A 56,940-nucleotide genomic window follows, 5' to 3' on the forward strand; every position below is an offset into this window, starting at 1 on the left:
GGCGGCGTACATACCGGCGAGCTCGGGGTGCTCGTCAAGCACTGCCTGACGTGCCTCGACGCGGTCATCGACCACCGCATCGGCCTCGATGCGCAGCCACGACCCGTCGTCGCCCATGGCGCAGATCGCCACGCGCGGATGGGCGAGCATCTGGTCCGAGACCGGCTTTACCTTGCCGGTTTGGATGTAGAGGCGCCCCTCGAACTTGGCGATGGTGCCAAAGGGGCGGACCTGCGGGTTGCCCGCGGCGTCCACCGTGGCGAGGAAATAGGTCTTGTTCTTCTTGAGGTAGGCCAGAACCTCATCCATGCGCTGCTCCTTTCCGACGCGTACCAACACATCCCTTATACCCGGGATACGCGGCAGCCGTGATGAGGAGCTACGCACCGGAGAGGCTGGCCGCGTCCGGTTAGCCCTCGATGCCCGCAAATTCCGTCTGACGGAGCGCCTCATAAAGCACGATGGCTGCGGCGTTGGAGAGGTTGAGGGCGCTGATGCGCCAGTCGTTGGGGTCGACAAAGTTGCCGCAAATGTCCTGCTGGCGCAGCGCGGCGTGGTCGAGGTCCTCGTCGGCGGGGTGCTTCCAGCTCTCGGCATTGGCAAGCGATGCGCCGTCCGGCAGCATTGGGATGCGCTCGCAGCGCTCGGCGTACGCGGCGAGCAACTCCTCGGAAAGACCGGCGCTCTCCTTGCCAAGCACGAGATAGTCGCCGTCACGGTAGGTGGCGTCGCTGTAGATGCGCCGCGCCTTTTTGGTAAGAAAGTGGAGCCGCTTTGCGCCAGCGGGCGTGTCGAGCCCCTCGCCGCGGAGGAACTCCTCCCACGAACCCCAAACGTGCACGTCGAGGTTCTCCCAGTAACCCAGCCCCGCACGTTTGAGCGCGCGGTCGTCGAGCGAGAAGCCCAAGGGCTCCACAAGGTGCAGACGCGTCCCGGTGACCACGCAGGTGCGCCCGATGTTGCCAGTGTTGGCGGGAATCTCGGGTTCTACGAGCACAAGGTTGAACATGCTAGCGTACCTCGTAGGGCGAATCCTCGCCGCGGCTAAACGCCATGAGCGCGCCCACGCTCGAGCGCACCATGTGGCGCACGTCTTCGTTGGTGTAAAACGCCATGTGCGGCGACACGATGACGTTTGGCAGAGCGTCCAGAATCGCACGGTCTCGGTTGGGGAGCACGTCGCGTGATTTGTCGAGGTAATAGAGATTGGACTCGTGCTCGATGGTGTCGAGCGCGGCGCCTCCCAGGTGGCCCGACTCGAGCGCGTCGATAAGCGCGGCGGTATCGACGAGCAGACCGCGCGCCGCATTCACGAGCACCGCGCCCTCGCGCATGCGGGCGAGCTCGGGCGCACCGATCATATGGTGGTTCTCGGGCAGGCCCGGCGCGTGGAGGGTCACCACGTCGGAGGAGGAGAGCAGCGTGTCGAGGTCGGTGTACGTGGCGAGCCCGCGCACACCATCACGCGGATACGGGTCGCAGGCGAGGATGCGGCAGCCAAAGCCGGTGAGCTCGCGGATCACACACGAGCCGATGGCGCCCGTGCCCACCACGCCCACGGTGCACGACGAGAGGGCGCGGCCCAGCTTGCCAGTGAGCGAGAAGTCCTGCGCGGCCGCCTGGCGAAACACGAGCTTGGCGCGACGGAGCGCCATCAGGATGAGCATGATGGTGTAGTCGGCGACGCCCTCAGGCGGGTACGCCGAGTGGGCGATGCGGATCCCCAGCTTGCGCGCGTGGTCGATGTCGATATGGTCAACGCCGATGGAGCGCGTGGCGATGGCGCGGATGCCGAGCTCGTGGTAGCGGTCGAGGAGCTCGGGCGTCATGGGATTGGTGATGATGGAGAGTGCCTCGGCGCCCTCGGCCAGATGCGCGTTCTCAAGCGTGGGGTACTCCGCGGTCCAGCCAAACTCAAAGCCCGCCTCGCGCGCGAGCTCCTCCAGGTAGCCGAGCTCGTCAAAGGGGCGCAGCGCATAGGCAAAGAGTTTCATGAGGGTCCTTCCTAAACGGTTTCGATTCGGTGGATGCAGATGGTGCGTGCGCTATCGTACTACAGGGTCTCCACCCAGTGCAGGGGGTAGCGCTCCCAGTAGGCGCGATAGGTCTTAGCGTCCGGCGCGAAGTCAATCTGGTACAGGCGAAAATCGACGTCGATGTCGCGCGGCGTCCAGTGTTCGCGATAGGTGTAACGGTAGGTCATGCCGAGCCGCTGCATGACGTAGCCGCTGTGGGGGTTGAGCACGTCGTGCGTGGCGGTGACAAAGGGAAAGCCCGCTGATCGTGCAGCCTCAACGACGGCGCGCGCTGCCTCAGCAACATAGCCGCGGCGCCAGTGGGCGGGCAAGAGCCCGTAGCCAAGGTCGAGCGCGTCGTTTTGGCTGTCGATGTTCGCGTAGCCAATCGGCGCGCCCGCCAGCTCGGCGTCGCCGCCGCCCGCCGTGGCGCCGTCCTTCAGGCAGATGGCAAAGCGAAGGTCAAGCGGCGTGCCGTACTTGCCTCGCTCGCCGGCATCGGCCGCACGGTACCAACGCAGGTACTCCTTCTCAAGATGAGCGAGCGCATCCGCCTTGCTAACCATGGGGCCCGCCGGCACAAAGCGCATCTCGTCCTCATGCGAGAAGAGCTCGTAGATAAAATCGGCGTCATCGGGTGTGAAGCGCCTTAGCACCAAGCGGTCGGTCGTGAGCGTGGGCGCGGGCATGCGGTGGTCCTTTCGTCTTGAAAGCGGCATGCGAGTGCGTGTCGCTGCGATTATAGCTACAATACACCAGGCCGATGACGGGCGACGTTGCCTCGTCGGCTGTGCGCGGGCACGTCTCGCGCCTTGCAATCCAACGAAAGGGACCGCATGCCTACTCTCGCGGAGAACGTCTCCTCGCGGCGCACGTTCGCCATCATCTCGCACCCGGACGCGGGCAAGACCACGCTTACCGAGAAGCTTCTGCTCTACACCGGCACCATCCAGTCCGCTGGTTCGGTCAAGGGTAAGAGCTCCGCCAAGCACGCGGTGTCCGACTGGATGGATATCGAGAAGCAGCGCGGCATCTCCGTCACCTCGTCGGTGCTGCAGTTTACCTACAAGGGCTGCTGTGTGAACATCCTCGACACGCCGGGCCACCAGGACTTTTCCGAGGACACCTATCGCACCCTTATGGCGGCCGACGCCGCGGTCATGGTCATCGACGGCGCCAAGGGCGTCGAGGCCCAGACCGTGAAGCTCTTCAAGGTCTGCGCCCTGCGCGGCATCCCCATCTTCACCTTTGTGAACAAGCTCGACCGCGAGACACGCGATCCCTTTGACCTTATGGAAGAGATCGAGGACGTACTCGGCATCGGAACGTATCCCATGAACTGGCCCATCGGCAACGGCAGGACGTTTCGCGGCGTATTTGACCGCGCGAGCCGCCGCGTGCTCGCTTTTGAGGGCGACGGCCGTGCGAACGCCGCCAAGAAGGTGGCCGAGGTCGAGGCCGAGCTCGGCGATCCGGCGCTCGACGCGCTCATTGGCGAGGAGAACCACAAGAACCTGATGGACGACATCGAGCTGCTCGACGGCGCGGACCACGAGTTCGACCTCGAGGCGGTGCGCACGGGCAAGCTCTCGCCGGTCTTCTTTGGCTCTGCCCTCACCAACTTTGGCGTGGAGCCGTTCTTGGCCGATTTTCTGCGCCTGGCGCCCGCGCCCGGGGCGCATACCGACGCGCTTACGGGCGAGGCCGTGGATCCCATCGCAGACGAGTTCTCGGGCTTTGTCTTTAAGATCCAGGCGAACATGGACAAGAACCACCGCGACCGCATCGCGTTCGTGCGCATCTGCTCGGGCAAATTCGAGCGCGGCATGGACGCCTATCACGTGCAAGGCGGCCGAAAGATCAAGCTCGCCACCGGCACCGCGATGATGGCCGACGACCGCGCTATCGTGGACGAGGCGTACGCGGGAGACATCGTGGGCCTTTTTGACCCGGGCATCTTCTCCATCGGCGACACCCTCTGCGCGGGCAAGCGCCGCGTGCAGTTTGCCGGCATCCCCACGTTTGCTCCGGAGCATTTTGCGCGCGTAAGCCAGGTCGACACGCTCAAGCGCAAGCAGTTTGTGAAGGGTATGGAAGAACTCGCCCAAGAGGGTGCCATCCAGATCTTCCGCGAGCTCGGTGCCGGTATGGAGAGCGTGATCGTAGGCGTGGTGGGCGAGCTTCAGTTTGACGTGCTCGAGCAGCGCCTTAAGAGCGAGTACCACGTTGCGGTGCGACGCCAGCCGCTCGGCTACACCGATATCCGCTGGATCCAGGGGGAGTATGACGAGGATGCGGTTCGCGCGCTCAACCTCACGCGCGACACGCTGCGTGTGGAGGACATGCGCGGCGGCAAGCTCCTCCTCTTCACGAGCCCGTGGAACGTCGACTGGGCCAACGAACACAACCCGGACCTCACGCTGTCTGAGTTTGGCAACGTCACGTTCTAGCCTGGCGCTCGCGCAACACGGCGCTGCCCCCAGAGCAGATAAGGTAAGCCACAGTGAACTTATAGGTTTACTGTGGCTTACTTCTTTTGGTGGGCCGTTCCCTCTGACTCATATGTTACGTTCACCTAACTTGTGAGCATCCCCGGTACGCGCCGGGGTCAGCGGGAGGAGACGCTGTAGGATGGTCAACGGCCGTCTGGTAAAGATGGGGCGCGAGTCCATGCGCTATGTGGCCGCGCAGGTGGCGCTGCAATGGGTGGCGCTCGTGGCCAACATCGCCCTGGTCGCAGGTGTGGCGCTGATGGTGGGCGCCCTGCTCAAGGGCCGTATCACAGCTGCGTTTGCGTTGCCGTCGGTCGTGGGCGCCGCGAGCTGCCTTGCCGTGCGCTTTGCAGCCACGCGCGCCGCGGCGAATATGGGGTATCTCGCCTCACGCGGTGTTAAGGAGACGCTGCGCCGCGCGCTCTACCACAAGATGCTCCGCCTGGGACCCGCCTATGCGCAGCAGGTTCCCACATCCGAGGTCGTGCAAGTGGCGGGCGAGGGCGTCGAGCAGATCGAGACGTACTTTGGCCTCTACCTGCCGCAGCTCTTCTATGCGCTCTTGGCGCCTATCACACTCTTTGCCTGCATCGCGCCCATCTCCCTCCCCGTTGCGGCGGGCCTCATCGCGTGCGTGCCGCTTATCCCCATCGCTATCGCGGCAGTGCAGACCATCGCCAAGCGCCTGCTCGCATCGTATTGGGAGCAGTACGCCGAGCTCGGCGACAGCTTCCTCGAGAACCTCCAGGGCCTCACGACCCTCAAGGTCTTTGAGGCGGATGAGGCCAAAGCGCGCCAGATGGACGAGGAGGCCGAGACCTTCCGTCGCGTGACCATGCGCGTGCTCACGATGCAGCTGAACTCGATCATCATCATGGACCTCGTCGCCTACGGTGGGGCGGCGCTCGGCATCTTTCTGGCGGTGAACGAGCTCGCTGCGGGGCGCATCGACCTTCCCGCGGCGTTTGCGATCGTCGTGCTGTCAAGCGAGTTCTTCATTCCCATGCGGACGCTCGGCAGTTATTTCCATACGGCCATGAACGGCTCGGCTGCGGCGGACCGCATCTTCAAGATTCTCGACGCCCCGGAGCCCCGCGTGGGCGAGCGCGACCTCGACGCCGCGCAGGCGCGCGCCGCTATCGGCCGTATTGCGATTGAGGGCCTTTCGTTTTCCTACGTGCCCGAGCGCGAGGTACTGCACGACGTGACGCTTGCCGTGGAGCCCGGGTCGCTCGTGGGCATCACCGGCGCCTCGGGCTCGGGCAAGTCGACGCTCGCCGCGCTCGTGGCGGGCCGGCTCGAGGGGTACTCGGGCTCGGTTTCCGTGGGCGGCGCCGAGGTGCGCGATATCGCGCCGGAAAGCCTCGCGCGCCACTTGGTGGTGGTGCCCACGCGCGGACATCTGTTTGCGGGGACGCTTCGCGAGAACCTCCTTATGGGCGATGCGCATGCAAGCGATGCGCGCCTATGGGACGTCCTTGCGCAGGCGCGCATCGACGGCTTTGTGCGTGAGGCGGGCGGGCTCGATATGCAGATTGCCGAGGGTGCGCAGAACCTCTCCGGCGGGCAGCGCCAGCGCCTCTCGATTGCTCGCGCGCTGCTCACGCGTGCGGAGATTCTCATCTTCGACGAGGCGAGCTCCAACATCGATGCCGATTCCGAGGCGGCCATCGCAAGCCTCATCCGCGACATCGCGGGCACGCGCACCGTCGTGGTGGTGAGCCACCGGCTCGCGAATCTCGAGCGTGCCGACACTATCTGCGTCCTCGACCACGGGCGCCTTGTCGAGCAGGGGAGCCACGAGCGGCTGCTCGCGGCGGGCGGTGCCTACGCAAAACTCTGGCGCGCCCAGCACGACCTCGAGAGGAGCCTCTCATGAGCAGACTCACGATCATGCGGCGCCTCATCGGGCTAGTGGGCCCGCTTTGGGCCGTTATGGCCTTCGCTATCCTGGCGGGTATCGCCGGGCACCTCGCCGCCATCGCGGTGCCCACGGTGGGCCTTGCCGCCGCGCTCTCAGCGGCGGGGTTCGACTTCATGCCCGCCTACGGAACGCTCTTTGCGGTCCTTGCCGCCTGCGCCGTCGCACGCGGTGTGCTGCACTATCTGGAGCAGACAGCAAACCATTACATCGCCTTCAAACTGCTCGCCCGCATCCGGCATCTGGTGTTCGCGGCGCTCCGCCGCCTCGCGCCCGCCAAGCTTGCGGGGCGCGGCCGCGGCGACCTCATCTCGGTCATCACGGGCGACATCGAGCTCCTCGAGGTGTTCTACGCGCACACCATCTCGCCCGTTGCCATTGCGCTTGGGGTGAGCGCGGTCGTGGTGGCGGCGGAGTTTGCGCTGCATCCGCTGTTTGCTGCGCTTGCTGCAGCGGCATTTGCCGCGGTGGGCGTGGCGGTGCCCGTCATCGCCAACGCTGCATCGGGCACAAGCGGCAAGCGCTTCCGTGACGAGCTGGGCGCGCTCGACACCTATCTTCTCGATAGCCTGCGCGGTCTTGGCGAGGCCATGCAGTACGGTGTGGCGCGCGCACGGGGCGAGGAGTTCTTCCGCCGTTCCGCCGCCTTGGCCGAGCGCGAGGCGGAGCTCAAGGACCGCGCTGGCACCAACCAGGCGGCCATGTCCGTTGTGGTTTGGGTCTTCGACCTCGCCATCGCTATCGTAGGCCTTCACCTGTTCTACTTCGGCCACATCACGCTTGCGCACATGCTGCTCGGGACCGTACTGCTCATGAGCTCGTTTGGCCCGGTGCTTGCGCTTGCGAGCCTCGGCACCGGCCTTCAGCAGACGTTTGCGGCGGGCGAGCGCGTGCTCGGCATCCTCGACGAGAAGCCCGCCGTTGCCGAGGTCGCTGCGGGCGAGGAGCCGGCGGGTGCCGAGGTGCGCGTGGAGGGCGTGACGTTTTCCTACGGCGGCGACCCCGTGCTCGACGATATCTCGCTTGACGTGCCCGAGGGCTCTATCGTGGGCCTTGCGGGCAAGAGCGGTTCGGGCAAGTCCACGCTGCTCTCGCTCATCATGCGCTTTTGGGATGTTGACCGCGGGCGTATCGAGGTGGGCGCGGCCGATGTGCGCCGGGCATCGACCCATGGCCTTCGCCGAACGCAGAGCCTCGTCACGCAGGACACGCATCTCTTTAACGAGAGCCTTGCCAACAACATCCGCATCGGCAGGCCGGATGCGACCGATGAGGAGGTCGAGGCGGCTGCCCGCGCCGCCCGTATCCACGACGTGATTGCAGGGCTTCCGGACGGTTACGCCACGCGCGCGGGCGAGTTGGGGGATGTGCTCTCCGCCGGCGAGAAGCAGCGCATCGGGCTTGCGCGAGCGTTTCTGCGCGACGCTCCGCTCATGCTGCTTGACGAGCCGACCTCCAATCTCGACAGCCTGAACGAGGCGGCGATCCTCCGTGCGCTGGAAGATGCCCGTGCGGGCAGAACCGTCGTCATCGTGAGCCATCGTCCGAGTACGCTTGCCATTGCCGACCGCGTCGTCTCGCTTGCAGACGGACGCCTGAGCTAGCGCCCCGAAAGAAAGGAAGCAACATGAAGCGCGCTCTGCACCGCACCCTTATCGAGAAGGTCCTCTTTGTATGCGCCTGGTTTGTACTCGCTCTCGGCGCGATCGGTGTGGTCGTGCCCATCTTGCCCACGACGCCGCTCGTCCTTCTCGCCTCGGCGCTCTTTGCCAAGAGCAGTCCGCGGTTTGATGCCTGGCTGCGCACCACGCGTCTATACAAGAGCTACGTGGTGCCCTTCCGCGAGACGGGAGGCATGACGGCGCGCAAGAAGGTTACGATGTTCGCTGTGACGGCGGCGACCTGCGCCGTGAGCTTCATGCTCGTTGACTTTGTGCCGGCGCGGGCGATTCTGGTGGTTGTGGTGTGCGGTATGGGCATCGCGCTCATGACGCGCATCAGGACCATCACGCCGGAGGAGGAGGCGCGTCTCGGCGCGTAGCGCGCAGGTCCGCGTAGCCCACGGGCCGGCGTAGCGCGCATGCCCGCTTGGCGGGCGCCTCGCGGCCGTCCGCACCTCGCGACCGCGTTTACCTTGTGAACCGATAGGGGAGATGTATGCCCAAGACACCCGACACGCCCGCCGTCGCCCGGCGCCGCGCACGAGAGAAGCGCGTTGTCTCGCAGATGATTGCGTTGTACTGCCGCGGCCATCATGGTGCATCCGAGCGGACCGAGCGCGCGCTCTGCGGCGAGGCCGTGTGCCCGGCGTGTGCCGAGCTCGATGCGCTCGCCGCCCGCCGCACGGAGCTTTGCCCCCATATGGCGACCAAGACCTCGTGCAACAAGTGCGCCAGACACTGCTATCCACCTCAGCAGCGCGATCAAATCCGCGCGGTGATGCGCTACGCGGGCCCGCGCATGCTGTTGCACCACCCTGTGGCGGCGGTGCGTCATCTGTTAGGTAAGTAACGGCGCTTCGGGTGCATCCGTCACGCCCCGTGTGCAAAGTGCACACCCCGTGTGCATCCTGCACGCTTTAGAGCCTTTTAAGCGTTACGGATGCACACAGGGTGTGCAGAATGCACATAGGGCGTGCGGGATGCACACGCACCGTGCCAATTGCACGCAGCAAATGCTACTTGACGGTCATCACAGGTACGTTCACCGAGCGGAGGACGCCAAAGCTCACGCTGCCGATCATGCCGGAGAGGCGGCCCAAGCCGCGCCTGCCCATAACAACAAGGTCGATGTCGTGATTCTCCACGTAGTCGGCAATGCCCTCAACCGCCGAGGAGGCAACGATCGCGTTCGTCACAACCTTGCACTTGGCGCCGTCGAGCGCGTCGTCAATCACGCCCGTCATGTCATCGCGCGTGCGCTGCAGAAGCGCGCCCAGCAGGTTGTCGTAGTCTACCTGCGACGCAACGGAGAACGGGTCCTCGGAGGAGCTGGAGCCAAAGAGCGGGTCGGGCAGCGCCCCCACCGAGACGGCCGTCACCACATGCACCTCCGCCTCGGGGTCGTCGCCCACCATGCCAAAGGCCACATGCAGGGCGCTTTTGGCGTGATCGGACTCGTCATAGGGGACCAGCACTTTCTTGAATAGCATCGTCACCCTCCCATCGTCGCCGCGGACGATACTCGCTTCCGTTATACCCCGCGTGCGCACAAGACGGTTTTGCGATGGCGCCGCGCCGCCGAACGTGCCGTCGGGCGCCGCGACCGGTATGATAGGGACGGTTATGCAAACGCCGGCTGCGGAGGAACCATGCCACACGTGTTTCTGTCCGATCTCACCCCCCACGAGCTGCAGGAGCGCTACGGGCGCGTGCGCTACGTCTTCACCGACCTCGACGGCACCATGATGGGCCCGGGGTCCTGCGTGCTCAAGAACGCGGCGGGCGAGCCCTCGCTCGAGTTCGTCACGGCTCTCGTCGATCTAGCGCGCGCCGGTATCGAGGTCATCCCGTGCTCGGGGCGCAACCGCTCCATGCTTCACGAGGATACGCGCGTGCTCGGCCTCAACAGCTACATCGGCGAGATGGGCGGCCTCATCATGCTCGATCGTGAGCACAACGAGTGGGAGTACTTCACGGCCGATATGCCCTATGACCCCACCGACGGCCGCACCCCGCACGAGGTTATCGAGGCGGCGGGCGTGTGCGACGAGTTTGTGGGCCGTTGGCCGGGCATGCTCGAGTACCACAACGACATGTCGACCGGCTACAAGTACCGCGAGGTCACGGTTGGCTTCCGCGGCGAGGTTGATGACGAGGTAGCGCAGGCCATCCTCGACGAGTCCGGCCTTCCCCTCGACTGGGCGTGCAACGGTTTTCTGAACTACATCTCCGCCCCCACCACCCTTAAGCTTCCCGAGGGCGTGCGCGGGCGCGCCTTCAACATCCAGCCGCGCGGGCTCGAGAAGGGCCGTGCCATCCGCCGCTTCTGCGAGCGCCGCGACATCGATCCGGCGGAGACCCTCTCCATCGGCGACGCCGAGTCCGACTTCCTCATGGCGGACGCGACCGCGCAGTTCATCCTGGTGGAAAACGGCCTCAAGGACCCGGGCGCGGAGCTGTTCCTCGCCGGGCACGACAACGCCTGCATCGCGCGCGGCCGCACCATCGACGCTTGGTCGGGCGCTATGCGCATGGTGCTCGAAGCCGTCCGCAACGCATAAGGGAGGCGGCTATGGGCGAGGTGAGCGACTGCACGGTTAAGGCGACTGCAAACGGTATGGCTGAGGTGGCCGAGGGCTGCGTCGCGTCGGCGATCGCGGGTCACGCGGCCGAGGCGATCGCGGCGGCCATTCCGGCCTATGAGGGCGACGAGCGGCCCATCGGCATCTTTGACTCAGGCCTCGGCGGCCTTACCGTGGCGCGTGCCATCTCGCAGGCGCTGCCGCACGAGTCCATCTGCTACATCGGCGATACCGAGCGCTGCCCCTACGGTGTGCGCTCCGAGGCCGAGGTGCGCTCGTTTGTCTTGCAGGTGGGCAGCTGGCTCACGCGCCAGAACGTCAAGATGATCATCATCGCCTGCAACACCGCCACGGCGGCGGCGCTGCAGCTTGCCCAGCAGACCTTTGACGTGCCCGTCATCGGCGTGATTGTGCCCGGTGCGCGCGCTGCCATTCACAGTACGCGCTCGCGCAAGGTGGGCGTGCTCGCCACCGAGCTCACCATCCGCTCGGGCGCCTACGCGCGCGCCATTCAGGATTTTGACGCGGGCGTGGACGTGTTCGGTTGCGCGGCGCCTGAGTTTGTTGAGCTGGTGGAGCACGAGCTTGCCGACGGTGTGCGCGACGGCACCCGCTGGCTTGGCGGCGTGGACGTGTTCGACACCCCTGCGATCCGCGCGATCGTGGCAGAGCGCGTCGCGCCCCTGCGCGACCGCGGGGTCGATACCGTGGTACTCGGTTGCACGCATTTCCCGCTGCTCGTAGGTCCCATCCGCGCTGCGCTTGGCGAGGGGGTGCGGGTGGTGTCCTCCGCAGAGGAGATCACGCGCGAACTCGCCGAGATGCTCATGCGCCGCGAGGAGCTCGCCGCTTCGGAGGTGCCGGTGCGGCATCGCTTTGCCACAACCTCGGCGGACACGGCGTCGTTCGCTACGGCGGGCGGGTTTATTTTTGGCCAACCGCTTGGCGAGGTCGAGCACGTGGCACCCGTGGTGCTCGAGCGCTCGGCGGCCTCTTTGCTGTAGCGCTGCGCCGCCCGACGTATTCGGAAAACCTTCGAAGTACGTGGACTTAATTTCGCTGGCTACATAGTCAGCCTGTATCGATGAGTCTTATCAGGGCGTTTACCACTCACGCTAAGCTGCTAGACCGCTGAGCCGAATAGGCCCACTTACTTCGTTTTGTTTTGTGCGTCAAACGAGCTCGAGGTAGTCCTCGCCCGCGCCGCAGACCGGGCATGCGGGCGGCTCGCCCTCGGGCACGTCAAAGACGGCGCCGCACATGAGGCAGCGGTAGGTGCGCGTCGCAGGTGCAGCGGCACCGGCCGGGTCTGTGGCCGCGTCCGCGACCGCTGCTGCATCGTTCTCGGGGATGAGCTTGAGCAGGCGCTCGGCGGCGGCAGCTACGGGAAAGTCGTCCGAGGGAGGCGCCGCCACGAGCGCGCGCAACAGGTCGTGGGCGTTTTTGCTCTGCGGCAGCATGTAGCCGCTCTCGCGTAGAAGGTCCTCGGCAACAAGACGCGTGGCCCGGGCGAAGGCGGCGCCGAGCCTGCCTGCCCCCTCATCTTCGGCGGAGGCGGCAAGCGCGCGGGCGAGTTCTTCGGTGCGCGCCTTTTCGCGTGCCATGGCGAGCGCGGGCGCAAGCACCGTCTCGCTCTTCATCTGCTGAGGCGGGTAGGAGAGGGGCACCAGCGAGATCGCGCCGCTTGGGCAGGCGGCCGCGCACTCGCCGCAGCCGATGCACTTCTCGGGGTCGATGATGCTGTTCTCGGTATCGCTTGCGCCGGTGGGGCACACGTAGAGGCAGAGGCAGTCCTTGGTGCAAAGGCGCAGGTTTCTTACGGCAATGTGGGTCTTCTCGGTTGCCATCATGCGGCCCTCCCGCGGATCTCGTCAAACTTCCAATCGGGCACCTTGCAGACGGGGCAGAGCGCGGGCGGGCGCTCGCCCACAAACGTAAAGCCGCATACCGAGCAGACCCAGATGCGAGCGCCATCGAGCATCGCGGGTCCCTCGCGCCGGTACCGCTCGGCAAGCGAGGCGAGGGTCCGCGTCACCTTCTCGCCCCACGTGCAGATACGGAGCGTCCCGCGGTCGGTCGCGCCCTCGGCAGCGGAGCGGAGCGCCGGATAGCCGGTGTCGAGGTCGCGCTGGAAGTGGTCGGCAAGTTCGCTGATGGCTCGGGCGTCATCGGTGCCCGGCTCGGCCGCCGCGCGCGCGGTAAAGTACGTCGCGAGCTCGCCAAAGAGCGCGGACTCCTCGGCGAGGTACTGCTTCTCGCAGCCGCGAGCGAGGTTAGAGCAGATAGCAGCGAGCACACCGGCGGGAAGCTCAGTGAGATCGTGGTCGAGGGGCGTGTCCGCAGACGCGGCGGCGGCCATCGCAGGACCAGACGACGCGTCAGCAGGCGAGGTCACGGCCGACGATGCGCCTGCGGCCGTCGCGCCGGCGTCCGTGGAGGCTGCCGCACGCTCGGGCTCGAAGGCGCTCTTGGCAGCGCCGCAGAGGGGGCAGGTCCACGTTTCGGGAAGCTCCGCGAAAGGCGTTTCCTCCACCTCCTCGTCGTAGACGTATCCGCAGATGGAGCAAACGTAGCGCATGCGGCCTCCCTCCGCCGTGGCGCCCGGCGGATTATGCGCGCCGAGCGCAAAACTATACCTTGATTGCACCGGGCAGAGTAACGACCTGTCAAGTGCGAACCCGGCAACGGTTGCCCCGGCGTTCCCAACGGTTTTTTCTGCGCCTGCCGAGCACAGGTACCGTATGCAGGTAGAATGGTGCGCACCGCAAACGGCGCGCGTCCCGGGCGTCGCAGGCCGAGGTGTACGGAACGCGCGGCGCACAGAGACCGGAGAAGGGGAGGAGCGTATGGCCATCTGGATTACCGGAGACATTCACGGCGGTATCGACATCGCCAAGCTCTCGTACCGCCGCTGGCCGGAGGGGCGCCTCCTCACGCGTGAGGACTTTGTTATCGTCGCGGGTGACTTTGGGATGCCGTGGAGCGGTTCCAACGACGAGCTCTACTGGCTGGACTGGTTGAACAATCGCCCCTGGACCACGCTCTACGTCGACGGCAACCACGAATGTTACCCCTATCTCGAGGATCTTCCCGTGACTGAGCGCTGGGGCGGCAAGGTCCAGGTCTACCCTGAGTATCCCAACATCATCCGCCTCATGCGCGGGCAGGTTTTCGATCTGCCCAACGTTTCCCGCGGCGCCGTCAACGAGGGCGACGAGCCGCCGGCTTCGCCCGCCAACCCCGCGCCTTCCACGCGGCGCATCTTCACCATGGGTGGCGCCGATAGTCACGACAAGGAGTGGCGCACGCCCGGCTTGAGCTGGTTTCCCGAGGAGCTCCCCTCGTGGGACGAGTACGCAGAAGCCGAGCGCAACCTCGCGGCTGCCGATTGGCAGGTGGACCTCGCCATCTCGCATTGTTGCGCTACGCGGTGGCTGCCCGCGGTGCTGCCCGCCGACTCCCTCGCCGAAGGCATTACGACCGACGCCCTTACAACGTGGTTCGACGACATCGAGGACCGCCTCTCCTTCCGCATGTGGCTCTTTGGCCACTACCACACCGACGTTATGCCGGACACGCGCCACCGCGCGCTCTACCGGGATATCGTCTCGGTGAACGAGTTGTTGGCGGAGAGCGGGCGCGCATGACGCGGGATGAGCTCTTTCAGGCAGACATGGCCCGCGACATCGCGCTCGCAGGCAGGCCCCTTGCCGCCCCGCACGCGACGCGCTTTGCCGAGGAAGGCGCTCACGACCCCACGCCTACGCCGTATTTTGTGCTGGACGAGCTGCTGGCTCCTCTCCATCTGGGCGAGGGTGACCACCTGCTCGACGTGGGTTGCGGGTGCGGCCGCGTGCTCGCCTACGCGGCACAGCGCTTCCCGGCGGCGCTCGCGACCGGCGTCGAGCTCGATCCTGAGCTCGCCCGCATCGCGCAGGCGTGGACGGAACCACGCCCCAACCTCGCGGTCCGGCAGGCAAGCGTGCTCGATTTGGACCTTACGCCCTACACCCACATCTACCTCTTCAATCCCTTCGACACAGCGGTGCTCACCCGTTTTCTCGACAAGCTTGCGCGCGAGGCCCGGCGCCCCGTCACGCTCGTCCATATGTCCGACAACGGCGAGACCTATTCCTACCTCGGCCGTGCTGGCTTCTCGCTCATACTCGAGGGGAGTATCCAGAGCTATTGCACGGCAGAAGGAGCGGCGGTCGAGGTCTTCGGCTGCCCGCAGCACTGGTCCCGCTGGCGCTTCACACCCTGATACGGGTATCATGCAGCTCGAAGCGGACGACAGCCGAGCTGCGGGTGGTGGCATACCGCCCGCCCATTGCCGCCCGTGGCGTCTGCTTGCTGCCGTCAGCGGCGCAGGCCGACGTTCTCGCCGTTTGCAACAGCGTCCCTATCGTCGTTCCGCTCGATTCTTCTACAAGGAGCTCTCATGTCCCAGCTCTACCTCGTCCGCCACGGTCAGACCCTTTTCAACGCACTCCGCCGCAAGCAGGGTTGGTGCGACTCGCCCCTCACCGAGGTGGGTATCAAGCAGGCCCACCTCGCTGGCAAAGTGCTGCGCGAGCGCAGCATCACCTTCGACCACTTCTACTCCTCTCCCGCCGAGCGCGCCTGCGACACGCTCGAGATTGTGCTCGATGAGCTCGGCTTGGCGGGCACGCCGTACGAGCGCGTAAAGGGTTTGAAGGAGCAGAACTTCGGTGTCTTCGAGGGGCTCACCGAGGATACCAACCCGCCGCGCGGCACGCTCGGTTTTTATGCGCAGTTTGGCGGCGAGTCCGAGGAGGAGGCCGCCGCGCGCATGGCGGCGTGCATGGCCGAGCTTATGGCTCGTGAGGGGCACGAGCGCGTGCTTGCCGCGGTCCACGGCGGCGTGCTCTGGTTCACGCTGCTCGCGGCTGGCAAGGAGCACCTCGCGCGCCTCGACAACCCGCAGCCCATCCCTAATGCGGCGATTCTGGTGTGCGATTGGGACGGCGAGCATCTCACGCCCGTCGAGCTCATCGATCCGGCCGAGGGGCAGGGTGTCTGCTAGTCTGTGCCTCGGCTGCCATTGAAATCTATAGGCAGCGGTTGACTGGCGATGCGGACTACGAGGTATACTGAAGATGCCAGCGGGCCCGTGATCTAAAGGTAGCTACGGGCGGCGCGGTGTGGTTAAGGCGCCTGTTCCAGCAGGCGCCTTCTTGCTACTCAGGTGATATTGGGCTAACTGACGTTTGTCCACCAAGTGAACTCGCATCCATCTGCGGAGTTGAATTGCAGATAACCGTTGTATACCTGCAAATACCCTGTCACCGAGAGCCAGCAGTTAGGAATCTGATCAACGTCGGTAAGCATGGGCGAGAATGCGCTCCAGTCCCCCTCGGTCCAGATGACGAGCTGGACGCTGTCTGTTGCGGGGTATGCGCTTCCGATATTAACGAAGACGGGCTTGCCAGCGGAATCGCTTGAGTGGGTTACACCTACGACGGGGCCGGCGACTGTGCACCAGGTACCGGCTTTTGCCCACGCGTTGTACCACCGATCGCTTTCGGGAATGGAGAGAAGGTCCGGGGATGTGGTCGGCCAGCGCGGGTCGTCATACGTTGGCAAAGCGCGGTGAGCTCCGCCCCCTGAATGAGGGCTGGAATTGCTTTCAGATCTATTCCACTCGGTGTTTGGTGAAGAGGTGTCAACCTCGTTACTCTCCACTAGGTTGTCAGGATCGCCGTCGTATTCTTTTCCGCATTTCTCGCAGATGTAGGTGTCATCGCGAAGAGCATGGAGGTAAACGTGAAGATGCCCGTCGTTTTCTTCGTAGTCATAGGAGACGGGCTCACTGTTATGGATAAACGAGCATCCGCAAAGCAGTAACGGATTGAGTGCGAGGAGGATGAAGGCGATGCAGGCAAAGCGTCTCATGGCAGCCCCTTTGCTCGGTATACTGCTGTAGCTTGAGTATACTGCCACCTCGCTTTGGCACGGGCTATGCGTTTGAGGAATCGGCTTCGATTTTTGGCTCGTCCTCTTCCGGATACATCTTCTTCCTCCTGATGAAGTAGGCGCCACCCAGATAGGCCGTCATAAGGACCCAGGTCACCGGCTCGGTGGCGCAGGTACCAATGTAGCCCCAGACGGGGATGAGGAAGCTTGCGGCGAGGAACTTCATGGCGAGCTCCACGCAGCTGGATATCACGGGTGCCGCCTTGTAGCCCATGGACTGCATGGCGGTGCGCAGGCACAAAAGAACGCCCAGCACGGCAAAGAATGGCAGGCTGAAGTGGATGGCGAGCGTGCCGCCCTCGATGATGCCCGCGCTTTGCGTGCCGGTGATGAGGCGGACCATAAACTCGCCCACGGCAAAGCCGAGCGCGCAGGCTATGAGGCCCCAGATAATCTCGAGCACAAGGGCGATGCGCAGCCCTTGGCGGATACGGTCGTAGCGACGCGCGCCCCAGTTTTGCGAGACAAAGGTCGAGGCGGCGGCCGCAAGCGTGCCCGAGGGCGTCATGAACGCCTCGATGATCTTGCGGGCGGCGGCGTAGGCGGCGATGAGCGTCTCGCCGAGCGCGTTGTTGGCGCGCTGGAAGATGAGCGTGCCCACGTTGACCACGCAGAGCATGAGCGCCATGGCAAAGCCCGAGCTCAGAAGCTCCGGCCAGAGCTTCTGCGAGGCGCGCCAGTCGCCGCGTTCGGGCAGGATCGCCTGGTACTTGCGCAGCAGCGTACCGCCGCAGAGCACCGCCGAGAGCGCCTGGGCAAGGACGGTGCCAAGCGCCGTTCCCACCACGCCAAGGCCGAGTACGATGATAAAGAAGAGGTCGAGGGCGATGTTCACGAGGCTCGACACCACAAGCACGTAGAGCGGCGTGCGGCTGTTGCCCACCGCGCGCAGAATGCTCGAGAACATGTTGTAGCCCACCGTGGTGAAGAGCCCCAAGCTCAAGATGAGCATGTAGGCAAAGGACTGCTCAAAGATGCCCTCGGGGATGTTCATGAAGTGGAGCATCGGCGTGAGGAAGATGACCGAGAGCGTTGTGGCGATCACCACGAGTGCTCCGTTTAGGATGAGCATGCCGGCGATGGAGCGGCGCAGACGCTTCTCGTTATGCGAGCCAAACGCCTGGGTGACGGGGATGGCAAAGCCGTTGTTCATGCTGATGACAAGGCTCATGAGCAGGTTATAGAGGGCAGACACCGCGCCCACGGCAGAGATGGCGTCGTCGCCGACGAAGTAACCCATCTCCATGGTGTCGATCATGGTGTACACCTGCTGGAAGAGGTTGCCGATGAGCATGGGCATGGCAAAGGCGATGAGCAGCTTTAAGGGATCGCCGACGGTCATGTCTTGCATGCGCGCGGATGCTTTCTTGGCGGTCTTCATGGGCGAGATCCTATCTAGCGATGCTCGAGGTGTTTGCCGGCGGGGAGGGTGCCCTCCGAGCCCTCTTGACGCCTCGAGTGGGTGATATGTGAACTGGGATGGACGGCTCGGTGTCTGCGTTGCACCTGCCCCGCGCATCCGTGTCGCCCCGACTGTTATACCGCAAACACCGCTTCGGTGGGGCGTTAAACGAAAAGCTGGTGCAGCAGCACCGTTGGCGCAAAAACCCGTCCCATGAGTTTATAAGTGCTTTTTTTTTCAGGTATTTTATAGGTGAGATACTGGAGCCAGGAGAGGAGTTCGTCCGCAGCCAATACGTTCCGTTTCGCTTTTGCCTTGCGCTCATGAAACGCTCGTCGCTCACACTCGACATAGGACTTAACCGTATGGCTGCTGCTCAAGATAGCTTTTACCTTATGAGTTGTCTCATATCCCCGTCTGCTTCGGTTTTTTATTCGAGCAGATAGCGCGTTCTCAAAGTTGAGCACGTCGCATCGTCAAGCTCCAGCATCGAGATGAGGTCTGAGACCGGGGTATAGACGATAGTAAATGCGAAGCCCGGCGTTTCGAATAGCGGGGCGAGCGTCTCGCTCGCTGCCTCGACGAAGTGCTGAGCGCCCCGGTGCTCCTCGGCAAGCGCGTCTTCATAATGGTTGCGTGAGAGGGGAGAGAGCTGCCTCAGGGCGCTCTCGCCCATTTCATGCACCACGTTCACCAGATCAACGCGGCGTTGTGTGGGCCATCTGCCCTCGGCGCACGAGTTGTAGAGCGCAAGCGCGTGCTTGAACATCTGTGCAGCGTCGTAGCGTGCGAGAAGCGGCAGGCCGTTCTGATCGAAGAGCGTGTCAGCGAGGTTGAGAAACGCATTTGCGGTGCGCTCGTCGCGATACGTCTCTCGTTTGCGGTATGCGCTCTTAAGTACGCCCGGTTTGCCGAGAAGCCATTCGAGCATCTTCATTTCACAGGCGATGACGTGGTCCTTATTGACGAGCATGGCATCAAGGTTGGCGGGGAGGCCACTGGCACGCGTGGGGAGTTGCACCTCGTAGGAAACCTCGTAGCTCTCCCGTGAGTTGCTCCAGAGAACGTTTACAGGTCCATTGCCGAGCAGGTTGAACGTCATTGCCGAGGAAGATCGCAGGGCGCGCATCTTGTCGTCCAACTCGGATCCGCTGCCACGGCGGTACTCCTCAATGTGGCGGACGTCCATGGAGCGGATGAGATTGTCCTCAAGTCGCGCCACGTAAAACTGACGTGCCGAGAAGGAAGATCCGATGTCGTGGACCTCAAAGTCATCCCTCTCGCTGGCGGCAAGGTACCCTGACTTCAGCAGCGAAAGAATCTCATATGAGAAGGTATCCAACGCTTGCCTTTCGTTCTCGCGTGTCATAGGACGGCAGATGCGCTAACGAGCCTAAACGTCCCCAACGTAGCGGATAGGATTCTGGCCGTGGCTCAATTCGCTGGCAAAGCGGCCCTTGTAGCGATTGCGTATTTCATCGCTAGCGATCTTGCCCACAAACAAGTAGCGGCCGTCTTCCGGTAGAAGACCGTCGCCCTGCTCTTTGGCCTCCTCGGCGTTGAGCCATTTATCTACGCGATAAACCTCAACAACGCGCCCGTTGCAAACGCCTAGCGCAAGATGGATGGCGCTAACTCGGTTAGGGGAAACCTTCCAGCAGCATCGTATGCGGTCGTAAAGCTCGGATTCGGACATACTAGAGGGGTCGACACCAGTTATCTTGATCAGGACAGCCGGCTCGTCAAAATCAGTCTCGCAAAGCTGCTGCTCATGGTTAGACACTGCTGAATCGTCTTTCTGGTATGTACCGGTATCACCGTTGGTGCCTGCGCCCCCTGAATTATCGTTCGATGTGGTGCGAAGCATGTCGGCTACGACGTGCAGCCTCAGCATAGCGGCGACAAGCCACTCGTAGAGCGCATCCCAATGCTCCGAAGCGAGGTCGGCTTTAAGTTCGATTAGCAGTTCTCGTGAGGCGCTGCTCGGCGACCGCCACTCGACGGTGCCGTCGATGCCGTGAAGCTTTGCCTCAACTTCATTTCGGCGTGCTTGAAGGCTCTTGTAAAGCGTGATGCTGGTAAACCAAATGCCTGCGCCGACCCATCCGTCTCTTGGGGCAAAATACGCTGTCGCATGGGCGTCGCGCATGCCCAGTCCAAATGTGGCGTACCACTCGTTGTTCTCAACCCTATTGGAGGGATCGCTATACGCGATGACAAAATCCTGCCGCTCTGCACAATAGTCGTAGAAACCGCTCCAGAATGCCGCTTTGAGGCTGGGGCCCTCAACATGCTTAAGATACTCGGAGCGCTTGTCAGAGAGCAGCGGACCGTCTTCTCCTATGTGCCAGTACTTCCATCCGTTGATTGAAACCTGCGCGCCTGTCACAAGCTCCTTTGCGTGTGTTGCCGCACGGGAGGGGCTTGTGAAGACCTCTCCGTTGGCAAGACGGATACCGTAGTCTTCGGAGATTTCGGCTTCAAGGAGTGTTCCCGTCTCATGGGCAAAGAGCTTGGTTCCTGGAGCGATGTGCGTCATGGCGCAAACCGTCCGGAACGTCACAGCTCGCATGGCAGCTTGGGGCTTCTTCTTACTAGGTTTGTAACGTGCGAGGACGGTAGAATCGAGCTTGGGGCACGGCCAGACCTCGAGCGCGCGCTTCGCCAACTGCTCGGCGCGGTTGCGAATGGTCGCCTCATTCCAAACGTTGGTGTGATGTAGTGCTTGGGAAAGCATCAGATAGTCTTTATTAAAGCCGCCTTTGAGGTGCGCCTTCTTTACCTCAAACGGAGCATCGGAGAGTTCAGGGTTGTAGGCTGTGAGTGTGAGGTTGCCGAGCGTGTTGATGAGCTCGTCATAGACGCGCTCGCAGTCATCGCCGAGCATTGTGCGCCACGCAGGGCTGTTGAGCGCATTTTGCGGCATGATGTGTTCGATGGAAAAGTTGCCACCAGAGAAATCCAGCGGGTCCTTCGTGTGGTAACTGTTTTCCAAGGTGGTGAGAAGATAGAACCTTCGCTTGAATGCGTAGCAGTCGCGTGTTTTGAGCGCTCGCTCAAATTCGGCATCATCCGGCATCCTTCGTGCGGTGCCTTCTTCGCCCAGAAGAATTGCCTCAAATGCCTCACGGATGTTGCCGCCGTCATCGCGCACGGTTGCAAGACGGGCGATAACAGAAGAGAAGAACTTGTTCAGACTATTGGTCGCCGCATCGCACACGGTACGCCGGAAGAGATAGCTCTCCGTTGTTCTCAATATGGAGATAAAATCGTCACGCGAGAGAGCCTTGTCATGGTAGGCCTCGAAAAGTGACATGAGCAAGGGGTTGACTACCGAGACGTCGAGCACCTGGATCCGCACAAACAGGGTGCGGAGTGCCTTGTCCTCACAGGCGCCGGCGGTGATGCACGCGTAGTGTCCGGCGTAGCGACGGATGTCCTTGAGCAGGATAGCCATCTGGCCCGGCTTGTCGTAGCCGTTATCCGCAACGTGGCGTTTGAATAGGCGGTACACATCACGTGTGGCGATAGTGGACGGGGCATTGATGACCGTCAGCCAGTTGCGGAGGAACTCATCGAAGACCTCGTCGTAGCTGTCAGCGCCAAGCGTTTCTTCAATCTTGCGCCAATAGTTGGCATAGAGCTTTTCCTGTTCGTCCATGGGAAGGCCCATGAGTACGAAATTGCGCACCAGGTCCGCGGTGGAAAGGTCCTTGCCGGTGGAGTTCATCGACTCAAAAATGAGCTGAGGGTTGTCCTGCCCCTGCTTGAGCCCAATCGCCACAATCTCAAGTCGCTGGATGCCATCCCAGATCACGTTGGGATCATCGATTTTGCTCAGCCAGGTGCGGAAGAGCTCAAGGTTGTTGATGATGCGATGGGATCCTTCAAGTATTTCGACATTAGGGTCCTCAAGATGGTCGAGAACCGACCGCAGGGTCTGTTCATCGCCTTGCGAGAGGGAGAGCCGGTAATGGTCGTCGCCCTTCTTGTACTTCAGGATGAGATAACCGCTATCAATAATCTCGTCGTACGAGACATGCGTGAGCCTCTCGGGGCGTGTTTTGGCATATTCTGCCAAGGCCACGATGAGCAGACTGAGTGTGGTGATGCGCTGCTGGCCGTCAATGACGAGGAGCTTATTTACCCCGGATATGCTGAATTCATCACCCAGCACCATAACTACGGAGCCGGTGAAATGCGTGCCGGTTTGACGACGGCCGATGGCGACGATGTCGTCCCAGAGCTGCCGGCACTGCTCCTCGTCCCAGGAGTAAGGACGCTGGTAGACAGGAATGACCATTCGCTGGTTAGCAGAGGTGAGCAAGCTGACGATTGATTGCGGCGCAGCATTCATGGCGGACTCCGAACGACAAAGTGAGGAATGAAATCATTCTACTCGATGGCGCGGACTTTTCTTTTAGCTGTAGGCTAGGCGCTGACGCCATCCGGCTTCCATCGCGACTATTCGGTAGATTGCGACGGTCGCGGTCGTAGTTGAACGCCTTGGTCTCGAACTCGTAGGTGATCGACCCCGTCTTGTAGCCCACGTTGCGCGTGCAGTCGCCGAGGCCCGTCACCTCGATCTTGGGGACCATGATCTCCTTGGCGTTGCGCCCCGCGCGCGCCATGCGGCGGGGGCTGTTCAGGCACGTCGAGCACGCGGCCCTCTTGTAGACCTCGTCCAGGACGGCCGTGTAGTTCTTGGTGTACGCGATGCTGTTTGCCATCTGCTACTCCTCGCTCTCGGGAAGGCCGGCGATCTTGCGCCAGCGGCTCATCTGCGTGGACGCGTCGGCCCCGGCGGCGCCCGCGCTCGGGAGGCCCGTCGCGCCGGTCGGCGCCGGGGCAGCGGGTGCCGAGAAGAGCCAGGGCTCCGCGGCCTTGAGCTTCTCGACGTCGTTGTCGTGGTCGGGCAGGAGCGCGCGGGCGGCCTTGACGTTGCGCGCGCCCGCGAGCTGCAGCTCGAAGCCGACGCGCTCCTCGTCGCCCTTTCGGCGCAGCTCGTCCATCTTCTTGCGCAGGGCCTCCGCGCCCTCGGCGGTCTTGGCCACCTCCGCGATCTCGCCCTCGAGCTCCGCGATGCGCGCGTCGCGCTCCGCGAGCGCTGCCTCGTAGTCCTCGCGCGCCTGGGCGGCCGCGTCGCCGTCCGCGCCGATTGCGCCCTGGAGCCCCGCCGTCACCGCCGCCTGCGCCGCCTGGTCGACCTGCGCCTGCGGCTCACCCGCGACCTGCGCCTGCGCGGCCGCGCCATCGTTCCCGTCACCCATAGAAAAGCCCGCCTTTCTCTCCGGGCGGGCAGAGAAACAGCCCGCACCCATCAGATGGGCACAGGCTACGGCGGCGTCACAAAGCCGCCACCGCGCACCGAAGTGTTCGCGTACGCGAATCCGTTTCGGGTAAGATGGGAGGAGGGGAAACCGAGGGGACGGAGGGGCCATGGGCTGGATGACGGCGGCGGAGGCCGCGAGGGAGTGGGGCGTCACGCCCCGGCGCGTGCAGATCCTCTGCGCGGAGGGGCGCGTCACGGGCGCCGAGCGCTTCGGCCGCGCCTGGCGCATCCCCGAGGGCGCGCCCAAGCCGGCCGACCCGCGCCGCGCGGGCGCGCCGGCCACGCCAACGTCCGCGGCGGGCGCCGAAGACGCCGCCCGCGCGCCCCTGTCCCTCGGCGCCCTCATGCCGCTCATGGCGACGCCGTTCGCCCCGGGGCGGGCGGAGGAGGCTGCCGCGTCCCTCCCCGAGGGGGCGCCGCGCGACATCGCCCGGGCCGAGCTCGCCTACTTCGCCGGCCGCGCCGAGGACGCCGCGGCGGCCGCAGAGCCCTACCTCGGCCACGGTGACCCGGGCGCCCGCCTGTCCGCCTGCCTGATCTGCGCCTACGCCAACCTGTCGCTCGGCCGCATCGACGCCGCGCGGCGGTCGCTCGAGGCGGCGCGCGGCGCCCTCTCCGGCGCGCCCGCCGACCCGCGCCTCGCCGCCGCCGGGGTCTTCGTCGCGCACGCGGCGAGCGTGCTGCTGCACCTGCCCGCGCCGGAGGCCGCGCAACCGGCATCCGACCCGCTTCCCCTCCTGCCGCCCGGCCTCAGGCTCTTCGCCTGCTACGTGCGCGCGCACCGCCTCTACCTCGAGGGCTCCTACGAGCTGGCGTACGGGATGACGATCGGCGCCCTCGCCATGGCGGACGAGACCTACCCCATACCGGCGATCTACCTGCACCTCGCCTCCGTCATGAGCCTCATGGCGCTCCGCCGCACCGACGAGGCGCGCCAGCACGTGCTCGCGGCGTGGGAGCTCGCCCGCCCGGACGGCCTCATCGAGCCCTTCGGCGAGCACCACGGGCTCCTCGGCGGCATGCTCGAGGCGGCAATCAAGCCCGCCTGGCCGGAGGACTTCCGCCGCATCATCGACATAACCTACCGCTTCTCCGCCGGATGGCGGCGCGTCCACAACCCCGCCACGGGCGACGACGTCGCCGACAACCTCACCACCACGGAGTTCGCGGCGTGCATGCTCGCGGCCCGCGACTGGACCAACGCCCAGATCGCGGAGCACCTGGGCGTCTCCGTGAACACGGTGAAGAGCTGCCTCTCCGCGTCCATGCGAAAGCTCGGCGTCTCGAGCAGGAGGGACCTCGCTCGCTTCATGCTCGCATGAGCCCACCACCCGTTTCTGCCCCTCGGCTGGGTGATGCGCTCCCGGCCGCGTGTTGGGATAATGAAATCGCGATTATTCCGGCGTCGCTTCCGGTGGGCACGGCGTCCGCCGTGGCGCGGATGGCGGCACGCGGGCCCGCCGCCGGCGATGCGGCCCGATGCGCCGAGAGGGGAGCACGCGATATGACACCGAACGTCAGACGAAACGAGCAACTGGAAGTGGGCGGCGCACGGAGTCGGAATCGGCTTGTCGCCGCGGCGCTGTCCCTGAGTCTGCTGCTCACGGCGCTCGTGGTCGCCGCCCTCGCGCTCCCCGCCACGGCGCTGGCGGCGGGAGAGCACGACAGTCACAGCAACGGCTGGACGGAGTTGACGGCGGACACCACCACCCTATCCGGCGGCAGCTACTACCTGTTCGGCGATGTAGAGTACACCGGCACTGAGTCCATCACCGTCAGCGGTGAGGTGATCCTCTGCCTCAACGGCCAGAAGCTGGATCTGAAGGGGCAGCACATTTCCGTGGGCAGCGGCGCAAGTCTTACCCTGTTCGACTGCTCCACCGGCGGTGTTCTCACCGGCGGTTCTGGCAGCAAAGGCGGCGGGGTGTATGTGGGCGGCGGCGGCACCTTTACAATGACCGGCGGCAGCATTGCCGGCAACACCGCCGAAAGCGGCGGCGGGGTGTATGTGGACGAAGGCGGCACCTTCACTATGGAAGACGGCAGCATCAACAACAACCAGGTCACCTCAGGTGGAGGTGGAGGGGTGATGGTTAACAAAGGCTCATTCACTCTATCCGGCGGCTCCATCACCGGCAACGCCACTAGCGACGCAACTTACGGTTACGGCGGCGGGGTGTGTCTATACGGCACCTTTTATCTGTCCGGTGATTCCATCATTCAAAACAATACGAAGGCTGGTGCCACCGACAACCTGTATTTAGGATGGAATACTATCAAAATCACCGGATCTCTGGGCGAAAACGCGCGCATTGGCGTGACCGCAGAAGGTGTCCCCCGCAGTTTCATCAGTGGGTGGAGCGACTATATGGCGGGCGAAAACCCGGCGGACTACTTCTCCTCCGACGGTGACGCCTGGGACATTGGTCTGAACGCCGACGGGGATGTGGTGCTGGGCAGCCTGTGTACCATCATCACCCAGCCCGCAGATAAATCTGTGATCGAGGGCAAAACCGCCACCTTTACCGTGAACGCCACCGGCAGCGAGCCGTTGTCCTATCAGTGGCAGCAAAGCATCGATAACGGAAATAACTGGACAAATATTGCCAGCGCAAACGCAGCCGAATATACCACAGGGGAAACCACAATGGACATGAGCGGCAACCAGTACCGTTGTGTTGTGACCGGAGACGGCGGCGCTGTCATAAGCGACCCCGCGACCCTCACAGTCGCGCACGCCCACAAACCTGCCAGCGATTGGTCGAGCGACGCGGACGGACACTGGCACGAGTGCGCGGCCTGCGGCGACAGGCTTGACTACGCCGGGCATATGCGCACCGTCCAGAACGAAAAGAAGGCCACCTGCACCGATGAGGGCTACACCGGCGACACGGTCTGCTCCGTCTGCGGCTACGTGATCGCAAAGGGCGAGACGATCCCCGCTGCCGGCCACGCATGGGGCGCCTGGGCCGCGACCGAGCCCGCCACGTGCACCGAGGACGGCCTCGAGGCACGCACCTGCGCCGCGTGCGGGAGGACGCAGACCCGGACCGTGCCTGCGTCCGGCCACAGCTTCACGAGCTACGCGTCCAACCATGACGCCACCTGCACCGAGGACGGCACCGAGACCGCGACCTGCGACAACGGCTGCGGCGCCACCCACACGCGCCCCGACGAGGGCTCGGCGCTCGGCCACGCCTGGGGCGAGCCCGCGTGGCGCTGGTCCGACGACGGCGAGGAGTTCGTCGCCTCGTTCGCCTGTGCTCGCGACGCCTCCCACACGCTCGAGCTGACGGCCAAGCCCACCGCGACGGTCGCCTCCGAGCCCATCTGCACCGAGCCCGGCACCACGCGCTACTACGCCGAGGTCGAGCTCGACGGCGTCACTTACGCCGCAGAGGCCACCGCGGCCGACATCCCCGCGCTCGACCACAGGTTCGAGGACGGCGTCTGCACCGTCTGCGGCGCTAAGGACGAGGGCTACGTCGCGCCCCAGCGGCCCGACCCGAGGCCGGAGCCGGAGCCGGTCGAGACCGACCCCGAGCTTCCCGCCACGGGCGACGCGACCGCCGCCGGCCTCCTCGGGGCGCTCGCATGCGCGGGTGCCGCCCTGGCGACCGGCGCTGCGCTGCGCAGGCGGAGCCGCTAGGCGGCGAGAGGGAACCGACCGCGCGAGGGGCGCCCCGGCATCGAGCCGGGCGCCCCTCCCCATGCTGGGCGTCCGCCCGCGCGGGGCCACGCTCAAGCCCGCGGCACACGACGAAGGGGCCACACCCCGCCCGCCGCTCCGGCTGTGTATTGCGCCGCGGCTCGGGTCAGCCGGCTCCGCCTGCGTGTCGCTCCCGGCTCAGGTCAGCCGGCTGCGCCGTCTGCCCTTCGCGGCGGTCGCACACTCCGGCTACGCCGTCTGCCCCTCGCGGCGCTGCGCATACACAGCCTACGCTCTGGGCGGGGCCTGACGGGAGTCGGCCTTTGCGCAGGGCGGGTCGGTCCCTCGCTGCGGCGCGCACTCCGCTACGGCAGCTGGGCTGCTGCTCCGTCGTGCCCGTCCACGGGCGGTGGCGGGGTGTGGCGTCCGCTCGCGACCCCCACGGCGGGCGCCCAAGAGCGCCTCGGGGCTCCAGGGGCGACGCGTGCGCCCGCGTAGCCGACACGCGCCCGGCGCCGCCCGCAGCCCTCACGAGGGAGCTCGCCGCCCGGACGGGCACCGCCGCCACCGGCCGCTGCCAACCAGGGGCTGAGCGCGCCGTGACCGCCGCCGCTGCGTCGCGCGCACGGGGCGTACGCGCCGCCGTCGTGCGCGCGGGAGCCAGCCTCACGGCCGCGCCCCGCTCCGGTCGCGTCTTCGCCGCCGGCTCGGGCCAGCCCGCTGCGCGGTCTGCCCTCGCCAGGGGGCTCAGCCGCTTCCCTCCGCTCCCGCGCGGCCTGCAGCGGGTCTCACGGGCGCGCACGCCGTCGTCACGCCCGCCCGGCGGCGCGCGCCTCCGCGCCGTCGGCCCCGGCGCTGCCAGATCCGGCTCGCCCGCACCCGGCGTTGCCGGTGCCCGACCGGGCGGCGCCCCTGCGGGCAGCTGCCTCGTCCTCGCCGTACCACTTGGCGCGGTACTCCCACGGCTCCAGGAGCCCCGCGGCCACCTCGTCCATGTCCTGGCGCTTCTCCGCCGTCGTGTCCGTGATGATGCTGTCGTCGAACGTCACGCGCACGAGCCCCTCGTCGGGCAGCTCAACCCCGAGCCTTCGCTCCGCCGCGAGCAGCGCGCGGCAGATGCCGACGATCGCGCCCTCGAGCGCGTGCTCGTGGCGGCGTATGTTCCTCATGAGCGCCGAGTTGTCCGCCGACACCTCTGTGGCAGTCTTCACGTACCCGACGTTCTCCAGGTCGAAGTAGTTGATGCCGAAGCCGCAGAGGTCGCCGAGCGTCTGCAGCGCGACCCTGAACGCCCGAGCCTGCGCCTCGGTGCGCAGCGTCGGCGCGAACTCGTGGATCGTGTCCTCCGTACTCATGACCTTGCGGAACACGGTGCAGTCAGCCTTGCCGAACGGGATGGAGACGCGCCCGCCCTTGCCGTCGCGCTCCGTATCGAACATCACGTCCGAGAGGAACACGCGCATCTTCCCGTTGTCGATCTCTGACATCATGGCGTCATAGCAGAGGTCGACCGCCTGGATGGCGTCCACCGCATCCGCAAACACCGACTGCCCGTAGGGGCTCATGTCCACCCGCGTGTTGTCGACGGCGGGCTTCACAATCGAGAAGGTCGGCCACACCGACCCCGTGTCGTACACCGGGCACACGCCCTCCGGCTCGACCCTGTTGCCGTCCCGGTCGAAGCACGCCGTGACGATCCTATACGTGCCCTTGCTTGCATCGTCAGTTAGGCGAGAAGAACCCGCCGCCGCAGCCCCTCCAAGAGATTCGCCAGGCGAGAAGAACGCCCCGCCCGTACCCTTCAGATGAAGCTGCACCTGGTCGACCGCGCGCCCGCGCCAGAACGCCCGCGTCACGAACGCGCACTCGGTCACGCCCTCCTCGTCCCACGTGAGCGGCACGACCATCCGCGCGTCGTAGCGCCTCACGCGAACCTCTCGTGACCCCGCATCGACCCACAAGGCCCACGCGCCCGTCCCCAGGCCGAACGCCCTCACCACGCACTCCTGCGCCGAGGCGAGGAAGCCGGTGCGAGCCATCCACGCCGCGAGCCAGTCCGTGCACGCCTGCTCGGAGCACGCCACCTGCGTCCGGTCGTTCAGCAGCAGCGACCCCCACTCCCGGCACACCCGCATGGCGGGATGAATGGACCGACGGTGCACCTCGTACACCCGCCCCACGCCGTCCGTGTCCCTATAGTCGTAGAAGTCCCCGAGCGCCCGCATCCACCGGTCCCACGCCCGGATGTGCGGCTCCATGTCCTCCAGCGGCAGCGTAAACCCCAAGGATCGCAGCCACTCCCTCACATGCTCCGGCACCCAGTAATCGCGATCCAGACCCTCCACGGCGCACCTCCCGAACGGTTCCGTCAATCGCCGCTCAGGTTAAGCGCCCGTCGCAAACTGCCGCTGCCCATGCCGCTCATCCCATACGCGCCACAGGCATCCATGCACGCGCGCGATGGCACCGTTATGCTGCTATCCCTGTTTCTGCTATATGAGCTGTCGAAGGTGTTCCTGCTTATGCGGTCTGCATAAGCAGGCGGCTCGCGCCAAGGTCGCTCGCTCCTCCGCGCAGCCCGAAGGTCTGCGCTCCGCATCGCGCCGCCAAAGTCGGCGCTCTTGTTCCGCAAGCCAGCGCACTCCGCCGCACACGGGCGCTACCCACAGGAAAGCCCACGGCGCGGCTCCATGCGCCGTCTTGCTCCAAGCTCCGGCAGCCCGCAAGCGGTCTGCCTCCGCAGCTACGGGTGCCAGCGTTCCGCTGTCACCCTCCGCACCGCTCCGTGCCCGCTTCGCGGTCACTGCGCGGGCTCCGCAAGCCCCTACGGGTCTTGCTCCGCAGGGGGTGAGAAGAACGAGAAGAACGAGAAGAACGTCCATCCATGCACGCCAGCCAGCGATTATGCACATTCGTCCGAGAAGATGTTGATAACCTCCCAGCGCTTCGCGCGAAGCGTCGCCGCGTGTTCCAAAGCGTTTCATGCCGAGAAGAACGCCCGGAAGCCATGATGTGGAAAACCCCGCATGCGCGCCCCGTATAATGAGCGCACGGGACGGCGCGCTGCCCTCTACCACTGGAGGTTTCCGGCGTCGTCCCGCGTTCCACCGATAGGGGGCGCCATGAAACACGAATGCCGCATCACCGTCCTAGAGACCAAATGCTTCGCCGAGTACCAGGAGAGGTACCTCGCCGACCCGCACTCCGGCCCCTGCTCGTTCTTCAAGCCGGGCGACACGTTCCTGCTCAGGCGCACGCCCCAGCAAGACGACTTCTACCACCTCATGAACGGCAAGTTCTGCGGCGAGGCGTGGGACGCGGTCAGCCGCTACGTCTACACGGCGCTCCAGGGCGGATCCATCATGAAGCGCTGGACCAACGACGACCGCGTGATGATCGCCTGCTGCAATGACGGCGCCCGCCCCGTCATCTTCAAGATCGAGCGCATCGACGTCCCCGAGACCGACGAGGAGCGGGAGTGGCTCGAGCGGCAGGGCTTCACGAACACCGCCGAAGACGCCTACACCGGGTAGCGCTCCGCCCGCTCCGGGTCGATGCAGATCTCACTCAGACCCGCCAGCCGCTCGTGCAGCCACCGCTGCACCTTGCTCTTCCTCGCAGGTTGCGCCTGGGATCTCGCTTCACCCCGCCACGACAACCCAGCAATGATTTCTCGTCTGCGCCGCCGAGCGGATCGTGGTGGGCAGCGTCCGCTTGAACGCCGCATCCTCTACCATCTTTTGCATTAGTTCCGGACGCCTCGCTATGAGTGTCGCGCTCGTGGGGCCGATAGAGCCTCTCGGGATGGAACGTCCGAGCGCGTGATAAAAGGAAGGAGAGGGCCCAGGCACCGGTGCACTGAAATCCCGGTAGGAATCCCTCTCCTCGCGCGAGGCGGTACCCCCGTCGTTTTCGTTGGGGCGTGCCTCGCGATTTGCGGGCACACGCGCCGACTTTTCCTCATCGGAACGCTGCCCGTCCGGGCGTGGGCCCCGGCTCCTCACCCAGGTACTGCCCCATAAAACCATTCTAATCCCTTCGTTTTGTCGCCGCTTGAAGACCTCTCTTTCCTGTGTCGGCGGTTGCTCTCAACTGTTGAGAGCTGCGGCGAGAACGGTCGAGCTGTCATGCACGACTACCGCGATGACGTCTTTGTGTGCCAACGCTCCTGCATCGATTCCGAGCTCGAACACCGCAGAAACGACCCTTACGTTGGTTTCTTCGTTCACATCTGGTTTGCGCGGTACCGCTGCCTTTGCCGTCGAGGATTATTCTGATCAGAATTATTCTGTTTGGAATAATCCTAGCTGGACGTCGCGAGGCTCGCTGGCGAATTTGTCCGCGGTGGGTCGGGTACCATGGACGTAGGTAAATCGGAAGGGGCGCCCATGACCGCTGACAACACCGTTGAGTTTTTGGACCTGTACAACCGGCTCGAGCGGCTCATCCGCGAGCGGTACAACCTCTCGCGCGACGGAGGCGCCATCGCGTGGCTGCTCAGTCGCGACAAGGCACCCCGGGCGCTTCGCGACGAGCTCGACTACTGCCGTGAGGTGCGGAACTTCCTCCAGCATAACGAGCGTATCGACGGATCCTACGCCGTCATCCCCAGCGACGCCATGCTCGACGCGCTCCGCTCTACGCTCGAGCGCTTTGAGGACATGGGCGCGGCGGAGGACGTCTGCACCCGGCGCGAGAAGATCCGCGTCGCCACTATGGACGAGCCCCTGCGCCCGGTACTGCGCGACATGGCCGAGCACGGCTACGCGCACGTGCCCATCTTGGCCGACGGGCGCGTGGTGGGCGTGTTGAGCGAGAGCACCGTGCTTTCGTATCTGGTGGACGATATGGCGCTCGAGATTCCCGAGACGGCGACGCTCAAACAGCTCGAGCGGCTGCTCTCCCTTGACGCGCACGAGCCGGGGCGCTTTGCCTTTGTGGCGCGCCGCGAGCCCGCCGACGAGGTGGCGGAGCTTTTCCAGGCGTCGCTCAGGCAGGCAAACCGCCTTGTCATGGTATTTGTGACCGAACACGGCAGGCCCGACGAGCGGCTTCTCGGCATCATTACCGCTTGGGACCTCGCCAAATTCTTCTAAGCGGAGGCGTTAGATAACGATGCCTGAGCAGTGGTCTATCTCGTGCTGGATAATTTCTGCGGTGTAGCCGCTGAAGCGCTCGGTGCGCTCGCGCCAGCTCTCGTCCTGATACCGCACGGTGATGCGGCGGTAGCGCGTGGTGGGGCGGGTGCCCGCGAGCGAGAGGCAACCCTCCTCGGTCTCAAACGGCTCCGCCTGCGCGATGAGCTCGGGGTTGTACATGAGGCGGGCGGGGGAGGTTGCAGTGCCGCTCTCGGCAAACACGATGATGCGTTTGAGGATGCCGATCATGTTCGCGGCCATGCCAACGCACTCCGCCCGGTGTGCGGCAAAGGTGTCCAGAAGGTCTTGCGCGTGCGGCTCGTCGCCGGGTGCGGCGTCCACTGAGGGACGCGCGAGGATGATGCGCGAGGTCATGATGGGGCGGATCATGCTTGGCTCCTTACGGTTGGCCGCCCGCAAGCGTTGCACCTGCGGACGCCGGGTTTTGGTTGGCGTGGCGTCTGCTGAGGGACGCCGTCCAATGCGGACGGATGCCCGGGCTCGTTTCTATAATGATGCCATTACGGGCGGCGCGGCAGCGCGCGCTCGGAAGGTCCATTGCGGTACGGGAGGTCGATATGGCAGCGATGCTTAGGGATTGCATCCTAGGGCAGGCGGTGGCCGATGCCCTCGGCGTGCCGTACGAGTTCCGTGCGCGCGGCACCTTTGCCTGCACGGATATGGTGGGCTTTGGCTCACATCACCAGCCGGCGGGGATGTGGAGCGACGACACCTCCATGGCGCTCTGCATCTGCGATAGCTTCCGGGAACTCGGCCGCATCGATACCGAGGACATTCGGCATCGCTTTGTGCGGTGGTACCGCGAGGGCGCCTACACCGTTGACGGGCTCTTTGACATCGGCGGGGCGTGCGCCCGCGCCCTTGACCAGGGGTATGGTTGCGCGGGGGAGTGGGATAACGGCAACGGGTCGCTCATGCGCACGGTGCCCCTCGCCTTCACGGATGCGACCGACGATGAGGTGCGCGCGGTCTCGGCAATCACGCACGCGCACCCAACCTCTACGGAGCTCTGCGTGGCACTCGTGCGCATCGCGCGGAAGCTTGTGCGCGGCACGGCCCCGTGCGATGCGGTTTCGGACGCCGCCGCGCTGGCGGCGCGCCCGCAGGCGGAGATTCGCTCGGGCGGTTTTGTGCGCGACACCTACGAGGCGGCGCTCTGGTGTTTGCTTACGACCTCGACCTATAAGGACTGCGTGCTCGCCGCGGTGAACTTGGGCGACGACACCGATACCACCGCGGCCGTGGCAGGCGCGCTTGCGGGCATCGTTTACGGCGCCGATGCGATTCCTGTGCGGTGGCTCGCTGCGCTGCGCGGGCGCGACGTCATCGAGGCGTGCCTCTTCTGATACGAGTCGCTACCCGTGCGGCTCAAGAGGCTCTTCTGGGTATGAAACGAAGGAATACGTTTCTGTTATGCGAAAGGAGCCTCCCATGAATGACATCATCAAGTCACTCGAAGAGCGCAGGAGCGTGCGTGCCTACGAGGACAAGCCCGTCCCGCGTGAGCTTATCGAGCAGGTTATCGAGGCCGGTCTCTGGGCGCCGAGCGGCATGGGCCGTCAGTCTCCCATCATCGTTGCGGTGACCGACCGGGCGCTCCGCGACCGTCTCTCGGCAGCCAACGCCGCCGTCATGGGCGGCGACGGCGATCCGTTCTACGGCGCCCCTGTTGTGCTCGTGGTGCTCGCCCCGCGCGACGTGCCCACCTACGTCTACGACGGTTCGCTTGTGATGAGTAACCTCATGAACGCGGCACACACGCTCGGTCTTGCCAGCTGCTGGATCCACCGCGCCAAGGAGGTCTTTGACCAGCCGGAGTTCAAGCAGCTGCTCGCCGACCTCGGCGTCGAGGGCGACTACGAGGGCATTGGCAACTGCATCCTCGGCTGGCCGGCGCAGGACCCCGAGCCTAAGCCGCGCCGCGAGCGCCGCGTGTTCTGGGCGGAATAGGACGGCACCTTGCCGAGCGGCGTCTTTTGACGCGGCTTTGTGCCTTCGTTGAGGTCGCACGGGGAGCTCAAGTCGTTTATGAGCGTAAAGTGCCGGCTCTTACCATAAGGCGCAATCGACAAAGCGTTTCTTCCTAAAGAAAGGGCAGGTGGAAGCTTTTGTTCAAATGAGCTTCTACCTGCCCTTCATCATGCAGTTCGCCCGTTACGCTCATAAGCGACTTGAGGGTGCGGAAGCGCCGGTGCGTGCACTCCCGGAGACGTTACTTCGCAAGCTTGTCGATGACGCGTTCCACTTCGGCGAGCTTCTCGGCCTTCTCCTCGGGCGTGCCCGACGCGAGCGCGCCGGCGACGCAGTGCTCGAGGTGCGCCTTGAGCACGTCGGCGTTGATGCGCGCGAGGATCGACTGGGTGGCCATGAGCTGGGTCGAGATGTCGATGCAGTAGCGGTCGGCCTCGACCATGCGGATGATGCCGTCGATCTGCCCGCGCGCGGTGCGCAGCAAGCGAAGGGTCTTATCGGTATCGGCCTGCATGGTTAGGCGGCTGCGATGGAGACGACCTTAAAGGCGTCGCCGGCGGCAGTGACGGCGGCCTCGAGCGCCTCGGGGCTAACGTCGCCCTCGCACTCGACGGTGACCGTGTTGGTCTCGTGGTCTGCGTCGGCGTCGGTCACGCCTGCGACCTTCATGAGCTCGGTCTCGACGGCGGCGTCGCAGTGACCGCAGTGCAGGCCCTCGGTCTTGATGGTGTAGTTCATGGTCGGTCCTTTCTGTTGAGGACGGCGGTGCCGTCCGGTGTACCTATTGGTTGGCAACGCGGGGAGACGCGCGGTGGTGATTCGCTGCGCGACGGTCGCCCGCGGCCGGCGCCCTAGCCCTGCGTGCCCGCGATGCGGCCGGTCACTTTTGGCCTAAATCCCCTCAGGCGCAGGGCGTTGGTGCAGACGCATACGCTCGAGAGGCTCATGGCCGCAGCGCCAAACATGGGCGAGAGCTGCCATCCCAGGATGGGGAAGAACACGCCCGCCGCGAGCGGGATGCCGCAGGCGTTGTAGAAGAGCGCCCAGAAGAGGTCCTGTTTGATGTTGCGGATGACGGCGCGCGAGAGCTCGATGGCGCGCGCCACGTCGAGCAGGTCGCTTTTCATAAGGACTACGTCGGCGCCTTCCTTGGCGATGTCGGCGCCGGTCCCAATGGCAATGCCCACGTCGGCGCGGGCGAGCGCAGGGGAGTCGTTGATGCCGTCGCCCACCATGGCAACGACGGCGCCTGCGTCCTCGAGCTCGCGCACGTGGCGCTCCTTGTCGGCGGGCATCACGTCGGCGATTACGCGGGTGAGGCCCACGCGCCCGGCGATGGCTTGCGCGGTCTGGGCGTTGTCGCCCGTGAGCATGATGGTGTCGATGCCAAGTTCGCCGAGCGCCTGAATGGCCGCGGCGCTCGTGGGCTTCACTTGGTCGGCGACGGCGATGGTGCCGGCGAGGGTACCGTTGCGCGCAAAGAAGAGCGGCGTCTTGCCGTCGCGGGCGAGCTCAGCACGCAGGTCTTCGTCAACCTCGATCCCCAGCTCCGCCATGAGGGCTGCGTTGCCGGCGGCGACGGCGCTCTCGCCCTCGCGGGCCGTCACGCCGCGCCCCGGAACGGCGGCAAAGTCGTCCACCACGCGTGCGACGATGCCCATCTCCTCCGCGCGCGCCATGATGGCCTCGGCAAGCGGGTGCTCGCTTTTGCGTTCGAGCGCGGCGGCGAGCTTCATGAGGGCCTTCTCGCTCATGGCGGGCGTGCCGTCGGCGCGGCGCGCGGGGATGACGTCGGTCACCACGGGACGCCCCTCTGTCACGGTGCCCGTCTTGTCGAGCACCACCACGCTCACCTTCTGCAGGGTCTCAAGGGCCTCGGCGCTCTTAAAGAGCACGCCCATCTCGGCGCCCTTGCCGGTGCCCACCATAATGGCCACGGGCGTGGCGAGCCCGAGCGCGCACGGGCAGCTGATCACCACCACCGCCACGGCGGCGGTGAGGGCCTCGTTGACGTTGCCCGTCACGATCATCCACGCGATAAACGTGACGACGGAGATGCCGAGCACCACCGGCACAAAGACGCCGGCGACCTTGTCGGCAATGCGTGCGATGGGCGCCTTGGTGGCGTTTGCGTCCTCCACGAGCTGGACGATCTTGGCGAGGGCCGTGTCGCTGCCCACACGCGTGGCGCGGAAGGTGAACGAGCCCGTGCGGTTGACCGTGGCGGCGTTGACGGTGTCGCCGGGGTGCTTCTCCACGGGAATCGATTCGCCGGTGAGCGCGCTCTCGTCGACGGCGGAGCTTCCCTCGAGCACAATGCCGTCCACAGGAATCGACTCGCCGGGGCGCACGAGCACCGTCGCACCGAGCGGGATAGTCTCGACAGCGACCTCGGACTCGCTGCCGTCCTCGGCAACGATCGTGGCGCGCTTGGGCGCAAGGTCGATGAGCTTCTCGAGCGCGCCGCCCGTCTTGGACTTGCTGCGGGTCTCGAGGTACTTGCCCACGGTGACGAGCGTGAGGATGGTGCCCGCGCTCTCGATGTAGAGGTTGTCCATGCAGATCATGTGCGCTGCCTCAACGCCTGCGGGGGTGCCCGCGGCAAGCGCGTCCGCCATGAGGAACATCGCGTAGAGCGACCAGGCGGCGCTCGCCGCCGAGCCGATGGCTATGAGCGCGTCCATGGTGGGAGCGCGGTGCCAGAGCGACTTGAAGCCGTTCTCAAAGTAGGCGCGGTTGACGTACATGATGGGAAGCGCCAGCGCAAGCTCGGTCAGGGCGAGCGTCATGGCATGGGCGGGGTCGGTAAAGACGGCGAGCACCGGCCAGCCGAGCATGTGACCCATGCCGATGTAGAAAAGGGGCGCCCAGAAGATGAGCGACGTGATGAGGCGCCGCTTCATGGCGCGTGCGGTCGCCTCGAGCTTCTTGGTGGGGGATTCGAGCTTGGCGGCGCGTGCCTGCGTGCTCGCGGTGCCGGACGCGGCGGCAGGACCCCCTTGGGGGGATGCCGAGTAGCCCGCGCGGTCAACGGCGCTCACGATGTCCTCGTCTGAAAGCGCGTTCTCGTCAAAGTCGACCGTCATCGAGCCCGAGAGCAGATTCACCGCAACGCTCTGGACGCCGTCGAGCTTCTCGACCGCCTTCTCCACATGGGCTTGGCACGCCGCGCAGGTCATGCCGCTCACATCGAAGCATTCGTGTGCCATGAGTTGCCTCCTTGGGCTAAGCGTCGCACCGTGGTCTTGCCGGGCGGTGCGACGGGATTGTTCCTGCCCATCATATACCCCCGGGGGGTGGGGTGTATAAGACAATTTTGAGAGAAACGCTCAGAACGCGCGAAAAGACGCGCTATATCTGCGCTGCCCATGCGTCTGCGCCCATAGCTTCTTCTGGCAATGTGCACTATTTTGCACATTGCTCATTCTTCAATGGCTTCAATGGCGCGAATCGCCCTCGCCGCCCACGCGCTCTGGCGCGCACGGGGGTCAGCGCCCCCGCATCGTGCGCATGATGGGGTTTGCGTGCGCGCCGGCGGCTTCCTCCCACGGGCGCCGACGGGACCCCTATACTTACCGCGGCGGTTTTCTGCTCCCGCGCTTCTGCTCCAGCTGGCCTTGGCGCCCGCTTCGCGCGATATCGCCGATACGAACACTTTTCTTGAGGCATGTGCCGTGCGGCCGTGTATGCGATCGCGTGCTCGTCATGCTTGGAACGGATATCAAATCTATGACTGAAACCCAGAAGAACGACCAGGTCGAGACTGCCGCTCGCTTTGAGGACCTCGGCCTCTCGTCCACCGTGCTCGCCGCTGTGCGCGACCTCGGCTACACCGCACCCACGCCCGTTCAGGCGGCGGCCATCCCCGAGGTGCTCGCTGGGCGCGACCTGCTCGCTGCGGCCCAGACGGGCACCGGCAAGACGGCGGCCTTCCTGCTGCCCGCCCTCGACCGTTTGGACCACGTGCTGCCCGAGGGTGACGCCGGCTCCTCGCGGCGCTCCCGCAACCGCGCGCGCAGAGACGCCGCCGGCCGCGGGCCCTTCATGCTCATCATCACCCCCACGCGCGAGCTTGCCCAGCAGATCGACGAGGTGGCGACCAAGATTGCCCGCCGCACGCGCCACACGGCGGTGACCGTGGTGGGAGGCCTTTCCTACAACCCGCAGATCAGCGCGCTCAAGCGCGGCTGCGACGTGCTCGTCGCCACGCCGGGGCGTCTTGTGGACCTTATCGACCAGGGCGCGGCGGACCTCTCCGAGGTGCGCGTGCTTGTGCTCGACGAGGCGGACCGTATGCTCGACATGGGCTTTTTGCCCGCAGTTCGCAAGATCGTGGACCACACGCCCGCTGAGCGCCAGACGCTTCTGTTCTCGGCCACGCTCGACGAGGCCGCGGTGGGCTCCATCACCGATCTGGTGCGCGACCCCGCGCGCGTGGAGATTGCGCCGGCGACCTCCACGGCAGACACCGTCGACCAGTTTGTGCTGCCCGTGTCCCTCGAGGCCAAAAACGCGCTTCTTGCCGAGGTCCTCAAGCGCGAGGGCGCATCCCGTGTCATCGTCTTCACGCGTACCAAGCACCGCGCCGACGCGTGCTGCCGGCGCCTCAACCGCGCGGGCATCAAGGCGCAGCCCATCCACGGCAACCGCAGCCAGGCGCAGCGTGAGCGCGCCCTCGAGGCGTTCCGCACGGGCACGTGCGACGTGCTTGTGGCAACCGACGTGCTCGCCCGCGGCATCGACATCACCGACGTGCGCTACGTGGTGAACTTTGACGTGCCCGAGGAGCCGACCGACTACATCCATCGCATCGGCCGTACGGGCCGCGCCGGCGAGCTCGGCTGGGCGCTCACCTTTGTGACCGAGAACGATGTGGACGAGTTCTTTGCCATTGAGGCCCTTATGGGCAAGACGGCGGCAATCTTTGACGCGCACGGCCTTGTGGTGGGTGAGAAGCCGCCTGCGGTCGACCCCGGCCGCGTGCCGGAGGTGCGTCCCGCCAAGAAGAAGACCAAGCGCGGCAAGTCGACCTCCAAGCGCAAGAAGAGCAAGACCGCTGCTTCGTCTGCCGGTCGCACCCGCGAGCGCACGGTTGCTGCTCCGTCAGCCGATCGCGAGGGTGCGAGTGCCGGTGCCGTATCGCCTGCGGGTCGCGCCAAGACCGGCTCGGGCGCGGCGCCGCGCCCGGCGCGCCCCAAGCGCGCGGGCAAGACGCGTGTGCGCGAGGAGGTGCGCACCACTTCGCGCGAGGAGGCTGCCCCTGTGGTGAGCGGTGGCGACCACGCCAACTGGTCGCGCCACGACCGCCGGGTGGAGAGCCACCGTAGCGAGGGCAACCGCAAGCCCGAGGGTCGTCGCGCGGAGCGTCGCGCCAGGCCGGAGAACCGCCACGCCGAGGGCAACCGCAAGCCGGAGAGCCGCCGCGCTGCGGAGCGCCGCGCTGGCAGCGAGGTGGCACACGATTGGCGCAACGCCGACCAGGTCTCTGAGCGCCGCTCCCGCACCCGCACCGGCCGTGCCGGCGGCCGCGACAACCGCGGCAGCCATGGGCGTCCCGCCAAGAGCGTGGGCGTGCCGCACGGCGGCGCCACGGGGCGTCGTCCCGGTGACCGCGGCGGGCGCCGATAGCCGTCGCAGACAACGCATAGCGCCGCCCCCTCAAGGCGGTGCAGCAATCCGAGGTTTCGCCCGGGGCCAAGCGGCTCCGGGCTTTTCCTTTTCGAGTTGCTCGCCTCGCCGATATCTGGTACGCTATCTCGCGGGGTATAACTTAGTAAAACCAAGTAATACCATCGCAACAAAACGCAGCACGGACCGGCGCGCAAATCAGGAAAAAGTAGTGCAACAGGCACGCCGGCCCAGAAACGCAGCAACGCCACAGCACGAGGGACCGCCATGGCAGAACACATGACCCCGGTCGTCGCGAAGGTGCTGCCTCAAGAAAAGGCAGCCTTCGCGGCGGCAACCCAGCGCGTGGGCACCACGCCCTCCAATGCCATACGCATGTTCATCGCCGCGTTTAACCGGTGCGGGACCTTCCCCTTCGATATCTCTCCCACAGGCGCCTTTGGCGCGGCTTGCTTTGAGGACGATGCCGCGCAGGACGCCGCGTGCCGTATCCAAGAAGCGTGAGCGGGATGCGCCCGCGCCTTCGCCATGCTGCAAAACCACCCGTTCCTGGGGGAGCGGACGCGCCGCGCCTCTCGGTAATCACCCGCGCCTACCGCGGCTTTCCGTGGCTGTTGGCCTGCTGCGGCGCGGTGGCGGTCTATCTGCTAGCGAGCGGTGCCATCTACCTGGCGGTGGCACAGCTTGCGCTCGATGTGTGTCGGTCACTCGGTGTCAATCTGCGGGACGAGGGCTTTCTCACCACGCTTGACCTCTCGCTGCAATTCGTTTCGCAGGTGGGGTGCGCGGCGGTGTTTGCGCTTTGGTGGAAGATCCTTTCGCCCCGCTCCCTCTCGTTTGCGCGTCGGGGCTACCTGCGTCGCGACGGCGCCTCCGTCCTGCGGCGCGTCTGCGGCCTTGTGCTCATCGGCGTGAGCGTTCAGATGATCGTCTCCCTCGCGCTGACGCTTCTTGTCTCGCTCATCCCGCACATCATCGAGGAGTACTCGCAGATGATGGAGGCGACGGGCACAAACGACCTCGACGTGCTCTCGGTGCTTGTGGTGGGTGTGGGCGCGCCGCTTCTGGAGGAGACGATGTGTCGCGGCGTGCTGCTGGAGTTTGCGCTGCGTGCGGTCTGCCCCGAGTGGCGCCCGTGCTGGCGGCGCGGCGTGGCGCGCGAAGACCGCTGGCGGGCGCGCTCGGTCGCGGTGCCGCCTGTGCGCTTTTGGGTCGCCAACGTGATTCAGGCGGCGCTCTTTGGCCTTCTGCACATCAACATCGTGCAGGTGAGCTACGCGTTTGTCATAGGGCTCGCCCTGGGCGCGGTCTTTTGGCGGACGGGCCGCTTGCGGTATAACATCGCCCTGCATGCGGTGGTAAACATGGCGTCCTTTGCGGTCGACCCTCTGTGGGTCGTGCTTATGGCGTTTGGCACCATGGGTGCGTTCATCGTGCTCGGTGCCCTCTGCGCGGGCGGGGCGTCGCTCTACCGCGCAGGCACGGTGGCCTTTGCAGGGGCCCTTCCCGCGGCGGGCGCTACCGACGCCGGCGCCTCCTCTGCATCAGCGACAAACTCCGGCGCCGCCCCCGCGGCAGGCTCCGGCGCGCGCTCGGCATCTAGCGCTGGCACTGCCTGCCCCTCGACGCGCGGCGATACGCTACCATAGGGTCACAGTGCCGCGCAGGGCGCGCGGCGTGCGAGCGCGAGGAGGGCTCATGGCGGGCAACGAGGAACACCTTTCGGCGGGCGATGCGCTCGCCCAGACGCTTCGCACCTTTAAGGCCCATCGGGCGCGCCATACGCACGTATCCCATCAGAACCACATGCCCGTGCCCTGGCACGAGGTGCTCGACGATCACGACGTCCTCGCCCCTGAGGCCGGCATTGCCGACAAGTCGTCTCTCATCTGCCGCCTTGGCCTCTTGAAGCTCTCCGGCGGGTCGGGCGCGTGGCGCGTGCGCGAGGCCATGAACGCCGTGGCCGAGGTGCTCGGCGTCACGCTCACCACCGATGTGAGCCTTACCTCTATCGAGTGCACCTGCTTTGACGAGACCGGCTCCTTCTCGGAGGTGGCCTCGCTCACCACCACGGGTGTCAACACCGAGCGCATCTGGCTCACCGAGCGGCTTGTGCGCGACCTCACCCGACGCGGCGCCGAGCTCACGGTGGGGGAGTGGCACGCCCTTATGGACGAGATCGAGCACCGCCGCGGCAACTACGCTCCCTGGAAGGTCGCGCTCGCCTCTGCGGCCGCGTGCTGTGCCTTCGTGTTTCTGCTTGGCGGCGGTCCCATCGAGATGGGCTGCGCTTTCATCGGCGCGGGCCTTGGCATGCTGACGCGCCGCCTTATGGTCGACCGCAACCTTACGCACTTTGCCTGCATCGGCGTGGGCGTGACGGTGGCGTGCCTCGCCTACCTGGGGTCGCTCTGGCTGCTCTCGCTCGTGCTGCCAGGGGCGATGGACCACGACGCCGGCTACATTGGCGCCATGCTTTTTGTCATCCCCGGGTTCCCGCTCATCACGAGCGGCCTTGACCTCGCTAAGCTCGACATTCGCTCGGGTGTGGAACGCCTGGTCTACGCGTGCACGGTGATTATCGTGGCGACGCTCGTGGCCTGGCTCGTGGCGTCGGTGGTGCAGCTGCGCCCCGACGACTTTGCGCCCCTGGGCCTCACGCCGGCGGTGCTGCTATGCCTGCGCCTTGTGGCGAGCTTTGTGGGCGTGCTCGGGTTCTCGGTGCTGTTCAACTCGCCGCCGCGCATGGCCGTGGCGGCAGGCATTGTGGGTGCGGTGGCAAACACGTTGCGCCTCACGCTGGTGGACGCCGTCGCCATGCCGCCGGAGGCCGCCGCCTTTGCGGGCGCCATCGCGGCGGGCCTGCTCGCCACCATCGCGAGCGCGCGCTGCGGCTTCCCGCGCATCTCTATCACGGTGCCCTCCATCGTCATCATGGTGCCGGGTCTGTATCTCTACCGCGCTGTCTACTACATGGGAACGTTCGAGACCATCTCGGCGCTCAACTGGATTGTGCGCGCCGTCATGATCATGCTCTTTTTGCCCATGGGTTTGGCCGTGGCGCGCATGCTGACCGATAGCGAGTGGCGCCACTGCAGCTGATGGCGTAGTGCGGGCTCAGCACGCGTGCGGCGCGTGGCGTCTCGCGCGGCGGGGTGCGGTTTGGACGAGCGTGCGCGGCGGAACTTTTTAGAAATAGCATCCTTGCGTTTTCAATATAGCGGGCGAGGGGTCGTTTTCGTGCTAAGGGCGCGCTGGCTGGGTATATCCTCAACAACGGGCGGCATCATGCCGCCACAAGTCCTATTCAGAGCCAAGGAGGCCCCATGTCCAATCGAATCGTTCTCAATACCATCTCCTACCATGGCGCCGGCGCCATCAAGGAGATCCCCGGTGAGATCGAGCGTCGCGGCTACACCAAGGTGTTCGTCTGCTCCGACCCCGATCTGGTGAAGTTTGGCGTCACCGCCAAGGTCACCGGCCTGCTCGACGAGGCCGGCATTGCGTGGGAGCTTTACTCCGAGATTAAGCCCAACCCCACCATCCAGAACGTGCAGGACGGCGTGAAGGCGTTTGCCGCGTCCGGTGCCGACTGCATCGTCACCGTGGGCGGCGGCTCCGCGATGGACACCGCCAAGGCCATCGGCGTCATCGTTGAGAATCCCGAGTTTGCCGATGTTCGCTCGCTCGAGGGCGTTGCTCCCACCAAGAAGCACGCCGTCTTCACCATCGCCGTGCCCACCACCGCCGGCACCGCCGCTGAGGTCACCATCAACTACGTCATCACCGACGTGGAGAAGGTCCGCAAGTTCGTGTGCGTCGACACCAACGACGCCCCCGAGGTCGCCGTCGTCGACCCCGAGATGATGGCCACCATGCCCGCCGGCCTCACTGCCTCCACCGGCATGGACGCGCTCACCCACGCCATCGAGGGCTACACCACCAAGGCCGCGTGGGAGCTCACCGACATGTTCCACCTGAAGGCCATCGAGCTCATCGCCAAGAACCTGCGCGACGCCGTGGCCGAGGCCAAGAGCGGCGTTCCCGGCTCCGGCCGCGAGGGCATGGCCCTTGCGCAGTACATTGCCGGCATGGGTTTCTCTAACGTGGGCCTCGGCATCGACCACGCCATGGCGCACACGCTCTCCGCGCACTACGACACGCCGCACGGCGTTGCCTGCGCGATGCTCCTGCCCATCGCCATGGAGTTCAACAAGCCCGTTGTGGCCGAGCGCCTGGCCGACGTCGCCGTTGCCATGGGTGTGGACACCGCCGGTATGACGACCGACGAGGCCGCCGACGCTGCCATCGCCGCGGTGCGCCAGCTCTCCGAGGACGTGAACATCCCCAAGGTCTGCGAGGCCATCAAGGCCGACGAGCTCGACCAGATTGCCGACGACGCCCTCGCCGACGCCTGCTACCCGGGTAACCCCCGCGAGGCGGATCACGACACCGTGGTGGAGCTCTTTAAGCAGATCATGGCGTAAAGTCAGCGACATCTGGTAGCGGGTGCGCACGCTAGGCGCGCCCGAACGAGGCCGGTTCCGCTCAGCGCGGGGCCGGCCTCCTCTTTATGGCGGGTCTATTTGACCACAGGCCCCATCGTCAATGTTGGCGTGAGCCAATTTAGAGCGCGCGGCACACCGAGCCGCCGCCGATCACGGTATCGCCCCGGTAGGCCACGACGGCCTGGCCGGGCGCGATGCCCTTTTGGGGGAGGGCAAAGTCGAGACACATGGCGCCCGCATCGGGGCCCGCTGTCACGCGGCTGAGGCGACACGCCTGGTCCGGTTGGCGGTAGCGAATCTTAGCAGTCAGCGGCACGCCCGCCTCGCCTGCAGCGGCAAGCTCCGCCTCGCGGGCAGGCGCCCCACCCGTCCAAGTCCAGTCCTCGGTGATGAGGGCGCTGGCGAGAAGGTCCTCCTCGTACCCGAGCGTGACGGTGTTGGCGACGGCGTCGATGGCGGTCACGTAGAGCGGGCGGTCCGCGGCGATGCCGATGCCCTTGCGCTGGCCTACGGTGTAGCGGATGGCGCCGCTGTGGCGCCCGAGTGTGCGTCCGTCCTGGGCGAGCACGTCGCCTTCGGGCAGCGTGTGCTCGCGCCAGCGCTCGATAAACGAGGCAAAGTCGTTATCCGCCACAAAGCAGATGCCCTGGCTATCGCGGCGCTCGGCGGAGGCAAAACCCTGCTCACGCGCGATGCGGCGCACGTCTCCCTCCTTGGTGAGGTCGCCGAGCGGAAAGATCACGTGCGCGAGGGCGTCGTCGCTAAGGCCGTACAAAAAGTAGCTCTGGTCCTTGGTGAGGTCGCGTGCCTTGGCAAGCGCGTGCGCGCCGTCTGCCGTATGCACGACGCGCGCGTAGTGGCCGGTTGCAAGGTGCGTGCAGCCGAGCTCGCGCGCCGCGTCGAGGAGTGCTCCAAACTTGATGCGGCGGTTGCAGATGCAACAGGGGTTGGGCGTGACGCCGCGCTCGTAAGCGCAAACAAAGGGCTCGATCACGTCGCGCGCAAACGCTTCGCGGCGGTCGAGCACGTAAAAGGGCATGCCGAGCCGCTCTGCCACAGCGCGGGCGGAGGCGGTGTCGTCCGGCTCGTTGCCGGGGCCGCTGCCCTCGGCTTTCGCGCCGGCGCCGGCACCCGCGTCGCGCGTACCGTCGTGCAGGCGCATGATGGCGCCGACGCAGTCATAGCCCTGCTCCTTAAGTAGCCAGGCGGTAACGCTCGAGTCAACGCCGCCGCTCATGGCGACAAGGACGCGCGGTTTTGCAGAAGACGCGCTCGTCATGGCCGGCCGTTACGCAAAGAGCTCGGTCGACAGATAGCGCTCGCCGGTGTCCACGAGCACAACCACGATGGTCTTGCCCGCCATCTCGGGGCGGCGCGCCACCTCGAGCGCGGCCCAGAGCGCCGCACCGGAGGAGATACCGGCGAGGATGCCCTCGGTGCGCCCGAGCGTGCGCCCGGTTGCAAAGGCGTCCTCGGCGGCAACGGGGATGACTTCGTCGTACACCGAGGTGTCGAGCGCCTCGGGCACAAAGCCCGCGCCGATGCCCTGGATCTTGTGCGGGCCGGCGGTGCCGCCCTCGAGCACGGGCGAGGTGTCGGGCTCGACGGCAATAACGCGCACGTCGGAGTTCTGTTCCTTCAGATAGCGGCCCACGCCCGTGATGGTGCCGCCCGTGCCCACGCCAGCCACGAGGACGTCGACCGTGCCCTCCGTGTCGGCCCAGATCTCGGGGCCGGTGGTGGCATAGTGCGCGGCCGGGTTCGCAGGGTTCTCAAACTGCCCGGCGATGATGCTCTTGGGCGTTGTCTCGGCGAGCTCCTCGGCGCGGCGGATGGCGCCCGCCATGCCCTCGGCACCCGGGGTGAGCACAAGCTCGGCGCCGTAGGCGCGCATAAGGCGTCGGCGTTCCTCGCTCATGGTCTCAGGCATGACAATCACGGCGCGGTAGCCGCGGACGGCGGCGATCATGGAGAGGCCGACGCCGGTGTTTCCCGAGGTGGGCTCGATGATGGTGTAGCCCTCGTGCGGGCGCAGGCGCCCGTCGCGCTCGGCTGCCTCGATCATCGAAAGTGCAATACGGTCCTTGGCAGAGCCGCCAGGGTTTTTGGATTCGAGTTTAGCGAGCACGCGGCTCCTAAGCCCGAGTTCGGCCTCAAGATGGGTGAGCTCGATAAGGGGGGTCTTGCCGATAAGCTGGTCGATGGAGGTGTAGATAGCCATGGTTGCTCCTAATCTGGGGTATGGGTTGCCGGCGCGCGCCGGCGGGTGTTTGCGGACCGTGCCCGCCTGCTAGTCGCTTGTGATGAAGCCCAGCAGCGAACACATGATGCTCACGATGATCGCGCCCACAAAGGCCGAGCCAAAGCCCATGATGGCGATGCCGGCTCCAAAGAGGTTGAGCGAAAGCCAGCCGGCGATGGAGAGCATGAAGCTGTTCACCACAAGCTGGAAGATGCCGAGGGTGACGATGGTGAGCGGGATTGAAAGCAGGCTCAGAATCGGCTTGATAGTGCCGTTCACGATGCCGAGGAAGAGCCCCGCGATGGCGTAGGCCACCCACGGGTCCGCCCCAAAGGGCGCGATGCCGGGGACAATGGCCGCGGCGACGGCGATGGCGATCGAGTTGACGAGCCAGTTGAGCAGAAAACGCATAGGTGCCTCTCTTGTGCGGGGCGCGCGGGTACGTGCCTCTGAGCTAAGATGGTCGTGCACCGGGGTGCGGCGGCGTAGCCTGCCGGTCCCTCGGCGCGCAACTGCCTCTGAGTATGCCCCAAACCGCGCTTCAGCGGCGCGAGAGGCCCGTTTGGTGGGGAAGGTGTGAATATGGCTGCTAGCAAGTCTCATATTTCGGATGCCGAGGGAACCGCTCGCGTCTCGTCGTCCGCGCGACTCTCCGACGCCGAGATGGGCGCCCGCATGGCGGAGCTCTTCATCTTCAACACCGATGTGCGCCTCTTTGCCTATCCCACAGGCGGCGCCTCTGCGGCAGATCCAGTGGTGCGAGAGGTGCTCGATGCCGCGCTTACGGCCGCGTGCGAGCGCTGCCGCTTCTTCGAGTGCACGCTCTCGCGCACGCGTCCCGACTCCGATATCTCCCGCGCCCACGCCGCCTCTCCCGCGCCCGTGCCCGTCGCGCCCGAGACGGCCGAGCTCACCCGCCTCGCCCTTGCGTACGGCGCGCGGAGCGAGGGGCACTTCGACATCACCATGGGCACGGTGACGTCGCTTTGGAACTTCCATACCGGCGAGATCCCCTCGCGGCTTGCCCTTGCGCGCGCCCTCGAGCACGTGGGGGCGGAGGGGCGTATCGAGGTGGGTGAGACCACGGCGGCAGACGGCAGTGCGACGCCCACGCTTGCCATTACCGACCCTGCGACCATACTCGACCTCGGCGGCATCGCCAAAGGCTATATCGCCGATGACCTCGCCCGCATCATGCGTGAGCACGGTGTGGAGCGCTTTGTCTTGAACCTCGGCGGCAACGTGCTCGTGGCGGGCGGCCGCCCGGGGGATACGTCCGCGCGTCCGCCTCGCACGGCGGGGGAGCCCTGGCGCATTGGCATCGTGAATCCCTTTGACCCGGCGCACCACCGGGCACTGGTGAGCGTGCGCGACGGCTCGGTTGTCACGAGCGGGCTTTTCGAGCGGTCGTTCACGCGCGGCGGTGTCACTTACCACCACATTCTCGACCCCCAAACCGGCATGCCCGCCCAAAGCGACGTGGCGAGCGCCACGATCGTGGCCGAGCGCTCGCTCGACTGCGACGGCTGGTCCACAACGGCCCTCATGATGGGCGCCGAGCACGCCCGTGCCTTCATCGAGGAGCTGCCGGGCGTCGAGGCCGTTATCATCGACGACTGCGACCGCGTGACGTGGACCTCGGGTCTTGCTGAGAGCCTCTCGCTCATCCCCACGCTGCCGCGGTTGTAGGCTCGCCCTCGTATATTTCTGTGTATTCAATAGTCTTTATGCAGCGCGCACTTTAGCGTAGTGGTGTGCTACACTACGCACGTGCTGTCCGCCGTAGACTCGCGTGCGCCCGCGTTGGCGCTGGGCGACCGATGGGGCAGACACGGTATATGGTCACTTCGAGCGGAATCGGTGGTTCGATGGATATCGAGAAGATGTATCAGAGGCAGGATGTGCGCCAGCTCGTGCACGCGCTGACGCTTCTCGAGGGCGAGGCGGATGTCGAGGCCTTCCTCGCCGACCTCTGCACCCCGCGCGAGATTTGCGATTTTGCGCAGCGCCTCCAGGTCGCCCGTCTGCTCGACGAGGGCGAGCCCTATGTGGAGGTCCAGACCCAGACCGGCGCCTCGTCCACCACGGTAAGCCGCGTTTCCAAGGCGCTCAACGGCGTGCATGGCGGTTACCGCAAGATGCTCATCAAGCTCGAGGACGGCGCGTAAGGCGTCGCGTCGTTTTACCGTTGCAGCCACTGCGCTGTTTCATCTTTGCGCAAGAGCGCGCGTATGCCGGCGGCTGGCCTATTATGATGAGGTCCGCCGCCGTTTTTGTCCGTTTTTGGAGGAGCCCCATGCCCGATACCGTCCAGTTCAAGCCTGTTACCACCGACGCCGAGCTCGAGGAGCTCGCCGCGCTCGCCGAGAAGATCTGGATGGGCTACTGGCCGCAGTTTTTGGGCGAGGAGCAGACGCGCTACATGGTCGATATGTTTCATTCGATCGAGGCCATGCGCCGCGACATGGCCGAGCACGGCTACGAGTACTGGTTCATCGTGGATGGCGAGGGTCGGGTCCTTGGGTACACGGGCGGCCACGACGAGCCCGAGACCGGGCGCTACTACATCTCCAAGGTGTATCTGCTGCCCGAGGCGCGCGGTCACCACGTGGCGAGCCGCACCTTTGACTTTTTTGACGCGCTCTGCCGCGAGCGCGGCTGGCATGCCATGTATCTCAACGTCAACAAGGGCAACGAGCTGGGGCTTCGTGCCTACCAGGGCAACGGTTTTGCGGTAATCGAGTCGGTGGTGAACGATATCGGCCACGGCTTTGTGATGGACGATTACGTGATGGAGCGTACAATCGGCTAGACGCGCCCGTTTCTTGTCCGCACGCGACGCTAGGATACTATCTATCTAGTTGGTACGGTTCGCTCGGACGGAGGACGCATGCCCGCAAGCATCTCGATAGCGCATCGCGCGCCCGCCCCCTCGCCGGAGGAGGTTGCGCGCATCGCCGCCGCGGTGGAGCGGCATGGTCGCGCCACGCTGCTCGTGCCCGATTTTGCCGAGCGCGACGTCTGCCGCCGCACCCTTGCCGATGCGGGGCTCGGCCTTGCCGTGGCAGTGGAGACGCCGGCGTCTTGGCTCGCGGCGCTCTGGGAGCTCTGGGGCGACGGGCGCCAGATGGTGGATGCTGCCGCGCGGAAGCTCCTGCTTGCCGAGGTGCTCTGTCGCCATGCGGAGCGTGCGCCGGGGGAGGGCGGCCTGCGCGAGAGCGCGGGCACGGTCGATATGCTCGCCCGCGCGGCGCGAGGCTACCTGCCCTATGCGCTCGCGGCAGATACCGCCGGGTCACTCACCGCTTCCGAGCGGGAGGTGCTGGGTGCTCTTCGCCGCTATGCCGACCTTCTGGCCGAACACGGCCTTGTCGAGCCGGCAACGGCCGCAGTACTGCTCGCGCGGCGCTTCCGCGACCGGGGGGTGCCCGCAAGCGAGCGTTTTGTTGCCCTGCGCGGCACGGCCGAGCTTCCCGTGTACTTGATTGACCTTCTGACGCCCATCGCCGCCTCCGGCGAGGTGACGTTTGCTCTCGAGGCCGAGGCGCACGACCTTGCGCTCGACATCGAGCGCGCCCTGCGTGCCCGCGGCGTGCTCGTCGCCCGGGCAGGGGCGCCAGAGCCTGCCGCCCTGGTGGAGGCGGGCGCTCCTGCCGATGTGTACGAGGTCGCCGGGCCCACCGCGCGCGGGGCCGCCTACGTCGCACTTTTGGACGAGCTCCTGAACAAGGGTGAGCGCTCGTCTGCTGACGGCGGCGCCCACGCTGCGGGGGCAGTGGTGGTGGACCCGCGCCCCGTGAGCGCCTTCCGCATCCTCGCGCCGCGTCTTGTCGCGCGCGGTGCGGCTGTGCGCGCTGAGGGCTCGTCCGCGTTTGCCGAGACCCGCGCGGGTGAGATGCTCTTTGTGCTCGCCGACCTCATCAAGCGCTTGGAGGGCGAGGAGCCGAGCGCCTGGTGGCCCGCGCCCGAGCTCCCCGACTGGATGCGCTCTCCCTTCTCTGGGCTGGGACCTGCGGCGGCGCGCTCGGCGCGCGCTTTCGACGCGCACCTGCGCAAGACCCGCAAGCTCGATGCTGCGGCACTTCTGGCGGAGCTCGACCGCCTGCAGAGCCGCGAGCAGCAGCGCGAGCGCGAGCGGGCAGACGAGGCGGGCGTCTCTGCGCGCCCCGTGGTCATGAAGCCGGTGATAGACGCCCTGTGTGAGGCACGCTACGGTCGCGCGCTCACGCTCATGCGCGATGCCGCGGCGGCGGCATCTCCCGCCTCCTTTGGTGCTGATGGCCTGGCTGCCCAGCAGACGGAGCTCGCCGCGCTCGACGCCGCGCTCGCACTGACCGAGCGCGCCCGGGAGCTGGGTCTCTCCGCGGAGCGCGCGTTCACCGTCCTGCCGAGCCTGCGCGTTCGTCTGGCTTGGGCGGCGTCTCCTGCCGCCCCGGATGCCTCCGCTCCGCTCGTCGAGATCGTCTCGCTGAGTACCGCCGCCGCGCGCACGTCGGGCAGCGCCTCTGCGGTACTCCTTACCGACGCGGACGCCACCTCCTATCCGCTCTCGCACCGCACTACGGTGGATGAGCTCCTCGCCCAAAAGCTCGGCGTCGCACCTCTTGCGGCGTCTCCGGCGGTGCGCCAGCGCGTGACGTTCCGCCGGGCGCTCGCGCTCGGGGCGCGCTCCGCCGTGGCTTTTGTCGCGCACGATGCGCATGGCGAGGAGGTATATCCCGCGCTTGCGGTGAGCGAGCTCAAGGCGCGTCGCGCGGCGGCCGGCCTTGCCGAGGTGTCCGCCGCAGCGCAGGTGCCAACAGAGAGCGCGCTTTTTTCCAACCTCGACCCGGCGGGAGGCGCGGGCGCACACATCGATACCGAGCCCCGTCTTCCCGAGCACGCGCTCGCGCCCGAGCTCGAGCACCTGCTGTTGCTGCCCGAGCGCGCGGTGGGCGGCGAGGCACGTCCGCGCACGCTTTCCGCCTCGCAGATCGAGAACTACCTCGCCTGCCCGTATCGCTGGTTTGTCACGAACCGTGTCTCGACCCGTCGTCTTGACGTGGGGTTCGGTCCTATCGAGATGGGAAACTTCGTCCACGATGTGATGCAGCGTTTCCACGAGCGGCTGCGTGAGGCGGGGCTCGGCCGCGTGACTCCCGAGAACCTCGCCGCGTCGCTCGCCGAGATGGACAGCGCCTTTGACGAGATGCGCGCCGACCACGCTCGGGGCAAGTACACGCATGGCAAGTACGACCGCTCGCGCGGCGGCCGCCCGCAGACCATCAAGGTTCCCCTTGTGGCGACCGACGAGATCGAGCGCGGGCAGATCGAGGCCATACGGCAAAAACTCCGCGAGGTCGTCCGTTACGAGAGCGACATGCTCTCTATCTTCATCCCGGAGCTGCTCGAGTACTCCTTTGACAAGGAGGGCGTCATCTACGCGGGCCGGCCGCTCGGCGGGCGCATCGACCGCATCGATACCGCGCCGGATGCCGGCTCGGGCGAGCGCTTCGTGGTTATCGACTACAAGAACCGCGCCGCTCTTGGCGAGTTCACCTGCCCGGACCCCACCATGGCGCGGGACGAGGGGGAGGTGCTCGACCCCGCGTGGCTCCCGGGGCGCGACGAGGACCGCTCGCCCAAGGTGCAGACGCTCATCTACGCAACGGCCTACGCGCGTCTCACGGGCGGCTCCCCACAGGGCGCGGTCTACTTTGGTACGCGCGGGCCCGTCGTCAAGGGCGCGGTCGCCGCGGCGCTGACCGAGAGCGAGCCGCCCGCCTTCCCGCATGACGCGGTTTCGGGCTACCCGGGCGTGAAGCCCCGCGGCAGCCGGAGCGCCAAGCACGACGGTACGCTTGACTTTAGCCACCTGCTTACCCTGGTAGAGCATGCTGTCGAGCTCGAGCTCGACGCGCTTGAGCAGGGGCGTATCGCGCCCGAGCCCGCGCGTGACGCGTGCACCCACTGTCCGGTAGCTATGTGCCCGAGGAGGCGCTAACATGCCCCGTCTCGATCGAAAGCAGGAGCGTATCGTACGCACGCTCGAGGGCCCGCTTTTTGTCTCGGCGGGTGCCGGCTCGGGCAAGACCTTCACGCTCACCCAGCGCGTGCTCTGGGCGCTCACGCCGGGGTCCAAACCGCGTGAGCAGTGGGCGGACCCCAACGTGCCGGAGGCGTTTCTCGACAGCATCGATCAGGTGCTTGCCATCACGTTCACCGACAAGGCGGCCTCCGAGCTTAAGGAGCGCATCCGTGCGGCCCTTATTGCCGAGGGGCTCGATGCGCAGGCGGAGCGGGTCGACGGTTCGTGGATCTCGACCATCCACGGGATGTGCGCGCGCATCATCCGCGCCCATGCGCTCGATCTGGGTGTGGACCCTGCCTTTGCGGTGGCCGACTACGCGGATGACCTCAAGCGTCTTGCCGCCGAGCACGTGATCCGCCGCCTTGCCGAGCGTGCAACGCTGCAGGATGCGGGCGAGGACGCGCCGGGTGCGGGGGCCTTCGACGAACTCGTCGATGCGTTTCAGATCGAGAGCGCCGCTGCCGGCTCACACGACCTCGACAGCCTCCTCAAGATCGTGGTCGCCATCATGGGCAAGGTCTCGTCCTCTACATCCGGCCTCGAGGCGTTTTGCCAGGTGGAGCCCCGTCCGGCATACCGGCGCCTCACGGAGGCCTACCGCGAGATTGCCGAGGCGCCGTCTTACGCCAACAACGCTGCCGCCCGTGTGGCCGCAGAGGCGCTCGATGCTTGGGCGGCTTCGCCGCGCACCCTTGCGGATTTGCGTGCGTGCTTTGCCGCGTGCGACAAGCTCAACCTGCGTGCCCGCGGCATGGGCAAGGACGAGAAGGACGCCGTGGCGGAGGTGCGCGCCGCGCGGGGTGCCTTCTTTGCCGACGCCTACCTTGCCGCGCGCAAGGATGCCCTCGACGAGCTCATCCCGCTCGCCCGCGAGGTCGAGCGCGAGTACACCGCGCTCAAGCGCGAGCGCGCGGTCCTCGATAACGATGACCTCCTGACGCTCGCCTACGACGCCCTCAAGAACAACCCTGCGGTGCGCGAGGAGTTTGCTGGCCGCTTCAAGATGGTCATGGTCGACGAGTTCCAGGACACCGCTCAGCAGCAGGTGGAGCTCGTGCGCCTGCTCTGCAGCCCCGACGGGCGCGAGCTCTGCACGGTGGGCGACGCCCAGCAGTCCATCTACCGCTTCCGTGGGGCGGACGTGTCGGTCTTTCGCACCAAAAAAGACGAGGTTGAGGCCCAGGGTGGCACGGTCGCCGACCTCGACGTCAACTTCCGTAGCCATGCGGCCATCTTGAGCTTTGCAGACGCGCTCTTTGAGGGCGGCGCGGCAAATCCGCTCGGCCGCGACTTCTTGCATCTCGATTCGTGCGGTGAGGACGTGCGCGCCCGTGCCCGCAAGCTACAAAACCCTAAGACCTCGCGCCGCCAGGCGGTGCTCGTGGCAGGCGGCACGTCCGAGGAGCGTGCGCGTGCCCGGGCGGCCGCCATCGCGGCGCGCTTCTGCCGTCTGCGCGACGAGGAGGGCTTCACCCCCGGCGACATGGTCATCATCATGTCCGCTCTTTCCAAGGCGGACATCTACGCCGAGGCGGTCCGCGCGGCGGGCATGCCCTGCGTGGTGTCGGGCGGCACGTCGGTCTTTCGTCGCGCGCCCGAGGTCTCGGCCATAGGGGCGCTCCTCAACTTCCTCGCCAACCCCGACGACGGCGAGGGCGCCATCACGCCGCTTCTCACCTCGCCGATGTTTGGGCTCGGCGCGACGGAGCTTCTGGCGCTCGCCACGCGCGTCGATGCGGAGGCGGGTATTACCGACAGCCGAAGCGTCACTGCAGACGTCCTGCTCACGGGCGAGATTCTGCCCGAGTTTGGCGAGCTGCCGCTGCTTGTGCGCGCCCGCGAGGTGCTCGCCCACGCGCTCGCCCGCGTGGGACGCGACCGTATCTCCGCCATTGCGCGCGACGCGGTGAGCGAGTCGGGCTGGCTTTGGCGCCTCGAGCGGGGCGGCGCGCAGGAGCACGCTGTCGCTGCGAACGTGCTACGCGCCCTCGCCATCGTGGAGGAGGCCGAGGGCGGTCGCGCACTCGGCGCCCGCTTGGTGGCGCGCGCCTTTGCTGACCACGTCGAGCACGCTAAGGAGTCACCGGCGATGCTCACAGGAGACGACGGCGACGCCGTTCGCATCATGACCATCCACGCGTCAAAGGGCCTCGAGTTTCCTGTCGTGGCCGTCACCGAGTGCGACGGCATCCGCGCCGGGCGCGACCGCTTTCAGATGCTCGATGCAGATGGCACGACCTGGTGGACCGCGCGGCCCAACCGGTTCGAGCCTGCCTCCGACAAGGAGCTTCTGGGCGATGTGCCCGCGCTCGACGAGGACGTGCTCGCGGCAAACGCGCTGCCCGGCACTGCCACGGAGGCGTTTGCCTACATGCGCCGGCGCAACAGCGACCTCGATTACGAGGAGGCCGCGCGCAAGCTTTACGTCGCGCTCACGCGCGCCCGCGAGGTGGCGATCCTCGTGCTCGGTGCGGGGAGTGCGAGCGAGCTTATGACGGGGCACGCCACTTCGCTGGTGGGCGAGGTACTCGCGCGCATCCTGCCTGCCGACCTCGAGCTCGGCGGCGTTCCAGACCTGGGGTGCGATCGGCTGGCGTTTGAGGACGCACATGCGGGCGACTACCAGTTGGTACTCCTGGACGACCTCGACTTCCCCTATTACCCCTCCAAGGGCAAGAAGGGGCCGCAGGCGCATTTTGCCAGCGAGGATTACCCGCTTGCCGCGGCGGATCTGACCGAGGAGGCGGGCGTTGCCGACGTGACGGCCCCGCGCGACTTTGCCCTCGTCCGTCCGGCTGCGGTGGAGGTCTCCATCACCCCGGCCACGCGTCCTGCCCGTGCAAGCTACAGCTACACTTCGCTTGCCGCCGAGCTGCATGCCGAGGCGGAGGACCGTGCGAGCGCGCCGGCTCCGGCAGACGAGTCGGGGGAGATTTCTGCTCCTGCCGCAACGGAGGACGAGCAGCCCAGCGGCGCGCCGGCGACACCAGCATCTGCGGCGGACGGGGACCCGACCGCGCTAGGATCCGCCTTCCATGCACTCGCACAGTGGTTGGTAGAGACGGGGGAGGATACCGTTCCCGCTCCTCGTGCCGATGCGCAGTGTCGCTACTGGAAGGTTACCGAGCGCCAGCGCGAACGGCTCGATGCGGCACTTCGCCGTTGGGAGCACTCTGCGGTGCGTGCCGAGGTGCGCGCTTGGGCGTGTCTGCGTGCGGAGGTGCCGTTCTTCTCGCAGGGGATGGATGAGCTCGCCGAGCGCTTTGGAGCGTATGCGGAGGGCGCGATCGACCTTCTGGCGACCGATCCGGCGCGACCGGGTGAGGCGCTCGTCATCGACTACAAGACGGGCGGCAGCGCAAGCGAGACGCCCGAGGCGCTCCACGAGAAGCATCACCTGCAGGCCGATGTGTACGCCGACGTGCTCCACAAGGCAGGCTACGGCCGCGTGACGCTCAAGTTCGTACGCGTCGAGATCGACGACCCCGAGCACCCCGGCGAGCCCCAAGTGGTCACCTACGAGCGGTAATTGCCCTGGCCGTGGGGAGACGCCCCTTCGCTCCGCGCAAGTTCCGCACGAGCCGGAGGCGCCTGCGGCGCCTCCGAGCGAGCCAGGACTGCTCGAAGCGCAGAGCGAAGGGGCGTCTCCCCACGGGCCCATCGCTACCGTTCGCCGAAGGTCTTCCGTTTGCGGTGAATTGCACTCCGTCCATTCGGCCATACTGAAAAAGATGGTGCATATTGGCCCTCTATCCCAAGGAGTGTATATGACCGAGCCCATGATTGAATCCATCCTGATCAACCTCGGTATCGAGGTCGACCAAGACCGCGTGCACGTCGACTGGAGCCCCGCTAAGCTCATCGAGCACGCCATCTCCCACCACGAGGCCTACCTCACCTCCACCGGTTCCCTTTCGGTCTCCACGGGCGCCTTCACCGGCCGCAGCCCCGAGTACCGCTACCTCGTCGACGCCGGCGAGGCCGATAAGAACATCAACTGGAACAGCAAGCAGAACAAGCCCATCGACGAGGCCACCTACAAGCGCGTCCGCAAGAACGTTGCGCGCTACATGTCCCAGCGTCGCCACCTTTTCGTCGTGCGCGGCTACGCCGGTGCGGACCGCAAGTACGCCCGCAAGGTCATGGTCGTCGCCGAGCGCGCCCATCAGGCGCTCTTCATCCGCCAGATGCTCGTGCGCCCCACCGAGGAGGAGCTCGAGAACTTCGGCCGCCCCGACATCACCGTCTACGCCGCGCCGACCTACGTCTGCGCCACCGACCGTGACGGCCTCGCGCCTGCGGCGGTCATCC

Annotated in this window: 49 protein-coding genes (2 of these 49 only partly in view); 27 read left to right on the plus strand and 22 right to left on the minus strand. The window is 66.0% G+C overall.

The features are described 5' to 3' along the window. From B5F89_RS03895 to B5F89_RS03910, 4 genes are all read right to left on the minus strand, one after another. On the minus strand, positions 1–309 hold the 5' portion of the coding sequence (locus tag B5F89_RS03895; RefSeq protein WP_087430487.1) for a pyridoxamine 5'-phosphate oxidase family protein. It extends 90 nt beyond the left edge of the window; 309 of the gene's 399 nt are visible here — the first part of the coding sequence; it begins with the start codon at positions 307–309; its stop codon lies off the left edge, out of view. Positions 310–409: 100 nt separating this feature from the next. Beyond that, positions 410–1,009, minus strand: coding sequence for a tRNA (cytidine(34)-2'-O)-methyltransferase (locus B5F89_RS03900; protein WP_087430488.1), 600 nt, complete (start codon positions 1,007–1,009; stop codon positions 410–412). 1 nt (position 1,010) lies between these two features. Next, on the minus strand, positions 1,011–1,994 hold the full coding sequence (locus B5F89_RS03905) for a D-isomer specific 2-hydroxyacid dehydrogenase family protein (RefSeq protein WP_087430489.1): 984 nt from the start codon (positions 1,992–1,994) through the stop codon (positions 1,011–1,013). Between the two features lie 59 nt (positions 1,995–2,053). Beyond that, complete coding sequence (locus tag B5F89_RS03910; RefSeq protein WP_087430490.1) at positions 2,054–2,704, minus strand: GNAT family N-acetyltransferase; 651 nt, start codon at positions 2,702–2,704, stop codon at positions 2,054–2,056. A 147-nt stretch (positions 2,705–2,851) separates the two neighbouring features. Here B5F89_RS03910 and B5F89_RS03915 point away from each other — a divergent pair, with 147 nt between their 5' ends. From B5F89_RS03915 to B5F89_RS03935, 5 genes are all read left to right on the plus strand, one after another. After that, positions 2,852–4,465 carry a peptide chain release factor 3 gene (locus B5F89_RS03915; protein WP_087430491.1) on the plus strand — a complete coding sequence of 538 codons (1,614 nt, stop codon included), beginning with the start codon at positions 2,852–2,854 and terminating at the stop codon, positions 4,463–4,465. A gap of 181 nt (positions 4,466–4,646) precedes the next feature. Beyond that, on the plus strand, positions 4,647–6,386 hold the full coding sequence (locus B5F89_RS03920; RefSeq protein ID WP_087430492.1) for an ABC transporter ATP-binding protein/permease: 1,740 nt from the start codon (positions 4,647–4,649) through the stop codon (positions 6,384–6,386). Beyond that, positions 6,383–8,032: an ABC transporter ATP-binding protein gene (locus B5F89_RS03925; RefSeq protein ID WP_239286664.1), complete on the plus strand. Its 1,650-nt coding sequence runs from the start codon at positions 6,383–6,385 to the stop codon at positions 8,030–8,032. Before B5F89_RS03920 ends, B5F89_RS03925 begins: the two co-directional genes overlap by 4 nt. 23 nt (positions 8,033–8,055) lie before the next feature. Further along, the gene (locus B5F89_RS03930; RefSeq protein WP_087430493.1) at positions 8,056–8,469 is read left to right on the plus strand and encodes a YbaN family protein; all 414 of its coding nucleotides are present in this window, start codon (positions 8,056–8,058) and stop codon (positions 8,467–8,469) included. A gap of 116 nt (positions 8,470–8,585) precedes the next feature. Continuing rightward, positions 8,586–8,939: a nitrous oxide-stimulated promoter family protein gene (locus tag B5F89_RS03935; protein ID WP_087430494.1), complete on the plus strand. Its 354-nt coding sequence runs from the start codon at positions 8,586–8,588 to the stop codon at positions 8,937–8,939. A 166-nt stretch (positions 8,940–9,105) separates the two neighbouring features. Here B5F89_RS03935 and B5F89_RS03940 read toward each other — a convergent pair whose 3' ends face one another. Further along, positions 9,106–9,579: a universal stress protein gene (locus tag B5F89_RS03940; protein WP_239286665.1), complete on the minus strand. Its 474-nt coding sequence runs from the start codon at positions 9,577–9,579 to the stop codon at positions 9,106–9,108. A gap of 159 nt (positions 9,580–9,738) precedes the next feature. Here B5F89_RS03940 and B5F89_RS03945 point away from each other — a divergent pair, with 159 nt between their 5' ends. Further along, positions 9,739–10,650, plus strand: coding sequence for an HAD hydrolase family protein (locus B5F89_RS03945; RefSeq protein ID WP_087430496.1), 912 nt, complete (start codon positions 9,739–9,741; stop codon positions 10,648–10,650). Between the two features lie 11 nt (positions 10,651–10,661). Next, positions 10,662–11,675, plus strand: coding sequence for a glutamate racemase (murI, locus tag B5F89_RS03950; RefSeq protein ID WP_239286666.1), 1,014 nt, complete (start codon positions 10,662–10,664; stop codon positions 11,673–11,675). 168 nt (positions 11,676–11,843) lie between these two features. Here the strand turns inward: murI and B5F89_RS03955 are convergent, their stop codons facing one another. Both B5F89_RS03955 and B5F89_RS03960 read right to left on the minus strand, forming a co-directional pair. After that, on the minus strand, positions 11,844–12,521 hold the full coding sequence (locus B5F89_RS03955; RefSeq protein ID WP_087430497.1) for a 4Fe-4S binding protein: 678 nt from the start codon (positions 12,519–12,521) through the stop codon (positions 11,844–11,846). Beyond that, a complete protein-coding gene (locus tag B5F89_RS03960; RefSeq protein WP_087430498.1) occupies positions 12,518–13,249 on the minus strand; it encodes a rubredoxin-like domain-containing protein in 732 nt (243 codons plus the stop codon). The genes B5F89_RS03955 and B5F89_RS03960 overlap by 4 nt, the downstream gene beginning before the upstream one ends. A 268-nt stretch (positions 13,250–13,517) precedes the next feature. On the opposite strand from B5F89_RS03960, the gene B5F89_RS03965 reads away from it, so the two are divergent. The 3 genes from B5F89_RS03965 (at position 13,518) to B5F89_RS03975 (ending at position 15,718) form a co-directional block, all read left to right on the plus strand. After that, positions 13,518–14,318 (plus strand): metallophosphoesterase family protein, encoded by an 801-nt coding sequence (locus B5F89_RS03965; RefSeq protein ID WP_158098414.1) that lies wholly within the window; start codon positions 13,518–13,520, stop codon positions 14,316–14,318. Continuing rightward, positions 14,315–14,935, plus strand: a complete 621-nt coding sequence (locus B5F89_RS03970) for a class I SAM-dependent methyltransferase (RefSeq protein WP_087430500.1) — start codon at positions 14,315–14,317, stop codon at positions 14,933–14,935. The genes B5F89_RS03965 and B5F89_RS03970 overlap by 4 nt, the downstream gene beginning before the upstream one ends. A gap of 177 nt (positions 14,936–15,112) precedes the next feature. Continuing rightward, entirely contained in the window at positions 15,113–15,718 is a 606-nt protein-coding gene (locus B5F89_RS03975; protein WP_087430501.1) for a histidine phosphatase family protein, read from the plus strand. Positions 15,719–15,891: 173 nt separating this feature from the next. Here the strand turns inward: B5F89_RS03975 and B5F89_RS03980 are convergent, their stop codons facing one another. The 7 genes from B5F89_RS03980 to B5F89_RS04005 form a co-directional block, all read right to left on the minus strand. Then, positions 15,892–16,587: a hypothetical protein gene (locus tag B5F89_RS03980; RefSeq protein ID WP_087430502.1), complete on the minus strand. Its 696-nt coding sequence runs from the start codon at positions 16,585–16,587 to the stop codon at positions 15,892–15,894. 64 nt (positions 16,588–16,651) lie between these two features. Further along, positions 16,652–18,049 (minus strand): MATE family efflux transporter, encoded by a 1,398-nt coding sequence (locus B5F89_RS03985; RefSeq protein ID WP_158098415.1) that lies wholly within the window; start codon positions 18,047–18,049, stop codon positions 16,652–16,654. 185 nt (positions 18,050–18,234) lie between these two features. Continuing rightward, on the minus strand, positions 18,235–18,450 hold the full coding sequence (locus B5F89_RS09975; protein WP_143758334.1) for a hypothetical protein: 216 nt from the start codon (positions 18,448–18,450) through the stop codon (positions 18,235–18,237). Between the two features lie 50 nt (positions 18,451–18,500). Beyond that, positions 18,501–19,412, minus strand: coding sequence for a hypothetical protein (locus B5F89_RS03990; RefSeq protein WP_087430504.1), 912 nt, complete (start codon positions 19,410–19,412; stop codon positions 18,501–18,503). 51 nt (positions 19,413–19,463) lie between these two features. After that, positions 19,464–22,427, minus strand: a complete 2,964-nt coding sequence (locus B5F89_RS03995) for a DUF4268 domain-containing protein (protein WP_087430505.1) — start codon at positions 22,425–22,427, stop codon at positions 19,464–19,466. Further along, complete coding sequence (locus B5F89_RS10210) at positions 22,381–22,800, minus strand: hypothetical protein (RefSeq protein ID WP_239286667.1); 420 nt, start codon at positions 22,798–22,800, stop codon at positions 22,381–22,383. Before B5F89_RS10210 ends, B5F89_RS03995 begins: the two co-directional genes overlap by 47 nt. Before the next feature lie 3 nt (positions 22,801–22,803). Then, positions 22,804–23,340 carry a hypothetical protein gene (locus B5F89_RS04005; protein ID WP_087430506.1) on the minus strand — a complete coding sequence of 179 codons (537 nt, stop codon included), beginning with the start codon at positions 23,338–23,340 and terminating at the stop codon, positions 22,804–22,806. Between the two features lie 169 nt (positions 23,341–23,509). On the opposite strand from B5F89_RS04005, the gene B5F89_RS04010 reads away from it, so the two are divergent. After that, positions 23,510–24,724: a LuxR C-terminal-related transcriptional regulator gene (locus B5F89_RS04010; RefSeq protein WP_087430507.1), complete on the plus strand. Its 1,215-nt coding sequence runs from the start codon at positions 23,510–23,512 to the stop codon at positions 24,722–24,724. 182 nt (positions 24,725–24,906) lie between these two features. Next, on the plus strand, positions 24,907–27,051 hold the full coding sequence (locus tag B5F89_RS04015; protein ID WP_087430508.1) for an immunoglobulin domain-containing protein: 2,145 nt from the start codon (positions 24,907–24,909) through the stop codon (positions 27,049–27,051). Between the two features lie 809 nt (positions 27,052–27,860). Here B5F89_RS04015 and B5F89_RS04020 read toward each other — a convergent pair. Further along, a complete protein-coding gene (locus tag B5F89_RS04020; protein WP_239286668.1) occupies positions 27,861–29,396 on the minus strand; it encodes a hypothetical protein in 1,536 nt (511 codons plus the stop codon). A 777-nt stretch (positions 29,397–30,173) separates the two neighbouring features. On the opposite strand from B5F89_RS04020, the gene B5F89_RS04025 reads away from it, so the two are divergent. Both B5F89_RS04025 and B5F89_RS04030 read left to right on the plus strand, forming a co-directional pair. After that, positions 30,174–30,584, plus strand: coding sequence for a TIGR04076 family protein (locus tag B5F89_RS04025; protein WP_087430509.1), 411 nt, complete (start codon positions 30,174–30,176; stop codon positions 30,582–30,584). Between the two features lie 855 nt (positions 30,585–31,439). Continuing rightward, a complete protein-coding gene (locus tag B5F89_RS04030; RefSeq protein WP_158098416.1) occupies positions 31,440–32,147 on the plus strand; it encodes a CBS domain-containing protein in 708 nt (235 codons plus the stop codon). 9 nt (positions 32,148–32,156) lie between these two features. On the opposite strand, the gene B5F89_RS04035 is transcribed toward B5F89_RS04030, so the two are convergent. Further along, positions 32,157–32,579, minus strand: a complete 423-nt coding sequence (locus B5F89_RS04035; RefSeq protein ID WP_087430511.1) for a peptide deformylase — start codon at positions 32,577–32,579, stop codon at positions 32,157–32,159. A 188-nt stretch (positions 32,580–32,767) separates the two neighbouring features. On the opposite strand from B5F89_RS04035, the gene B5F89_RS04040 reads away from it, so the two are divergent. Both B5F89_RS04040 and B5F89_RS04045 read left to right on the plus strand, forming a co-directional pair. Then, a complete protein-coding gene (locus tag B5F89_RS04040; RefSeq protein ID WP_087430512.1) occupies positions 32,768–33,556 on the plus strand; it encodes an ADP-ribosylglycohydrolase family protein in 789 nt (262 codons plus the stop codon). Between the two features lie 85 nt (positions 33,557–33,641). Next, complete coding sequence (locus tag B5F89_RS04045; protein WP_087430513.1) at positions 33,642–34,160, plus strand: nitroreductase; 519 nt, start codon at positions 33,642–33,644, stop codon at positions 34,158–34,160. Positions 34,161–34,422: 262 nt separating this feature from the next. On the opposite strand, the gene B5F89_RS04050 is transcribed toward B5F89_RS04045, so the two are convergent. The 3 genes from B5F89_RS04050 to B5F89_RS04060 form a co-directional block, all read right to left on the minus strand. Then, a complete protein-coding gene (locus B5F89_RS04050; RefSeq protein ID WP_087430514.1) occupies positions 34,423–34,695 on the minus strand; it encodes a metal-sensing transcriptional repressor in 273 nt (90 codons plus the stop codon). A 2-nt stretch (positions 34,696–34,697) separates the two neighbouring features. Next, positions 34,698–34,919 carry a heavy metal-associated domain-containing protein gene (locus B5F89_RS04055; RefSeq protein ID WP_087430515.1) on the minus strand — a complete coding sequence of 74 codons (222 nt, stop codon included), beginning with the start codon at positions 34,917–34,919 and terminating at the stop codon, positions 34,698–34,700. 113 nt (positions 34,920–35,032) lie between these two features. Beyond that, positions 35,033–37,390 carry a heavy metal translocating P-type ATPase gene (locus tag B5F89_RS04060; protein WP_087430516.1) on the minus strand — a complete coding sequence of 786 codons (2,358 nt, stop codon included), beginning with the start codon at positions 37,388–37,390 and terminating at the stop codon, positions 35,033–35,035. Between the two features lie 520 nt (positions 37,391–37,910). Here B5F89_RS04060 and B5F89_RS04065 point away from each other — a divergent pair. From B5F89_RS04065 to fucO, 5 genes are all read left to right on the plus strand, one after another. Continuing rightward, positions 37,911–39,809, plus strand: a complete 1,899-nt coding sequence (locus B5F89_RS04065; RefSeq protein ID WP_087430556.1) for a DEAD/DEAH box helicase — start codon at positions 37,911–37,913, stop codon at positions 39,807–39,809. Positions 39,810–40,076: 267 nt separating this feature from the next. Continuing rightward, a complete protein-coding gene (locus B5F89_RS04070; RefSeq protein ID WP_087430517.1) occupies positions 40,077–40,313 on the plus strand; it encodes a type II toxin-antitoxin system RelB/DinJ family antitoxin in 237 nt (78 codons plus the stop codon). A gap of 5 nt (positions 40,314–40,318) precedes the next feature. Further along, a complete protein-coding gene (locus B5F89_RS04075) occupies positions 40,319–41,458 on the plus strand; it encodes a CPBP family intramembrane glutamic endopeptidase (RefSeq protein WP_087430518.1) in 1,140 nt (379 codons plus the stop codon). Positions 41,459–41,507: 49 nt separating this feature from the next. Beyond that, positions 41,508–42,911 carry a threonine/serine exporter family protein gene (locus B5F89_RS04080; protein WP_087430519.1) on the plus strand — a complete coding sequence of 468 codons (1,404 nt, stop codon included), beginning with the start codon at positions 41,508–41,510 and terminating at the stop codon, positions 42,909–42,911. Between the two features lie 224 nt (positions 42,912–43,135). Next, positions 43,136–44,296: a lactaldehyde reductase gene (gene fucO, locus B5F89_RS04085; RefSeq protein ID WP_087430520.1), complete on the plus strand. Its 1,161-nt coding sequence runs from the start codon at positions 43,136–43,138 to the stop codon at positions 44,294–44,296. 139 nt (positions 44,297–44,435) lie between these two features. On the opposite strand, the gene mnmA is transcribed toward fucO, so the two are convergent. The 3 genes from mnmA to B5F89_RS04100 all read right to left on the minus strand — a co-directional run bounded on the left by mnmA (position 44,436) and on the right by B5F89_RS04100 (position 46,970). Continuing rightward, the gene (mnmA, locus tag B5F89_RS04090; protein WP_087430521.1) at positions 44,436–45,596 is read right to left on the minus strand and encodes a tRNA 2-thiouridine(34) synthase MnmA; all 1,161 of its coding nucleotides are present in this window, start codon (positions 45,594–45,596) and stop codon (positions 44,436–44,438) included. 9 nt (positions 45,597–45,605) lie between these two features. Then, complete coding sequence (cysK, locus tag B5F89_RS04095) at positions 45,606–46,538, minus strand: cysteine synthase A (RefSeq protein ID WP_087430522.1); 933 nt, start codon at positions 46,536–46,538, stop codon at positions 45,606–45,608. Between the two features lie 69 nt (positions 46,539–46,607). Next, positions 46,608–46,970 (minus strand): phage holin family protein, encoded by a 363-nt coding sequence (locus B5F89_RS04100; protein WP_087430523.1) that lies wholly within the window; start codon positions 46,968–46,970, stop codon positions 46,608–46,610. 171 nt (positions 46,971–47,141) lie between these two features. Here B5F89_RS04100 and B5F89_RS04105 point away from each other — a divergent pair, with 171 nt between their 5' ends. The 6 genes from B5F89_RS04105 to pckA form a co-directional block, all read left to right on the plus strand. Then, complete coding sequence (locus B5F89_RS04105; RefSeq protein WP_087430524.1) at positions 47,142–48,248, plus strand: FAD:protein FMN transferase; 1,107 nt, start codon at positions 47,142–47,144, stop codon at positions 48,246–48,248. Positions 48,249–48,427: 179 nt separating this feature from the next. Continuing rightward, positions 48,428–48,727 (plus strand): YerC/YecD family TrpR-related protein, encoded by a 300-nt coding sequence (locus tag B5F89_RS04110; RefSeq protein ID WP_087430525.1) that lies wholly within the window; start codon positions 48,428–48,430, stop codon positions 48,725–48,727. Between the two features lie 128 nt (positions 48,728–48,855). Then, complete coding sequence (locus tag B5F89_RS04115) at positions 48,856–49,371, plus strand: GNAT family N-acetyltransferase (protein WP_087430526.1); 516 nt, start codon at positions 48,856–48,858, stop codon at positions 49,369–49,371. 78 nt (positions 49,372–49,449) lie between these two features. Further along, positions 49,450–52,542 carry a PD-(D/E)XK nuclease family protein gene (locus B5F89_RS04120; RefSeq protein ID WP_087430527.1) on the plus strand — a complete coding sequence of 1,031 codons (3,093 nt, stop codon included), beginning with the start codon at positions 49,450–49,452 and terminating at the stop codon, positions 52,540–52,542. A 1-nt stretch (position 52,543) separates the two neighbouring features. After that, on the plus strand, positions 52,544–56,158 hold the full coding sequence (locus B5F89_RS04125; RefSeq protein WP_087430528.1) for a UvrD-helicase domain-containing protein: 3,615 nt from the start codon (positions 52,544–52,546) through the stop codon (positions 56,156–56,158). A 238-nt stretch (positions 56,159–56,396) separates the two neighbouring features. Beyond that, positions 56,397–56,940, plus strand: the start of a protein-coding gene (pckA, locus tag B5F89_RS04130; protein ID WP_239286669.1) for a phosphoenolpyruvate carboxykinase (ATP). 1,061 nt of this gene lie beyond the right edge of the window; 544 of the gene's 1,605 nt are visible here — the first part of the coding sequence; it begins with the start codon at positions 56,397–56,399; the stop codon falls past the right edge of the window.

This window comes from Collinsella sp. An307, assembly GCF_002161805.1.
Taxonomy (GTDB): domain Bacteria; phylum Actinomycetota; class Coriobacteriia; order Coriobacteriales; family Coriobacteriaceae; genus Coprousia.

What these genes read in the sequence shown, in the direction of transcription:
- B5F89_RS03900 (WP_087430488.1), bottom strand. Translation starts at nt 1,009, where the DNA reads ATGTTCAACCTTGTGCTCGTAGAACCCGAGATTCCCGCCAACACTGGC.
- B5F89_RS03905 (WP_087430489.1), bottom strand. Translation starts at nt 1,994, where the DNA reads ATGAAACTCTTTGCCTATGCGCTGCGCCCCTTTGACGAGCTCGGCTAC.
- B5F89_RS03910 (WP_087430490.1), bottom strand. Translation starts at nt 2,704, where the DNA reads ATGCCCGCGCCCACGCTCACGACCGACCGCTTGGTGCTAAGGCGCTTC.
- B5F89_RS03915 (WP_087430491.1), top strand. Translation starts at nt 2,852, where the DNA reads ATGCCTACTCTCGCGGAGAACGTCTCCTCGCGGCGCACGTTCGCCATC.
- B5F89_RS03920 (WP_087430492.1), top strand. Translation starts at nt 4,647, where the DNA reads ATGGTCAACGGCCGTCTGGTAAAGATGGGGCGCGAGTCCATGCGCTAT.
- B5F89_RS03925 (WP_239286664.1), top strand. Translation starts at nt 6,383, where the DNA reads ATGAGCAGACTCACGATCATGCGGCGCCTCATCGGGCTAGTGGGCCCG.
- B5F89_RS03930 (WP_087430493.1), top strand. Translation starts at nt 8,056, where the DNA reads ATGAAGCGCGCTCTGCACCGCACCCTTATCGAGAAGGTCCTCTTTGTA.
- B5F89_RS03935 (WP_087430494.1), top strand. Translation starts at nt 8,586, where the DNA reads ATGCCCAAGACACCCGACACGCCCGCCGTCGCCCGGCGCCGCGCACGA.
- B5F89_RS03940 (WP_239286665.1), bottom strand. Translation starts at nt 9,579, where the DNA reads ATGCTATTCAAGAAAGTGCTGGTCCCCTATGACGAGTCCGATCACGCC.
- B5F89_RS03945 (WP_087430496.1), top strand. Translation starts at nt 9,739, where the DNA reads ATGCCACACGTGTTTCTGTCCGATCTCACCCCCCACGAGCTGCAGGAG.
- murI (WP_239286666.1), top strand. Translation starts at nt 10,662, where the DNA reads ATGGGCGAGGTGAGCGACTGCACGGTTAAGGCGACTGCAAACGGTATG.
- B5F89_RS03955 (WP_087430497.1), bottom strand. Translation starts at nt 12,521, where the DNA reads ATGATGGCAACCGAGAAGACCCACATTGCCGTAAGAAACCTGCGCCTT.
- B5F89_RS03960 (WP_087430498.1), bottom strand. Translation starts at nt 13,249, where the DNA reads ATGCGCTACGTTTGCTCCATCTGCGGATACGTCTACGACGAGGAGGTG.
- B5F89_RS03965 (WP_158098414.1), top strand. Translation starts at nt 13,518, where the DNA reads ATGGCCATCTGGATTACCGGAGACATTCACGGCGGTATCGACATCGCC.
- B5F89_RS03970 (WP_087430500.1), top strand. Translation starts at nt 14,315, where the DNA reads ATGACGCGGGATGAGCTCTTTCAGGCAGACATGGCCCGCGACATCGCG.
- B5F89_RS03975 (WP_087430501.1), top strand. Translation starts at nt 15,113, where the DNA reads ATGTCCCAGCTCTACCTCGTCCGCCACGGTCAGACCCTTTTCAACGCA.
- B5F89_RS03980 (WP_087430502.1), bottom strand. Translation starts at nt 16,587, where the DNA reads ATGAGACGCTTTGCCTGCATCGCCTTCATCCTCCTCGCACTCAATCCG.
- B5F89_RS03985 (WP_158098415.1), bottom strand. Translation starts at nt 18,049, where the DNA reads ATGAAGACCGCCAAGAAAGCATCCGCGCGCATGCAAGACATGACCGTC.
- B5F89_RS03995 (WP_087430505.1), bottom strand. Translation starts at nt 22,427, where the DNA reads ATGAATGCTGCGCCGCAATCAATCGTCAGCTTGCTCACCTCTGCTAAC.
- B5F89_RS10210 (WP_239286667.1), bottom strand. Translation starts at nt 22,800, where the DNA reads ATGGCAAACAGCATCGCGTACACCAAGAACTACACGGCCGTCCTGGAC.
- B5F89_RS04005 (WP_087430506.1), bottom strand. Translation starts at nt 23,340, where the DNA reads ATGGGTGACGGGAACGATGGCGCGGCCGCGCAGGCGCAGGTCGCGGGT.
- B5F89_RS04010 (WP_087430507.1), top strand. Translation starts at nt 23,510, where the DNA reads ATGGGCTGGATGACGGCGGCGGAGGCCGCGAGGGAGTGGGGCGTCACG.
- B5F89_RS04015 (WP_087430508.1), top strand. Translation starts at nt 24,907, where the DNA reads ATGACACCGAACGTCAGACGAAACGAGCAACTGGAAGTGGGCGGCGCA.
- B5F89_RS04025 (WP_087430509.1), top strand. Translation starts at nt 30,174, where the DNA reads ATGAAACACGAATGCCGCATCACCGTCCTAGAGACCAAATGCTTCGCC.
- B5F89_RS04030 (WP_158098416.1), top strand. Translation starts at nt 31,440, where the DNA reads ATGACCGCTGACAACACCGTTGAGTTTTTGGACCTGTACAACCGGCTC.
- B5F89_RS04035 (WP_087430511.1), bottom strand. Translation starts at nt 32,579, where the DNA reads ATGATCCGCCCCATCATGACCTCGCGCATCATCCTCGCGCGTCCCTCA.
- B5F89_RS04040 (WP_087430512.1), top strand. Translation starts at nt 32,768, where the DNA reads ATGGCAGCGATGCTTAGGGATTGCATCCTAGGGCAGGCGGTGGCCGAT.
- B5F89_RS04045 (WP_087430513.1), top strand. Translation starts at nt 33,642, where the DNA reads ATGAATGACATCATCAAGTCACTCGAAGAGCGCAGGAGCGTGCGTGCC.
- B5F89_RS04050 (WP_087430514.1), bottom strand. Translation starts at nt 34,695, where the DNA reads ATGCAGGCCGATACCGATAAGACCCTTCGCTTGCTGCGCACCGCGCGC.
- B5F89_RS04055 (WP_087430515.1), bottom strand. Translation starts at nt 34,919, where the DNA reads ATGAACTACACCATCAAGACCGAGGGCCTGCACTGCGGTCACTGCGAC.
- B5F89_RS04060 (WP_087430516.1), bottom strand. Translation starts at nt 37,390, where the DNA reads ATGGCACACGAATGCTTCGATGTGAGCGGCATGACCTGCGCGGCGTGC.
- B5F89_RS04065 (WP_087430556.1), top strand. Translation starts at nt 37,911, where the DNA reads ATGACTGAAACCCAGAAGAACGACCAGGTCGAGACTGCCGCTCGCTTT.
- B5F89_RS04070 (WP_087430517.1), top strand. Translation starts at nt 40,077, where the DNA reads ATGGCAGAACACATGACCCCGGTCGTCGCGAAGGTGCTGCCTCAAGAA.
- B5F89_RS04075 (WP_087430518.1), top strand. Translation starts at nt 40,319, where the DNA reads ATGCGCCCGCGCCTTCGCCATGCTGCAAAACCACCCGTTCCTGGGGGA.
- B5F89_RS04080 (WP_087430519.1), top strand. Translation starts at nt 41,508, where the DNA reads ATGGCGGGCAACGAGGAACACCTTTCGGCGGGCGATGCGCTCGCCCAG.
- fucO (WP_087430520.1), top strand. Translation starts at nt 43,136, where the DNA reads ATGTCCAATCGAATCGTTCTCAATACCATCTCCTACCATGGCGCCGGC.
- mnmA (WP_087430521.1), bottom strand. Translation starts at nt 45,596, where the DNA reads ATGACGAGCGCGTCTTCTGCAAAACCGCGCGTCCTTGTCGCCATGAGC.
- cysK (WP_087430522.1), bottom strand. Translation starts at nt 46,538, where the DNA reads ATGGCTATCTACACCTCCATCGACCAGCTTATCGGCAAGACCCCCCTT.
- B5F89_RS04100 (WP_087430523.1), bottom strand. Translation starts at nt 46,970, where the DNA reads ATGCGTTTTCTGCTCAACTGGCTCGTCAACTCGATCGCCATCGCCGTC.
- B5F89_RS04105 (WP_087430524.1), top strand. Translation starts at nt 47,142, where the DNA reads ATGGCTGCTAGCAAGTCTCATATTTCGGATGCCGAGGGAACCGCTCGC.
- B5F89_RS04110 (WP_087430525.1), top strand. Translation starts at nt 48,428, where the DNA reads ATGGATATCGAGAAGATGTATCAGAGGCAGGATGTGCGCCAGCTCGTG.
- B5F89_RS04115 (WP_087430526.1), top strand. Translation starts at nt 48,856, where the DNA reads ATGCCCGATACCGTCCAGTTCAAGCCTGTTACCACCGACGCCGAGCTC.
- B5F89_RS04120 (WP_087430527.1), top strand. Translation starts at nt 49,450, where the DNA reads ATGCCCGCAAGCATCTCGATAGCGCATCGCGCGCCCGCCCCCTCGCCG.
- B5F89_RS04125 (WP_087430528.1), top strand. Translation starts at nt 52,544, where the DNA reads ATGCCCCGTCTCGATCGAAAGCAGGAGCGTATCGTACGCACGCTCGAG.